Below are 57,671 nucleotides of genomic sequence, written 5' to 3'. Positions count from 1 at the left end.
CCATATTTACCGAGTGACGCTAATGCTGATTGGTCTGCAGCGCCTAATGCAATGGCTGTTACGGGACCTCCCATAGCATGTGCATAGGCTACAGCTTCTAATGACGTTTTCTTTATTTGTCCTTCTGCTATTTCAACAAATACAAGTATTGACATCTCTATATCTTTTAGATTGACGAATTGTTGACTGATGATTAAAGTACCTTCGCTTCATTCTTCAATAATGTAACGAGCTCCGCTACATTATCGGCAGAAATCATTTTGACTGCTCCTTTCGGAGGAGGCAATTCAAACTTCTGAAGTTTAACACCACTGTCAACTGCTTTTGGTTCAACTACTTTCAATGGCTTTGTACGTGCTGACATGATGCCTCGCATGTTTGGAATTTTCCATTCCGCGATGGGCTCCTGGCAACCGGCAACAAACGGAAGACTTACTTCTACGTATTCTTTTCCGCCTTCGATCTCGCGTGCAAGCTTGGCAGTAGTTCCTTCTATATCCAATTTCATAACCGGAGATATAGAGGGCAGGCCGAGGATCTCTCCTACTATACCATGCACTACACCGCTGTTATAGTCAATGGACTCGCGGCCCATCAAAATCAGATCGTAACCTCCTGCTGACTTTGCATGTTCAGCAATCTGCGATGCAACAAAAAATGAATCTGTGGGCTCTGCATTTATACGGATCGCATCATCTGCACCAATCGCCAACGCTTTGCGAATCGTTGGTTCAGTATCTGCGGTACCAACATTAAGAACCGTTACCGTTGTGCCGGCATTCGCTTCTTTAATTTCAATCGCGCGGGCCAATGCATAATCGTCATAAGGACCGATAATGAACTGGACTCCAGTCGGATCAAACTTGGTATTGTTATCAGTAAAATTGATTTTGGATGTGGTATCCGGTACGTGTGTTATACAAACTAAAATCTTCATCTCACTCTAAATCAATAAGTTCGAAAGTGTTTTTTTGAAACAGGGCTCAAGATACAAAAATCCAAATACCGAACGCCAAATTTTTAAAATTTAGAAGCTTAAAGAAGTTCAAGCCTCTATACTTAATTATGATTTTGCAACTTGACATAACTATCTTTTGCGTATAAAAATTATGTGCAGGCTAAGGCTGTTTGATGTTGTTATAATTTTTATGTTTAAGACTTTGATGGGAAGAATATAGTTGATACGATGAACCGACTTGAGCAACTCCGCCAATTTATACTGGATGATCCTACTGATCCGTTCAATCATTATGCGCTTGCCCTCGAGTATGCGAAGTCGGATGTTGAAACGGCTATCGCGAAGTTTGAAGAGCTCATGCGAGCACACCCTGAATACCTTCCCTCTTATTACCAGGCAGGAAATCTTTTTGAAGCTGTAGGCAAGCGCAACCAGGCTATAGCTGTTCTGCAACAAGGCATAGCACTGGCCAAACAGCAACAGCAGTTCAAAACGCTGCGCGAACTTCAGTCCGTGCTCGATGAGTTGCTATACGATTGACCTCGGCAAATTTACTCTGCTTCTTTTTTGGGAATCAGTTTTGAAAACAATACGGCTTTGTTCAGCTCCAACATTTTTCGCGAGGTGAGATAATGTATAACTTTTTCTTCCAGGAAATGATGCAATGGCAACAGTATGGATATCAATACAATTTTGATTGCCATGATCATCCACGGCTCCCCGTGCGTCAAGTGATGGATCTCATGATCGGCAAGCAGAATAATAAATTCAAACAGGAATATAAATGCGAAGAACCCGAGTATACGAATGGTTGCCGATGATACTCTGAATATACCGAACGTGGTAAGGAGTATAAATACACAGGCAATCGCCACAGTTATACCCATGTATTGAATGTTATGACGCGTGCGCACAGCTTCTTCTTCCGCTAAAGCCTCGCGCTCTTTACGCTTGTTTTCATTCTCTACTTCAAGTACCATCAGATCTTTTTCGGTTGCTAACTTTCGCAGGCTGTCGCTATATACCTGGTATCTGGTATTGTATAAATATGCATTCTTGAAGTCTTGATTTTTCTGGTAAAGGCTGTCCAGTCGCTGCACCACTTCCATCTTCAGCTCCAGGTCTCCAATCTCATTACTCATTGACTCCGCTTTTTTCCAATAGAATAGTGATTTCTGATAGTCTTTCTTTTTCTCAAAGAGGGTTCCCATGTTATCATAGAACCAGTACTTGTTTATGCGATTGGCTTTATTCTCAAAGTAAGGTGCTGCTCTCATCAGGTAGTATTCTGCCGAATCGAGTTTACCAAAATCAATATAGGCCATACCCCGTATCTGGTCCAGCACGTAATCAAAGCCTGCCTTTATTAAAAATTCCTGAAACTCAGGACGCTGACGAATAAACTCTAATGTTTTGGCGGGTCGTTTTTCGGCTATATACATGCTTAACAATCCACCGTAGGTGTTAAGCCTTATGATTTCAAATTTTAGTGTATCGGCAAGTGCCAGCGACTTGTCATAAAAAGCCTGCGCCAGGTCATATTGTTTACTCTTTGCGTAGATCCGTCCCAGCAGGTTATAGTTGTTCAGCCGATCGTAACGCTGTTTATATTTATAGGTAAGCTTGTTGGCTCTGTAGATATAGTCTTTGGCTTTCTCCCAGTCATCGAGACTACTGTAGAACGAAGACAACGCATAGTATACATCGCGTTGCAGGTCGTAATTATCTTTTGCTTTTGTCTCTGCTATATCAAGGGCCAGCAGGTAATTTCGAAACGCCAGCATTTTATCATTTCGCCTGAGGTATGTATTGCCCGTTGATATATAGGTATTCACACGCAGCGAGTCATTGTCTGAATTGGCTGCCAGCGACAGTGCAAGATTATTATAACTCAACGCCTTGTCATAATCCGAATTTTCCCGTTCACAAAGAGCAAGGCATAAATAGGACCATGCTTCGTATTCAGTAAGGTGGTTTGCTTTGGCCATGTCAAGCGCCTTCTGTGAAAATTTTCGGGCGACATTAATATTTTCCACCTGCCCTGAATAATTGCTAAACTTCCTGGCGGTGTTCAGCAGCGACAAAATAATAAGTTCTCGGTCGCGACTTTCCTCTGCAATTTGCTGCATCTCGTTGGCATATTTATCCGACAACGGTCTGTTAGCAGCCAGATAGAATCTTGAGAGTTCATCCAGCCAAATAATTTTTTCACGAGCGGAGGTTGCATTCTCCAGATTCACCTTAATGCTATCGGTATAGGGATTGTCTTGTGCGTGAACAGCACTAATCGTAATAAAGAGTATAACTGTAAGGAGAGTAAAGTATCGCAGCATACCAGGGATTTTGCTTTAAAGATAAAAAATCGACCCTTAAAGCATCACGGATGCTAAATTAAATATCCTACAATAAGCGGTACTCAGTTCTCCTCCGCGCCATCGTCTACCCAGCAGCTTATCAGTTCAATCTGGTTTTGCGTAAGTGGTGTTCCATCAAAAGGCATACTTCTATTTCGGGTAAGCGTTTTAATTTCTGCTGCATGTTTCTTGGCATTGCTATAGATACGAAGATCGAGACGCGTTGTACCATTATGACATCCGCTCAGCGCACATGACTTTTCCATGATCGGCTGAATATCAGAGGACCAGCTTGTTCCTGTAGTGCCTCTCGGCACCGTTACATTGAGAGAAATTGTACATGCTATATTATCTCTTACCTCGATCACATGATTACCGTTTGACAGCCCCGTAAAAATATTGCTTTCGGTAAACTCGCCATTGTCAATTTTATACTGATACGGTGGGTTGCCTTCTGATACCTCTACAGTGACAGAGCCGTTATTCCCCAGACAGAGGTTGTCTTCTCCTAATATTGTTGTAAATGAAAAGTCTTTTGCCATCACCATGATGTTGCTCAGCAGTGTATCACATCCGTTGGCATCGGTTACACCTACACTATAGATACCCGCATGCAGGCCGGTGAATTCGTTGGAGGGTTGTGCTATATTGTTCAGCAGGTAGACGTAGGGTTGTTTGCCGCCACTGGCAATTACCGAGATGCTTCCATCGGTGGTACTGCAACTGGTAGCAGCCGCAATTGCGCTCACATCAAGTGTCAGGTCCGACAAGCTACAATCAAAAGTCTTATTAAGATCATGATTAACGCAAGCGATTAGAACAGAAAAGGGAACGAATAGGAAAAACAGTTTCTTCATACTGGCTTTCATGCTACAGGTATTGAACAAAAATAGCAAGAAGAAGCAATCCTTATAGTATATCTGTATTAAGCCTGGCTGTTAAAACGGAGTTTCATCGTCATTTGAAGGAGGCGGAGGAAGCTGAGGCGCATCATCCGAGTTGAAAGAGTTCAGGCGGCTTTCACGGGTAATCATTCCAGAGAATGGATTATCGTATGATGCCGGGCCATCGAGGTCACCGAACTTCGTATACTTACCGATGAACTTAAGTTTCACGTTAGCAGTAGAACCGTTTCTGTGCTTGGCTATAATTACTTCACCTGTACCTTGCGTTGGCATACCATCTTCATCAACGGTAATCTTATAGTATTCCGGACGATAGAGGAACATTACTATATCGGCATCCTGCTCGATAGATCCCGATTCACGTAAGTCAGAAAGCTGCGGACGTTTATCACCACCACGTGTTTCAACACTACGACTTAACTGCGACAGTGCAAGTACGGGTACACTTAATTCTTTTGCTATACCTTTCAACGCTCGCGAAATCGAAGCGATCTCCTGTTCACGGTTACCGCTTTGCTCACCCTTCATCAGCTGCAGGTAGTCGATCACGATAATCTGTATACCATGTTCTGCTTTCAACCTCCGGCACTTGGCGCGAAGTTCAAGAATAGATATAGCAGGTGTATCATCTATAAATATAGGAGCGTTGGTAAGCTTCGTGGTCTTATGTACCAGCTGCTTCCATTCATGATCGGCCAGATTTCCTTTCTTGATCTTTTCACTTTCGAGTTCTGCTTCCGCAGAGATCATCCTGTTTACCAACTGGATAGAAGCCATCTCGAGCGAGAAGATCGCCACTGGAATTTTGAAATCAACAGCAGCATTACGCAAGGCAGAAACCACAAATGCAGTTTTACCCATACCAGGTCGTGCCGCGATAATAACAAGATCTGATTTTTGCCATCCCGATGTAACACGATCGAGTTCTGTGAATCCACTCGGTACACCCGTCAAACCATCTTTATGTTCTTTCAACACCTGCAACTCCTGGATAGCACGCGCCATCAGGTTTCGCATGTTGTCATAATTCTTACGAAGGTTGGAGTCTGATATCTCAAAAACAGCTTGCTCGGTTTTATCGAGCAACTCGAAGACATCGGTTGTATCTTCGTATGCGTTGTGCTGAATCTGTGAAGCAATGGTGATGAGCTCACGCTTGATCGCCATCTCAATGATCACACGCGCGTGATACTCAACGTTGGCGGCAGAACTTACCTTGGAGGTTAACTCCGCGATATAGTATGCGCCGTTACCTTCGATCAGCTCAAGCTTGCCTTTCTTACGCAGCTGGTGTACAACGGTACGCATATCCACCGGCTCGGATGCTTTGAAGAGCTCAATGATAGCATCGTAAATTTCTTTATGAGCATCCTTGTAAAAATGCTCAGGCTTTAGAAACTCAACAACCGAGTTCAATGCATTCTTCTCAAGCATGAGTGCACCCAACACGGCTTCCTCGAGATCAAGTGCCTGAGGTGGCAACTTACCCAGACTTTCCGAAATATCTCTCGGAAGTAACTTGTTAGCTTTGCTGCCTAACCTCAGAGACGTTGATCTTCCTTGCTCCATACAGTGGTTGTTGTACGCGTATTTTTAATTAAGGGCGACAAACGTACAACCCTTCGTTGTTACTATCCACACAACTTATTAACAAAGTACCAACAATTTAATTGTGTACAAGTTCATAAGTCGATACACTTTACACGACAACAGGAGTAAAAATAACGTATGAACTATAGGCTGTTGTATATATATTTTTAAAGAACAAACATTTTCCTTTATTTTAAAACCGGAATTTTTGATTTCCAGATGCATACAAAAAAACAAAGAGTACATTTTATAGCGATCGGTGGGAGTGTTATGCACAATCTGGCCATTGCTCTGAAGGATGCTGGTCATGATGTAAGCGGATCTGATGATGAGATCTTTGAGCCTTCACGTTCAACTTTAACCAAGCATGGATTACTTCCTGAGAAAGAAGGATGGCGCCCTGATATAATAACTTCTTCTATAGATGTAATTGTATTGGGAATGCATGCGCGAAAAGATAATCCTGAATTACTTAAAGCACAGCAACTTGGATTGAAGATCCTCTCCTTCCCGGAGTATATCTTCGAACAGTCACATGAGAAACAGCGCGTTGTGATTGCGGGTAGTCATGGTAAAACTACCACCACCGCCATCATCATTCATGTACTTAATTACTTCAAGCGCGATTTCGATTATGTTATCGGTGCAAAAGTACCGGGTATAGAAAATACAGTAAAACTTTCGGATGCTCCTATCATTATAATCGAGGGTGACGAATATCTATGTTCGGCTCTTGACCCTACTCCGAAGTTTCTCAAGTATCAACATCACATTGGTGTGATCACCGGAATTTCATGGGATCATGTAAATGTATTTCCGTCTGAAGATGAATATGTAAGGCAATTTGATCTGTTCGCTGACCAGACTCCTAAAAGCGGGATTCTTATTTATTGTGAACAGGATTCCTTGGCGCTGATGATCGGTAAAAAAGAGCGTGCTGATGTTTTGGAGATATCCTACAAAAGTCATTCACATGCTTCCGATAACACCGGACATTTCTTTTTAACCAACGGCAAAGAACGCACCCCGATAAAGATTTTTGGAAGTCATAACTTTCAGAACCTCAATGCTGCGAAAGAAGTATTGAAGAAGATCGGTATAAGCCAGGAACAGTTCTTTGAAGCGATCTCAAGTTTTGAAGGAGCTTCCGGCCGACTGGAAAAAGTATTGGACAACGCTACCGCTACGGTCTATAAAGACTTCGCTCACGCACCTTCTAAAGTTAAAGCTACGGTGAAGGCGATGAAGGAAGCCCATCCTTCACGCGATCTTGTTGCTTGCCTTGAATTGCATACCTATAGCAGCCTCAACAAAAAATTTCTGCCTCACTATAAAGACAGTATGAAGGCAGCACAAACGCAGGTTGTATATTTTAATCCTGATAAAGTAAAAGATAAAAACCTGGAAGCACTGTTGGAGAGTGATGTCCGTTCGGCTTTTGCATCCAACCATATACAGGTGTTTACCAAACCTGATGAACTTCAGAGTTTCCTGGAACAACAAACCTGGAAAAATAAAAACCTGCTGATGATGAGCTCTGGTAATTTCGGAGGTATAAACATTCGGGCCCTTTCTGAAAAGATCTTATCCTAACATTCTTTAACCTTATATTTTTAGAAGTGAAACGATGTTTCGCTCATGAGCCTTTACCATGAAATTAAACCTACGCAATCCGCTCTGTATTTTCGATCTCGAAACAACTGGCACAAACATCACACAAGATCGTATCCTGGAAATTGCCGTTGTTAAGATGATGCCCAACGGAGACATCGTACGGAAAGCGAACGTATTGAACCCCACGATTCCTATACCCGCTGAGTCAACTATATTTCATGGTTTAAAAGATGAAGATGTTAAGGACAAACCTACCTTCAAAGAAGTAGCGAAAGATTATGCTCGCTTCATGGAGGGTGCCGACCTGGCGGGATTTAATGTGATGAAGTTCGATATACCGATGCTGGTAGAAGAGTTTCTCCGCTGTGATGTAGAGTTTGACTATAGTCGCAGAAAGATCGTAGATGCCCAGAAGATTTTTCACATGATGGAGAAGCGCACGCTTGCTGCTGCTTATCGTTTTTATACCAACAAAGATCTCATAAACTCTCACACGGCCGAAGCCGATACAGAAGCAACCATGGAAGTATTGCTTGCGCAGATTGAAAGATATGACGGTAAAGATGTAACGGACAGCCTGGAACGAAAGATTGGTGAAATTAAAAACGATGTAGAAGTGCTCAGCAAACTAACCGTATCCGGTTTAGTAGATCTGGCCGGCCGCATGGTATTAAACGAAAAAGGACTTGAAGTCTTCAACTTTGGCAAGCATAAAAACAAAGTTGTTACCAATGTATTCAAGGAAGAGCCGAGCTATTACGACTGGATGATGAACGGTGATTTCCCGATGGATACAAAGCGTAAACTTACCGAGATAAAACTGCGCTCGTTCAAAAAGTAATCAATGCAATAAGCCCTTTTTATACTTCTTCTCTCCTGCTTTTATTTCCAGCGGCAAGTGATTGGCTTCCGGTGGTATAGGGCATGAGTACTTATCGCTATAGCTGCAATACGGATTGTAGCACTGATTAAAATCAAGCGTTACTTCTTCTGAAACGGGTATATGGAATTCGAGGTAGCGCCCTACGTCATAGGTATCTTTGCCATTGGTTTCATCCGTAAAAGGAATGAACAGGTAATCTTCAAAACCCGGGCGCTTCAGCAAATCAGGACTTTGATATACTTCAAGTTTATAGTCTTCGCCATCCAGTAGAAAGTATATATCTCCGTACTTTACATAGTCCGGTAAACGCGATGTAGTGGTTTTCATTTTGAACAACACCGGCTTTTCATTTTTCACGAAGGTTGCCTTCACACGGTAATTCAAATCGATCGGATAATAATTCAACCCTTTGAATTTACGTCTGTCTTTTTTATCCAACGGAGATTTGGCAGGATCACGGAATTCTCCCTCCTGTTTTTTACGATGTTCGGTGATTTCCTTGATCGCAGCTTCATCCTGAGCTTGCAGTTGAAAAGAAAAAGCTGACACTGCAATCATCAGTGTCAGCTTTACTACAGTGTGTTGCATCATACAATATGATTACTTCTTCTTGTAATACTTCATTGCTTCCGGTACCCAGCCTTGCAAATCGTTTATACGTGTTGAATGCGAAGGGTGAGTTGACAAGAATTCCATTGGCTCCTGTCCTCCGCTTGCCGCGGTCATGCGTTCCCAGAACTTCGGAGCAGCAGCCGGATCGTATCCCGCCATAGCCATAAAGATCAACCCAATATGATCTGCTTCTGATTCATGTTCTCTACTAAATTTCAGCATCCCTACATTCGTACCAGCACCGATTGCCTGCATCAACAATTCTTTCCCTGCCGTTGGATTCTGTCCCATCAACGAACTGATTGTACCCAATCCATATTGAGCAATCATTTGCTGGCTCATACGTTCACGTCCGTGGTTTGCTATAGCGTGAGCAACTTCGTGCCCCATTACAACAGCAACTCCGGTTTCATCTTTACAGATCGGCATGATGCCGGTATAAAAAGCAACTTTACCTCCGGGCATACACCAGGCGTTAACAGTTTTAGGATCATCGATCAGATTAAATTCCCATTTAAAATCTGCAAGTTCAGCAGAAGCGTTGTTCATGGCCATATACTCTTCAACAGCTTTCTGGATTCTAACACCCACACGCTTCACCAACTGAGTTTGTTCAGCGTTGTTTGATAGTGGTCCTTTCTTCAATACTTCATCATATTGCTGATTAGCCACCGGGATAATCTCTGCATTTGACACCAGGCTTAATTGACTGCGGCCTGTAACAGCTACTTTCGCGCAGGCGTAAATGGTTAAACTAGCTATTGAGAAAACGATTATTTTCTTCCACATAAGGATGTTTAATTTGTTTCAAAAATACAAAACCACTTGTGTATTGTTTTATAAATTCGTGCCAAAAGTTATTCATATTGAGCAGAAATGAAAGACCATGCGCAGTGCGAACGATTTTGAAAGATGCCTTTCATTATTTCAATACGATGATCTTTCTCCACAGTAGTATATATTGACATCCAAACAAATTGAAACTCCATGAGAATTTTTGCGATCGGTAGAAATTATGCAGAGCACATTAAAGAGCTAAACAATGAACGTCCTGATGAGCCTGTAATTTTCACAAAGCCAGACACCGCTGTACTTCGAAACAATGCTCCGTTCTATCACCCAGATTTTTCCAACGACATTCATCATGAAGTTGAACTTGTACTTCGCATTTGTAAAGAAGGAAAAAATATACAGGAGAAATTTGCCAGTAAGTATTATGATGCAATCGGTATCGGCATAGATTTTACAGCTCGTGATCTTCAGCAGAAAGCGAAAGAAAAAGGTTTACCATGGGACATTGCGAAAGGCTTTAATGGCTCTGCACCACTGAGCGATACATTTATCCCGGTAAGTTCCTTCAGCGATTTAAAGAATATTAATTTCAGTTTAAAGATTGATGGTGAACTCCGGCAACAAGGCAATACAAGTCTTATGCTTTTTAGTTTTGATTTTATAATTTCGTATCTGTCGAAATTCTTTACGCTGCGTACAGGTGATTTAATATTTACGGGTACACCAAAAGGTGTTAGTCCGGTGAAGGTGGGGAATGTGTTATCGGCATATATAGAAGATGAGAAATTATTGGAGTTTGAAGTTAAGTAAGGTAGCTGCAGCAATATGTATAGCTATACATCCATTTTTTACGTTTGCTCAGCTCAGCAAGCAGGAGGTTAAATTTGCAAAAGACCCTGCAGAAGAAAAATATCTATACCCGATAAAGCCCGGGCACCCCGGCTCACTGGCCGGTACGATGGGTGAGTTGCGCAGTACGCATTTTCATTCCGGTATAGACATCCGTACAGACAATATGATTGGCTATGCAGTACTCGCTTCCAAGAGCGGGTATGTATCGCGCGCCAGTACAGGTGGCTCAGGCTATGGAAACGTACTCTATGTAACGCACCCGGATGGTAACACTACGCTCTATGCTCACCTTGATCAATTCAAAGGCGCTGTTGCACAGCAGATCCTTCAGGAACAGTATAAACTAAAGTCTGGCGAGATCGATCTATACTTTCAGAAAGATCAGTTCAAAGTAAAGCAAGGTGACACGATTGCGCTTTCCGGTAATTCGGGAGGTTCAACAGGACCACATTTGCATTTTGATATACGCGACTCGAACAATTATGCGCTTGATCCATTAAAGATTGGGGCTTTCAAAGAGATTGTAGATAACCTCCCTCCTGCTCCCGAAAAAATTGCGTTGGTCACACTCAATCCGGATTCACGCATCAACGACCGCTTTGGAAGATTTGAATTCTATGGAAACAAGGTGGGCAATAACTACGTGGTGGCAAGCCCTATACTCGCAAGTGGAAACATCGGCATTGAAATCCTTGCGAAAGACAAGATGTCGTATAAGAGTCCTTTTTATGGAGGTGTAAACTTCCTGGAGGTTTGGGTAGACAGTGTGTTGGTATTCCAGCAATTTATTGACAAACTAAATATAGCGGAGACCCGCGCCATTTATACGCTGATGGATTTCAAAACCATGCGAAGTAAAGGAACACGCTTTTACAAGCTATATGTTGATGATGGCAATCAACTGAAGTTCTATAATCAATCTCCGACTGATGGCAAGATCAAGATTAACCCCAACAAGATCTCCAATATAAAGATCCGCATGAAGGATAGTTACAATAACACAAGCAGTGTATCCTTTAAGCTCAAACCGAACCCGGTTATAAAAGAAGTAATGTCGTTGGAGCCGATGACGACCGATCTGCTATACGACATCAGTGAAAACACAATGATGCTGACGGCGAAAGCCGGAAAAGATCTTGGTGCACGCGCATTGGTGTATACCAATGGAGTTTCGGAAGAAGTTGACCCTACCTATCACAACGTCAACCGCAAGGTATATCTGTTTGATCTGCGTAAGAAGATTCCGGACTCGATCATGATCAACAATAAGACTGTCCGTCCGAAAATCAAGATCAGTATTCCTTCGGGCACAGAGTATAAATACTACAGCGATATCATGGATATCGATTTCCCCTTAAATGCAATTTACGATACGCTATATCTGAATACAGATTATAAACTTGATAAAAGCGGAAACGAAATCTTTACCATTGGTTCGCGTACCGTGCCCCTGAACAAGAGCATTCATGTGTCGCTTAAAAAAACAAAGACGTATCCTGCCGATGGCAAGTATAATGTTTATCGCAGCACCGGAAAGGCGTATTCATTTATAGGAGGCGAATGGCTAAACGGGCGAATCGAGTTTAATACAAGAGAGTTTGGAGACTTCACGATATTAAAAGATACTGAAGCGCCTTCCGTCCGTCCGATATATATCAATAACCAAACGGTGAGGTTTAAGATCCGCGATAATTTATCAGGCATCTCTTCTTTCGAGGCAAACATAAATGGAGAATGGTTGTTAATGCACTACGATAGTAAAACGGCAACCATCTGGTCAGAGCGCTTTGACAAAACCACTCCGCTAAAAGGAACTTTCGAACTCACTGTAAAGGATAATGCCGGGAATAAAAGTACATTCACTCAAAAAATTCTCTGACCATGGCATTACAAATTGGCAGTAAAGCTCCTGACTTTGCTATAAATGATCAGGATGGAAAAACTGTAAAGCTTTCCGACTTCAAAGGTAAAAAGCTCGTGCTCTATTTTTATCCCAAAGATATGACACCCGGTTGTACAGCAGAAGCATGTGATCTGCGTGACAACTATAAACTCCTTCAGAAGCAAGGCTACGAAGTATTGGGGGTTAGCACCGATACAGAAAAGCTTCACAAGAAATTCATTGAAAAAGAAAAGCTTCCGTTCCGCTTGTTAGCGGATGTCGATAAAAAACTTCATGATGCCTATGGCACCTGGGTAGAGAAATCTATGTATGGCCGAAAGTATATGGGCACTGCACGCGTTACCTTCATCATTAATGAGAAAGGTATCATTGAAGATATAGTCGAAAAGGTCGACACAAAAAATCATACAAGTCAAATTTTAAAAGACGGCAATGTATCCGCGAAAGCTCCTGCAAAAAAGACGGTGAGTAAAGCAGTGGTGAAAGCCGTTGCCAAGAAAGCTATTTCTAAAACAACCGTGAAGACAAAAAAAGCGGCAACCAAAAAGAAGTAATCATCTTTTTTTGTTCGGACAAAAGAAAAGAGACCACTCCATATTGGAATGGTCTCTTTTTCTATTTCTACGAAGGGGATATAAAAATTATGATGCTTTATTCTTAATGTCTTGAACTTCAGAACGAATCGTCTGAGCCAGGTTCTTAAGATCTTGCATACCCTTTCTTACACGGGTACCGGCAGCACTGTTCCCTTTGTTATAAAACTTGTCGATATCTCCTTCTAAGGAAGTAATGAGATCTTTAAGCTCTTGAAACTTTTGCATTGTCTTGGAGTTTTAGGATTTAATAATTTAGTTTCTTACTGCCAATTTAAGTAAAAACCTTAAAAAACAACTCAAAAAGCGGTTTTTTTTGGATTACTTCGTAACAGACACTAAAACTTCCTGCTTGTAAAATCCATTATCGAGCTTGGTTTTAAGCTGCGAAAACGCTGTTAAAGTCTCCTCAACATCAGCCAAAGTATGCGATGCTGTAGGAATGATCCGGAACATGATAACATCCTTTGGCACAACAGGATAGATCACCACAGAGCAGAAAATTCCGAAGTTTTCACGCAGATCCATGGCCATGTTTGCAGCCTCACCAACACCGCCCTTAAATAACACAGGTGTTACCGGTGAAGTGGTCGTTCCGATATTAAAGCCGCGTTCCTTCAAACCAGCCTGCATGGCGTTCACGATCTTCCAAAGGTTGGCTTTTAGCTCAGGTTTTGTGCGCAATAACTCCAGGCGTTTCAATCCACCAATTACCAGTGGCATCGGAAGACTCTTCGCATAGATTTGTGAGCGCACGCTATAGCGCAGGTATTTTATAATCCGTTTTTCACCCCCCACAAACGCACCGATGCTAGCCATCGATTTCGCGAACGTAGAGAAGTATAGATCGATACCATCCTGAACACCTTGCTCCTCACCTGTTCCGGCTCCGGTAGTACCCATCGTTCCAAAACCATGAGCATCATCAACGAACAGACGGAAATTATATTTCTTCTTCAACTCAACAACACCTTTCAGGTCGCCTTGTTTACCCGACATTCCAAATACACCTTCGGTGATCACTAATATACCACCACCTGTTTCTTCTGCTAACTTGGTTGCACGCTGAAGTTGCTTTTCAAGGCTCTCCATATCGTTATGCGTGTACACGAAACGCTTACCCATATGCAGGCGAACACCATCAATGATACAAGCATGCGATTCAGCATCATATACTATAACATCTTTGCGATCAACCAGTGCATCGATAATAGAGACTACTCCCTGATAACCGAAGTTCAGAAGCATCACATCTTCTTTCTTGATAAACTCCGCGAGTTGACGCTCAAGCTCCAGGTGATTAACGGAGTTACCAGACATCATCCTGGCTCCCATCGGCAAGCCCATTCCGAATTCAGCAGCAGAATCCGCATCTGCCTTACGCACTTCAGGATGGTTCGCCAGGCCCAGGTAGTTATTCAAACTCCAGTTGAGGACTTGCTTACCATTAAACCTCATGCGTGGACCGATTTCACCCTCCAGCTTTGGAAAGAAAAAATAATCATCAGGAAGATGAGAGTACTTGGCCAGCGGACCGGCCTCCATTCTTAGCTTGTCAAATAAGTCTACCATTTCAGATCTTGTTAATTGCGGCAAAAATAAGGAAAAAACACAAATATACTTCCCAAACACCCGATAGGAATGATCGAATAAGTTAGTTGAAAACCGTTAGATTTGCTCAAATTCTTACCAATGGAAGCTATTCGCAAAAATATGACCAGGAAAGATTGCAGCCGCAATGAAACCAAGGCCGCTATAAATTCAGACTCCGTTACATTCTTATTAAAATGCGTTTAGACATTAACCCGTATTATACTTTCTCAAACTATGCCTTCGATAAAAAAAATACTCATTGCCAATCGTGGTGAAATTGCTTTGCGGATCATGCGCTCTGCGCGCGAGCTCGGAATCAAAACTGTCGCGGTATATAGTGAGGCCGACCGGAATGCTTTACATGTTCGCTTCGCAGATGAAGCGGTGTTAATCGGACCACCTCCCTCTTCGGAATCATACCTGCGTATGGAGAAAATTATTGATGCTGCCCGCAAGACAGGTGCTGATGCTATACATCCCGGATATGGATTCTTATCCGAGAATGAAGACTTCGCCAAACTGGTTGAGGACGAAGGTTTGATTTTCATTGGGCCTTCTGCGAAAGCTATAGAACTGATGGGAAGTAAACTTGCTGCGAAGGCAGCGGTCGCTAAATTCAATGTTCCCTTGGTGCCGGGCACCAGTGAGCCGATTACAGATGTAAAGGCTGCTAAAAAAGTTGCTGCAGATATAGGCTATCCTGTATTGATTAAAGCAAGTGCCGGTGGTGGTGGTAAGGGGATGCGCATTGTGGAAGACGAGCAAAGTTTTCAGGAACAGATGGAGCGTGCCATCAGTGAAGCAACATCAGCATTTGGTGATGGCTCTGTCTTTATTGAAAAGTATATTACCAAGCCACGCCATATAGAGTTTCAGATTTTTGGTGATCAACACGGAAATGTAGTACATCTCTTTGAGCGTGAATGCTCTATTCAGCGCAGACATCAGAAGGTTGTGGAAGAAGCACCGTCATCTATACTCACACCTGAAAAACGAAATGCCATGGGTGAAGCTGCTATCAACGTTGCCAAGTCGTGCGGGTATTACGGAGCCGGAACGGTGGAGTTTATTTTAGATGATCAACTGAATTTTTATTTCCTGGAGATGAATACACGTTTGCAAGTAGAGCACCCGGTAACAGAAGAAGTTACAGGGCTTGATCTTGTAAAGCTGCAGATCAAAGTAGCAGAAGGTGAAACGATTCCCTTCAAACAGGAAGACCTGAAAATTACCGGACATGCCGTTGAAGTCAGAGTATATGCAGAAGACCCGGCCAATAATTTCTTACCAGATATAGGCACGCTTCAAACCTATAGACGTCCGCAGGGACATGGCATTCGTGTCGATGATGGTTTCGAGCAAGGTATGAGTATACCTTTCTATTACGATCCGATGATCGCCAAGCTGATCTGCCACGCAGAAGATCGCGCAGGTGCCATCGAAAAAATGATTCGTGCCATTGATGAGTATGAAATCACCGGGCTTGAGACAACGCTTGGCTTTTGCAAATTTGTAATGCAGCATGAAGCATTTCGCTCTGGTAATTTTGATACACGCTTTGTTGAAAACTATTTCAGACCGGCAACATTACTATCTTCCAATGAAGAGGAAGAACTGATCGCTGCCGTGCTCGCTACCACGCTGACAAATGGAAACGGCAAGCAAGAGACTGAAAGCTTTTCAACTCCTGCAAGCAACTGGAAAAAGAATCGCCTTTAAGAAGTTCACAAGTATAATTTCAATTAAGATATATATAATCGAATGGCTGAAATTCTCCCCATCCGCCCCTGGCGCTATAATCAGCAATTATCACAACGTATAGATGACCTGACTTCCCCCCTCTTTGATGTCGTGTCCGAAAAGCAACGGGCTGCACTCTATCAAAGTCCCTATAATAGTATTCACCTTTCGGTACCACAACCTCCGAATGCTGCCGAGCGAGCGTACAAACTCCTCGAAAGCTGGAAAGAAAAAGGCATCATTCTACAGGATAAGCTTCCTGCTATATATGTATACTATCAATACTTTAAGGTACAAGGGTCTTCCAAAGAATTTTGCCGTAAAGGTTTTGTAAGCCACATCCGGACATACGATTGGAATGAGAACGTAATTCTTCGTCATGAGAATACCATTCCAAAAGCTGTAAACGACCGGATTGAATTACTTGAAAAAATACAACTTCACGCCAGTGCCACGCATGGGCTATATACCGATTCGTCTTTTACCTTGGAGAAGTATATGGATGAGGCCGTTCGCAATCCGCTCTATGAAACGGAAGATTACCAGGGCGTACGCGATGTTCTGGCGGTGATCCATGATAAGGGTGTTATACAACACTTCATTGATTTCATTCAGCCAAAAACTATAATTCTCGCCGATGGCCATCATCGGTACGAAGGCTCGCTATACTATAAGCATAAACAACAGGAGGCTAATCCGCATCACACCGGAAAGGAAGGGTATAATTACCACCTCATGTATCTTACCAATACAGAATCAGACGATCTTAAAATCTTGCCAACACATCGGTTGGTTCGTGACATAGCAAATTTCAATGAAGAAGATCTTCTTAAAAAGCTGGAGGAAGATTTCATTATCAAACCGATTGAAGATGCCTGCACGTTGAACGAAGTTATCCTAGGGAAACCATGGGCCTTTGGACTAATCTTCCGCGAGAATGCCTACAAGATCAGACTGAAGCCAGAATCTTTATCGAAGATCAAATGGCATTTCCCCGATGTTATCAAGGCACTTGATCTGACTGTAATGCATTACTTCGTCATCGAAAAAGCACTGGGCATTCCAGGTAAAGAACAACGTCAGTCTGAAAATATAGAGTTCGACAGAAGTTTTTCAGATTGTCTGAAGAGAGTTATTCAAGGCGAAGCTCAGCTTGCCATCATCACCAACGAAGTATCCATCGAGGATGTAAAAAAAGTCTGTGCCAGTGGCTATACCATGCCACAGAAATCAACGTATTTTTACCCCAAAGTCATTGGAGGATTTCTGTTTAGCTCCGTGAAGGAAAATGAATTTTCAACACCGGTATATTCACCATTTTAGTATATGAGTACGCAACGTCCTATCATACTTGCATCGAGTTCGCCTCGAAGACAATACCTGATGAAAGAAGCTGGCTTCACTTTTACAATTGAAAAGCCGGATGTAGAAGAAGACTTCCCGGCAGCATTGCCTTCAGAACAAGTGGCGCGATACCTGGCTGCGAAGAAAGCAGAATACTTCAGGCCAAAGATGAATGACGAAATTATTGTTACCGCAGATACGGTTGTGATCTTGAACAATACGATCATGAATAAACCACAAGACCGTGTGGAAGCAATCCATATGCTCTCTGAACTTTCCGGTAAGACACACACGGTTATGACGGGTGTATGTATACTCTCGAAAGAACGAGAAGAAACTTTCGATGACACAACCGAAGTAACCTTTGTAAAGCTCACACCATCGGAAATAGAGTTCTATGTTGATCAATACAAACCATTTGATAAAGCCGGTGCCTATGGTGCGCAAGACTGGATTGGTATGGTGGCCATCGAAAAAATAACGGGTTCGTATTTTAATGTTATGGGACTTCCCATTCACAAAGTATACCAGTATCTTAAAAACTGGTAATGAAAAAGATCTGGAAGCATCTCGTTAGTCATTTTAATATTGACTTCCAGTGGGCGCACTATCTTTTCACCGCACTATTCCTGGCTGCTTGTCTATATATTAATTATACTGTCGATTTCGAAGACAGCATTCTGGACAATCTTTCAGGGATGTATAAATGCGGAGCATACTTCATATTCTTTGCCGTTGCATATTATACTGTACTTCTGTCCGCTACAGTTTTCAAGAAAGAACGAGCCTTTTGGAAAAGCAGAGCCTTTCACATCAAGAGCTTGCTGGTACTATTCGTACTGGCTTTCGACAAAAGTATTCCCTTCTTAAAACCGCTGATTAATTCATTCGTGGAACCCCAGCTTTACGTGTGGGTTTATAAGGTAAGTGTTAATGTTATAAGCCTCTTTACCATTATACTTCCGTTACTGCTATACTATTATATATACGAAAGAAAAGAGAAACATGTATATGGATTGAATGCGCAGCACTTTGATACACGTCCCTATTTCAGTATGCTTATGATCATGCTACCGCTGATTCTGGCAGCTTCATTCCTGCCGTCTTTTATAAAACAATACCCTATGTATCGCGGAGCGGGCGCTGCACAATACCTGGATATACCGGAATGGATCACCGTGTCGAGTTACGAACTTGCATATGCACTTGACTTTGTATCGGTAGAATTTTTATTCCGCGGTTTTCTCGTCATTGGACTATTGCAGTTTACAGGTAGAAATTCAGTATTGGCTATGGCATCGGCGTACTGCTTCCTTCACTTCGGGAAACCGGCCGGGGAAGCCATCAGCTCAATCTTCGGAGGCTATATCTTGGGTGTCATTGCCTACGAGACAAAGAGTATATGGGGAGGGATTATTGTTCATGTTGGGATTGCGTGGATGATGGAAGGCATTGCCTACTTACAGAAAATATTTCATTACCTTTTCGAATAATTCGAGCGGGAAGATCCTAAACGCTCGAAATAATAGTATAGATTAGTACCAGGGCATGATGAAACTTTCGGCTGTAATTATAACGTACAATGAAGAAGCTAATATTGGCCGATGTCTGAAATCTCTGATTCCAGTAGTTGACGAAGTGGTTATACTCGATTCATTCTCGAAAGACCGAACTCTGGAAATCATCTCTCAACACGGTCTCAATTTCATTCAACGTGAATGGACTGATTATTCGGATGCAAAAAATTACGCAAACTCAAAAGCTACTGGAGAATTTATACTTTCTATAGATGCTGATGAAGAATTATCGCCTGTCCTGCAGCAAAGTATATTAACATGGAAAAACAATCCATCTGCCGATGCATACCAGATTAATCGCCTTACAAATTACTGTGGCAAATGGATCTATCATTGCGGATGGTATCCTGAATATAAAGTAAGGATCTTTAAAAGAGGCACGCAATGGAAAGGTCTTGTACATGAAGATCTCGTCTTTGACAACGAACCCAAAGTAGAGAAGCTAAAGGGTGATCTTTACCACTACTCCTACCCGACTATCGATAGTCATTTAAAAAAAGTGCTTCAGTACTCCAAACTAACTGCAGAGAAAAAATTTAAAGCTGGTAAAAAGTATACTTTACTTTGGCATGGAATACTAAAACCCTGGGTAGTCTTCTTTAAAAAGTATATACTCCAACTTGGAGTATTGGATGGATATTATGGATTTGTAATCTCAGCCTTTACTTCATTTTTCCATTTTCTGAGATATATACATTTCAGAGCATTACGAAAGGCAAATCGATAGCTGGCATGTGAGAGTGTTAATGTCCTAGATGTTTTAAAATACGTTCTGCCAAAGCATCCCAACTAAATTCTTCGATTTTCTTTCTGCCGTTCTTCGCCAGTGTTTCCCGTAACTCAAAATCCTGCATCAGCAAACGAAGCGCAGATGCAATCCTCCACGACCAACGCGATACAACAATGCCGGTTACGGAATGAATCAGGAAGTCGCGGGTGCCTGATTCAGTACCTACAACGGGAATGCCGCACGCCATTGCCTCGGCCGTTGTGTTTGAGTGCCCCGCTTTCTTTTCTGCGGATACATATATATCGGCACGATGGAATAACTCCTGATTCTTATTGACGGGATGATTAACAACGAACTCAAAAGGTACGTTGGTCGTGAACTCATCAATAGCGGCCTGTGCCTTCTCATTAACAGGCGTGTCGAACAATAGTAGTTTTATATTATAGCCTGCCTTGTATAGCTTCTCACATGCTTTTACTACAAGGCGTGTACCCTTCTTCTTTTCAACCAGACGCCCATACGTCATGATCACAAAAGGCTCGTCAGTACCTTTCTTTACTATAACCTTAGGCTGAAAAGTATTGGTATTTATTCCGCCAAAAGCTTTAAAGGCTTCGATCCTATATTTGGACTTAACCGTTTCATAAGCGTTTGTAGAGTTTGCAAAGACTTCTACTGTTGGATATTTCCTCAGTATCCGAAGGTTGTCAGACGGTCTTACGAAATATAGTATCTTCCGTTTGGCATTGGCCCGTTCAATCTCCGGAAGGTATTGAGTTTCCGTGATGAATATAGCTTCCAATGTAAATGTGGGGAGCTCTTCCAGTTTTACCGTTTGAACTCCGCCCGTGTACCATGTAGGCGCAATTCCATCGGGGGTAAATACGATAAAAGTATATCCCTTCTTTTGAAAAATATCACCAAGTTCAAAAAAACGTTTTACTCCACCGTATAGTTTGGTATGTGGAAGGATCGCTGCAAACTTCATGTGTCGAATATTTATACAGTATCAGGATAACAACACTTTGAATGCCCGCTTCAACTTACTTCGTAATTGAATCATGGAAGGGATCGGTGTTTCTGAAGTAGTTTCCGGATCAAAGTCACGCCCCATGCGCAGATAGTATGCATAAAACACACGCGCTGTTATTCCCCATTTTATAAGAAACGTATCGCTTCCTTTATTCTTCTTAAGTCTCTTTGTGGATTTAGACTGAAAATGATATACACGGCTGTTCCCTATGCCTTTAAAGATCCGAATGCCATACTTCCACAACTTCATTGAGAAGTCTGGATCCGAGTACATCCCCGGTGAAAATTCTATACTATATCCACCGACTACATCCCACACCCGTGTACTCACTACACTGGGAGGCCACGATGCACCATACCAGTCCTTCTTTACTACAGATTTATAGGTTGCCAGTAACTCTTTCTCTTTAAAGGTTTCCAAGCTATCACCAAAATGCTGAACAATCGACACTACACTCGGATTCGTTGTTGCGTATGGCTCTATAAGCGTTGCTGATAACATAAAGTTATCATGACCAATCTTCTGTATTTCAGTATACAACTCAAGGTCCCAGTTCGGACATACGTACATATCATCGTTCATGTATACCATATACTCAGACTTGATCAACGCCCGGCATGAATTCATTGCCACGCATATACCTTCGTTTTTAGAAGAGTGAAGGAAATCTATATCCGGTTGTGTTCTTAACCAGTCCGCTGTTCCATCTTTGCCTTCGTTTACAAAAATTATGATCTGGTTTTTGAAATGTGAATTCTTGCGAATGCTATTAATGCACAATTCCAGATAAGGCTGATTATTCCAGGTGGGAATTACTATGGAAAAATAAAAATTCTCTGACGTCATCTTGCAAAATAAGGGAAGTATTTCAATAATCGAAAGAAGCCGACCTCTGTACTACGCGTTCTTATAAACACGAATAAGGTCTGAAGCGATTACCTGTGGCTCAAACCGCTTAATATACTTGGTGGATGTACTGATAACTCTTTCGGCAAGTGCGCTGTCGGTTAAAACATTGTTCAATGCTGCTCCCAATGATTCAGCGTTATTCGGATCAACATAAATCGCATCCGGGCCTGCAGCTTCATGAAAGCAAGATCCTTGAGACGTTATAACGGGTACTCCTGATTCGATCGCCTCCAGCAACGGTATTCCAAAACCTTCGAACAAGGATGGGTATACAAATACAGTAGCCATTTGATACAGTGCAGGAAGGTCTTGAAAAGATGCCTGGTGTATAAGTATAATTTTATCTATCACCTTTCTTTCCTGGGCACAGGCTATAACTTCTTTCAAATAGTCAGTGGCTCGTCCTACTATAACTACGGGAATCCGTATACTCTCGGGCAACAATGCCAATGCCTCTACCAGGCGTTTGACATTCTTTCGTTCTTCAATGGTGCCAACATTCAGAATATACTCGTCGGGCAGATTATACTTGGCTTTTACAATTGCTTTTTCCTGTGTTGATGCCTTCGTTTTAAAAATAGGGTGACTTCCCTGGTAAACAACTTCGATCTTGGCCGGATCTACTTTAATGAACTCGATGAGATCATCGGCTGTCTGTTGACTAATCGCGATTACTTTGTCTGCGATGCGGCATGCTGATTTCACCTTGGCAGTATAGATGGCTACATCGATCGGATTATAGAACTTGGGATAACGGATATAGATCAGGTCGTGTACGGTAACTATTTTCCGGATATGCTTTGGCAAGCCTGATGGCAGTTCCTGGCTTAGCCCGTGAAAGATATTGAGACTTTGTATGCTTGGTGATAGGCTTACACCCCATGATCGCCACAACCCTTTAAAGAACGTAAAGCCACCGGTTGGTCCGATGGCTTTTATATTGGTTCGTGCCAGAATAGGATCTACCTCCGGGTGTGATTTGATCTTGGGAGAGTATAATGTATATATATTCTCCGGAGCGAATTCACTCAAGGCATTTACCACAAAACGTGAGTAATTACCGAGGCCGGTAAAGTTGGTGAAGAGTCGTTTGGCTTCGAAACCAACCTGCATTATTTTTTAAACTCTTTGTGATAGCGTTCAATGCTGGCTTTGATGATCTCCTCCGCTTTTGGCTTCGAAAGAAATTCATCTACAATTACCTTTTTGTTTTCGAGTGATTTATAGTTCTCGAAGAAGTGCTTCAATTCTGCGAGCAAGTAATCCGGTAAATCTTTAACATCAGAGATATGGCTTACGCTAGGATCTTCCTCCGCAACAGCGATGATCTTATCATCAGCTTCACCACGGTCAATCATTTGCATTACACCGATTACTTTAGAAGGAATCAAGCATCCTGGTACTACAGCAACCTGGGTCAATACAACTATATCCAACGGATCATGATCTTCACCTAATGTCTGCGGAATAAATCCATAGTTCAATGGGTAATACATGGAAGCGTAGATTACACGATCCAGTTTAATCAAACCACTGTCCTTGTCAATTTCATACTTCGCACGAGAGCCTTTTGGAATTTCAATAATTGCATTGATCTGTTCCGGAGGGTTTAAACCGGTAGCTACTTCATGCCACGGATGCTTTATCATATTCGTTTATAAATTTTATTTTGGGCGCAATATTAAACAAAAAAGCCCCGACTTGAGTCAAGGGCTTTTCATTTGCTATATAGCTTTTACTACTTTTCTTTTTTATCAGCGTCCTTCTTTTCCATCGCTCTCACCTTATCTCCATCTTTCAAACGTTTGGATACGGCCAGAAAAGGGCCTGTGATAATTTCAGTGCTGTCACTGATGCCGGAAAGAATTTCAATATTATCGAAGTCACTCATGCCTGTTTTTACTTCAACCATCTTCGCCGTGCCTTTATCGTTTACAAAAACAACTGTTTTGTTTTCCTTTTTAGGTGCCGGTTTAACTTCTCCTTGTTGCTTTTTCGAATCCGAGTCTCCTTTATTTTCCTTGTCTGATTTAGCATCTTCAGGATTACGGGTTGTTACAGCCGACAATGGCACAGAGAGTGCGTTTGTTTTCCGGTTGGTCAGGATGTCAACACTGGCAGTCATACCTGGAAGAAACGGATATTTTTTACCTGCAGCCACCAGATCCTGGTATGACGAACTCAAGATCAAAATGCGTACTTCAAATTCAGTGATCGCATCCGCTGATGCCTTGTCTTTCGCTGTGTTGGCAATCAACGTAACGATACCTTTGAATTCTTTTCCTTGTGTTGAGTATGCATCTACATCAATGATCGCAGTATCACCAAGATGTACACGTACTATATCATTTTCATTTACATCCACACGTACTTCCATAGTATTCAGATCAGCGATGCGCAGCATTTCTGTACCGGCCATCGTTGCAGTTCCTACTACACGTTCACCTTTCTTCACAATAAGCTTCGATACAACACCGGTCATAGGCGCATCAACGGTAGTCTTGCGAAAGTTTTCTTCAGCTTCTTTCAACGATGCCTGTGTGCTTCGTATTACGTAGCGCGCAGCCTCTACAGATTGCTCCGCCGAAGTAACATCGTTTTTGGCTACTTCATAATTTTGCTGCGCGAGTTGCCAGTCTGCTTCAGAGATCACTTTTTCTTTCCAAAGTTTTTCCTGGCGTTTATATTCACTCTCTGCACGAATAAACTGTGCACGTGATCTTGATAAGCTTGCATTGGATTGCTCCAGGTTTGCACGCTGCTGACTTAATCCCGCTTGCGCGCGATCAAGCTGACTCTGCCATGTATCCGGACGAATCCTTACAAGCCGCTGTCCCTTCTTCACAGAATCACCTTCTTCAATGAGCAAGTCAATGATCTCGCCTGAAACCTCTGGCGCTATTTTTACTTCGGTAACAGGTTGCACTGTGCCGGAAGCACTTACCTTTTCAGTAATCAATACGCGCTTTGCTTTCGCGAGCTCTACCTCCATTTCTTTAGGCTTGCCGATCCAGCCTGCCTGACTTCCTATAACGGCCAGGACTAACAGTAATGCTACGGCTCCGATAAGCCAGTAAATCAGTTTGTTTGATTTTTGTTTTTGTTTTGCCATTGCGGTGATATATTAATACTCCAGGGGTTTACCTTGATAAAAATCGAGAACTTTTTTCTTGAAGATGAAATCATATTTAGCACGACTCAGGTCAGTCTTTGCACGAAACAAATCATTTTGCGAAACCTGAAACTCAAATGAGTTTGCTGATCCTGCACCGTAACGTTGCTCCATCATGCGGAAAGCTTCCTCGCGGGCATTCACCTGTCTTAAAGATGAGTTATACGTCTTCGCTGCTGCAACAGCATCGTTATACGCAGTCTCTACATTTTGACGCAGCGTCTGGTCAGTGAGTTGTGCATCGATCTTCGCTTGTTGATTTTGAATTACTGTGCGCTGCACGGTAGCCCTGGCACTGAAGTTATTAAATATAGGAATGATGAGTTGAAGTCCGAGGGTACGGTATATATTGTCTTTTACCTGCGAGCCAAAGCCGTAGGTATCTCTATAGGTACCATTGGGACTAACTGTATATACCGGTGAATTCAAATCCTGATTTAAATATGCTACCGGACTTTGCGAAAATGAAAATCCTCCATTTGGGTCAGCATAGAATTGTGATTCTTGCGTACTCGAGTAGTTCGTATTCAAACCTGCTACTAAACTTAAGCGTGGATATAAACTTCCGCGTGATGATTTCACTGCATAGTATGAACTCTGAATTCTATACTCTGCACTTTTAATTTCCGGCATAGTCTGACGGGCGATATCATAAATTTCATCGCGCGTCTGATCGATCACAAGTTCTTCAGGGTCCAGTCCTGGTATCTCTACATCCAAACCTTGTGAAGCAGGAATTTGCAATGCTTGCTTCAGTTGAAGGATTGATAAGGCAAGTGCATTCTCTTGCTGTACCAACGTCACTTCGTTGCCCGCTGCCTGCGCATCCAGGTTCAACTCCTCTGAGCGTGGCAGTGAACCTGCCGCTACTTGCTTGCGTGTGCGTTCAAGTTGTTGCTGACTGGATGCAAGTTGGAACTTTGCATTTTCAACAAGTTCCTTATTGAACACTACATTGATGAATAAGTTCGCTACATTCAGAATGAGATCGTTCTTCGCTTTGGCGAGATCTTGTTCGGTAGCAGCAACAAATCGTTGATTTTGCTTCACCGTATTATGAATGCGCATGCCATTAAACAATGGTAAAGAAGCATTCGCGGAAAGGTTGGATGATTTGATCTCCTGTGACACGAAGCTGTTACTTACCGGATCAAGACCACGCCCCCAGCTATAGCCATAGGATGCATTTCCATTAACACTTGGCAACCGTGAAAAGTGAGCTTGTCGCAAATCGACTTCACTGCTCTCCACATCATAGGCAGTCCGTTGTACGTTGAGGTTGTTGGCAAGTGCATACTCTATACACTTTTGCAACGACCACTTCTCTGCAGCAGGTGGCGTTTGCGCCTGCTGCTTTAGCGTATCGATCTGTGCCTGGCAGACGCTATATCCTGCCAGTAAAATAAAAAATCCTGTAATTACTCTTTTCATGTATCAACGATCTATATCCGGTATATAAATTACTTGTTTAACCCAGCTAAGACTCCGTAAGTATGATAATGTTACAGGCTTTATACCCGAGTCCATTTCAATTACCAGGCAGGCTACATCATTCTTGCCTTTACGGGATACCGACATGGTTGCTATATTGCAATCATCGTGTGCCAGTACATCTGCAATAAATGCTATACTTCCTTTTACGTCTTCTGCTGTAATAATGATCGTGTGAAGGTTTGCCCCGAAGTCGGCTTTAAAACCATTCACCTCCGCGATGTTTATCAGTCCGCCACCACGGCTCTCGCCCACAACTTCTATAGTATCTTCACCACGTTTTAAATTTAACTTGATGGTGTTTGGATGCATGGTCGATGCATTGCCTACAGACTTGAATTTATAGTGAAGTCCTTCTGCCTTTGCTATATCCAGCGACTCCTTTATTCTCTTGTCATCGGTTTTAAAGTCAAGCAGTCCCGCTATAATTGCGCGGTCGCTTCCATGGCCTTCGTAGGTACGCGCAAAAGAATTGTAAAACGTTATCTCGGCTTCGTCCGGCCTTCCTCCCAACAGTTTAAAAGCAGCCCGGGCAATGCGCACCACGCCTGCTGTATGAGAACTGGACGGGCCGATCATCACGGGACCTATCATATCAAAAACACTGCTTTTCTCTGGCATACTGGGTTAGAATACGCAATATGTCGCAAAAAGTATATCAGCGTTACAAAAATTTCACATACAATTTAAAATCGACTGTCCAACGGTAAAAGAACATTGTCGTTTTATAAAAATGTAAAAGCCAGCCCTCATAAGAGCTGGCCTTCCACCATTATTGACCGATCATCTTAATGATGATGTTCTCCATGGCCACCATACCAGGCTTCCTGTATAGCATGGAATTGATCGTGAAGCTTGGTGAGCTCCTCTCCGATTACCTTGTCGTCACCAGCTTTTACTGTTTCCGCGAAAGCAGCAGTACCAGTCTTTAATTCCTGTAGTTTATTTTTTACTTCGTCATTGTTTACTTTTTCCGGAAGCGAAGCACTTGCCCACTTCTCTGCTGCTGATGCTAACTCGGGTGCCTTGGCCTTTGCAGGTTCAAGGTTTGAACTGTCTTTATACGGATGAAACGCTTCGGCCATCAGCATATGAAAATCATCCATCTCTTTCCATTCTTCTTTTGCTGTGTCGTGCGCATGTTCATGATCGTCTGAAGTTTCTTTCTTTCCGGAACAAGCCGCAAATACACCTGCGACAAGCATGAGAAACATTATGTATTTTAATTTCATATGGATATAGTTTGATGACAAAAATATAAAACTCATCGAATTAGGATCTTTCTTTTCTCTTGTATTTGTGTTTGTTCTCCAGCATTCGGATCAGACGCTTCAATGCATCAAAGTATAAGGTTATGAACAACACGATCGTCATGCTCCAGATCACCGCTATATTAAACAACAAAGTGTCGATCGCGATGCCGAAGAACAACTTGGTAGGCTGATGCAGGTTGGCCGAGAAGTCGAGTACGTTACGCGGATAATGATCATCCTGATATATAGGATATATCTTTTGAACAAGTCGTCCGTCATATTCGATGATGCGATCTGCTGTTGAAATATTTTTCACAGCATCGGTTACAGCCTTGTTCACATACATGAGTTTCATCGCTTCAAACTCAGCAGTCCTTTCGGGTGTTGCTGTAAGCGTGGCTACGATCCGCTCTTTTTCTTTCATTGCATTCTCAGCCTTCACGGCATAGAAGCGTTTTAACGCAGAAAGGAAATTCATGGTTTTCACAAATACCGTAGAATCAAATTTACCAACAGCAAGCCTGTCTACTTCCGGTAATTGATCTTTGCCTACCACCACTAACTCGTTATGAATTTCATTCTGCAGTACAGTGAAAGCATTGTTCATCTCCATGCTATTCCGGTTGCGCCACTGTGAGCGGTTATTTAAACAGTACGCCAGTTTTGATTCCAGTGCCGGTATATAGTATACCCGTTTATAGTCGGAGACAGCAGCTACTTTATCAAATTCATAAAATTGTCTTTCAAAAGGATTGTCCTTGAATTGCGTTACCATGTAGGCTTCAAACGCCCACCGGGAAGCCATCACTTCACCCGCTATAGGTATACCAATGGGCTTGCCTACATTGGGATTAAACTTATCAAAACTGATTACCACACCACTTAGCAACAACTGCGGAATGAGCAGCACCGGGATCAATATATAGATCGTTACGGCTGAATTGAACGATGCTGAAATGTTAAGCCCCAGCATGTTTGCAAAGCACGAACAGCTGAATAAAATTACCCAGTATCGTAACTCGGTAAGCGGAATGCCCAGTATAGCATTGCCGATCATGGTAAACAACAACGTCTGAAAAGCAGAGATCGCAAACATCACACTTACTTTGGATACCAGGTAACTGCTTCTGCTCAAGTGAAGGAATTGCTCTCGCTTCAGAATCTTCCGGTCACGGAAAATTTCTTCAGCGCTCATCGTCAATCCAAAAAACAACGCTACCACTACACTCATAAAGAAGTATACTGGAATGTTGTGATTGTTATAGAAAGTATATTTCGGTTCGCCATCAAGCACGTTGTAGTACTTCACCATAAACGCGATGAAGAATGCCAGCAACGGAGCTTCCAGCAGGTTGATCAGCAGGTATTGCTGATTGGCGGACTTGGCCAGTACATCGCGGGTGATAAATACTTTCAGCTGATTAAACCAATTGGGTATCTCCTGAACAACGGGAAGTTTTTCCTGTACGTGCGTGACGCGTGGTATCTTGATGCGTTGCTTGAAGAACTGATACCATTGTCCCGGAGAAACTTTGCGCGTATTCGTTAACCTTCCGTATTCATTTACAACTTTGGTTTCAATGATGCTGAAGATCTGCTCGGGATTTATATTTCCACACTCCGGACAGGCACCCTGCGTTTTGTTTGCAGCGTGCATGATGTCACGAAAGTATATAACTGCTTCAACAGGATTACCATAGTATATCTGGAATCCCCCTACATCGAGGATGATCAGCGTGTCAAACATCTTAAAGATATCGGAGGAAGGTTGATGGATTACCACGAACACCATTTTCCCGCGCAAGGCCAATTCCTTCAGCAAGTCCATGATGTTTTCCGAATCTCTTGAAGACAAACCTGAAGTTGGTTCATCGACAAATAAAATGGTTGGTTCCCGCAGAAGTTCCAACGCTATATTTAGTCGCTTGCGCTGTCCGCCACTGATAGTCTTATTCAACGGAGTGCCTACCTTCAAATGGCGGATCTCAGTAAGTCCCAGGTTCATGAGTGAGCGCATGACCAATTCGATCAGCTGCCTTTCTTCATAGTGACCAAAGCATAACTTGGCCGCATAGTATAGATTATCAAATACACTCAGGTCTTCAATCAGCAAATCATCTTGCGGAACATAGCCAATGATGCCATTAACCTTATTCGGATTTTCATGGATGTTAATGCCGTTGATCAGCACGCGTCCACTCGAAGGCTTCTCGGTGCCATTCAATACATTGAGCAAGGTAGATTTACCTGAACCACTCGCGCCCATTAACCCGATGAGCTTCCCTCCTGTCTCAGCAATATTCAGATTCTGAATACCTGCTCTCCCGGTTTTGAAATGATAAAAGAGGTGATCGGCTGTGAACGTAAGGGTAGTTTGATGTTCTTTGGTTAAGAACTTTCCAATGACATCGCTATAATATATAGGGCCGACTTTGTCTCCACGAATGGTACTCCCCGTAGGGAACACATCGATCTTCCGGCTTTTCAACAGAATACTGTTGAGGTATACCGTTGTAATGCCGAGATACTTTATGAAATATGTTTCTGTATCTGATAATCGCAGCACGGCGATAAGACCGGTGAGATCTTTCTCGATGATGCGTGGCCCTTCATATTCTCCAGAACCTTCATCAATGATGAGTACATGTTTGGATTCCAGTTCGTCTATATCCTGGCCTGTAACAAATTGTTGCAGCGCGTGCACATCGTACTGCGGAATCTTTAGCGCCTGTCCTATATAAAAAATGAGGTTGCCTTGTCGATCAGAAATATCATTATCAACAAAAAGAAGTTCAATGATCTTGATGATCAACACCATCTTCTGCTGCATCGTGAGTGCCTGGTTTACCTGCTTCACGATCTGCATGATCTTCGCCCAGTCGTCTACAAACTGCTGGGTATCCTCATCCAGCGCGCTAAGCTCCTGTCGCGTGTTGATCTGGTGTGTCTGACAAAACTCATCAAATAATTTAAGGTAATAGTTAGTGGCTTCACGATTAAGATGAAGGCTAAGAAACTCTTTGATCTTCGTGCGCTCATGCTCCGTGATACGCTCGCGGGCAACGATGGCAAAAAGTTGTATGATAGCCTTGAGCAGTTCTTCACTCATAGATTCGGTCTAGGTGCGTCCAAAATAGTAATTAAAAAGATAAAAATGCGCACCGTTTGCGTATAGTACAAAAACAAAAGAGCCGTCTCACTTTCGCGAGACGGCTCTTTGCTATAGTCTTAAGCTTTAATTCACAGTCAAGCTACGGGTAATTCCATTTACGGTTACCGAAATTGTTTTGCAATCGCCAGCTGTATAGTTTATTACAATTTCTTTGCTGCCATCTATAATATACTTCTTAATGCCGCTTACTGCGAAGAAGCACGTGCGGTTATAGACAAGATCTTCCTGCAATGAAACGGCATACGTTCTGCCTCCACGGGTTGTACCGGAAGCAGTACTAACTTTATCGATCACCAATTGATCAAGTGCGCGTGTTGTGCCTTTGATCCACGACCAAGTGATATCGGATTGGCGGGTAGCCACCGTTGCGTCTGCAAAAGTTGCCTTGCCACCAGTGAGCGATACCTGAAATTTAGGCGCTTCTTCTGTACTACCCGTGATGTTGGTAGACGTACGAACGCCTTCAAGCTTGATTCCATTGATATAGTAATTTTCCGTTGTTGTCACGATCGAAGATCCGGGTTGAAAACGTCTCTTATAATACGAGAAGATGAGTTTTCCTTTACGCACATTTCCTTTCGCATCGGCACATCCCAACGTTCCAAAGTCAACGGTAATTTTTCCTTTCGGAATATCTACCGTTGAAGCACCATCGAGTTCAACCGTTACAACAACACCATTACAATCAAAGCGATCATCGTTTATGGTGATGGTAGAAGCTTTTCTGCCACCACTGAATTCGCTGTCGCTTGGCGTTCCAATGGCAACACTTCCCATATCATCGATATCCTGGTAGTAGGAATCCGTCAATGCTTCCTCAGAAATATCCTGAGTATCCTGAACCGTTAAACGTTTATCCTCATCCTGGCAGGAAGTCATCAGTACAATTGCTGCGATCAAGCCTGAAGAAGAAATTCGGGTGAATAGGTTTTTCATTTTCATAAATAGTTGAATTCTGTCGTGTTTTCGGTTTAGATTGTGATTCGGTTTGAAGGTTTAACCTTTAAAAGAAATTATTTTTGGACTTTCAGGAATGATAAACAGGGTTTGATAATCATGCGAGTAAGATTTATAGTGCTTCTGTGCCTTTTATACGTGTCCAATACGGGTGTTGCGCAAATTCCAGTGAAGATAGCAAAGCTTAAGTATCAGGGCGGTGGCGACTGGTATGCGAATAAAACAGCATTGCCGAACCTCATTGAGTTCTGTAATCGTGAAATGAACATGGCGCTGGCACCGGAAGAAGACATTGTTGAAACCGGGAGCCGAGATATATTTCTGTATCCCTATATATATATGACCGGCCATGGCAATGTTGTATTTTCAGATGCTGATGCCAGCAACCTGCGAAAGTATTTAACAGGTGGTGGCTTTTTACACATCGATGATAATTACGGACTGGATAAATTTATTCGTATAGAGTTGAAGAAAGTTTTTCCGGAGCTTGAACTGGTTGAGCTTCCTTTTGATCACCCTATATATCACCAGAAGTTTAATTTTCCAAAAGGACTTCCTAAAGTACACGAGCACGATGGCAAGCCTGCACAAGGTTTTGGAATCGTATACCAGGGCCGCCTGGTGGTATACTATTCGTATGAGTGTGATCTTGGCAATGGATGGGAAGACAAGCGTATTCACAATGACCCTGAAGAAAAACGGCAACAGGCGTTACGCATGGGGGCCAATATTATAGCGTACTGTTTTACAAGCTCTCTATAGTATAAGTATATATACGGATGCGGCACTATATTCTTCCTGTTCTCATGGCGTGCAGCATTATACTCTACAACACAGGCTGCGAAACACAAGCCAGTAAAGAAGAAAGACTCGCCAGACAATACTGCGGCAGTTGCCATACATTTCCGGAACCAGCATTACTCGACAAAAGAACGTGGACTGAAAAGGTTTTGCCTCAGATGGCTTTTCGGATGGGCTTTGAAAATATGTCGATGCTCATGCAAATGTCGGATGCCGATCGTGAGGTTGTTATACAGACATTGCCCGCCCGCCCCATGTTATCGGAAGAAGACTTTGAGTCGATTAAAAATTATTACCTGAAGCATGCGCCCGATTCGTTGCAGCAACTTCCTCCTCCAGCGACACAACCGATCACTCAATTTGAGATTACACCTTTTAAATTACCGGTAAAAACTATACCGCTGGTTACGCTTATTAAAGCTGATACAATCCATAACCAGGTATACATCGGAAATCGCTTCGGTAAACTCTATACATTTTCAGATTCGTTTGTATTGAAAGATTCTCTTCAACTGGAGAGTCCTCCCTCCCACATGACAATCGACAAAGAGCAATCTATAGTATCGTTGATGGGAATCATGGATCCGAATGACCAGGCTTTAGGCAAAATCGTTGACCTGAAGGATCCGCATAAACCTCTCATCAAATCTTTACAACGGCCCGTACATTTCCAAAAGACTGATCTGAACAGTGATGGCTTACCAGATTATATAGTGTGCGCCTTCGGGAATTATACCGGTGCCTTACAGGTATATGAGAACCTGGGAAATGACTCCTATAAAAAGCATGTGATTATGGGCGTGCCGGGCTCGCGAAATACCATCGTGCATGACTTTGATAACAATGGTCTTCCCGATGTGGCTGCATTAATGACGCAGGGCGATGAAAAGATCGTGATGTTGCTTAATCAAGGGAATTTTGATTTCAGGGTAAATATATTGTTACACTTCCCTCCGATGTATGGCAGCAGTTATTTTGAGTTGATTGATTTTAACAACGATCATAAGCTTGATATACTCTATACCAACGGTGACAATGCAGACTATTCTATTATACTCAAGCCCTACCATGGTATACGCATTTTCCTGAACGATGGTAAGAATCATTTTACCGAGTCGTGGTTTCACCCCATGCATGGCGCTTCACAGGTACGTGCCGCTGACTTCGATCAGGATGGTGATATAGATATAGGAGCCATTTCTTTCTTCCCGGATTTTATACGTCAACCGAAAAACAGTTTCTTCTATTTCGAAAATACAGGCAAAGGATTTACAACACAGACCTCACCCCTTGCTACCGCTGCTCGCTGGATTACAATGGAGGCTGCAGATATAGACCATGACCAGGATGTTGATCTGCTGTTGGGAGCTTTGAATTTTGAATCCGGTGTTCCTCAACCACTGTTGCAACAATGGAGAGATCAACAAACCTCCATCCTTATCCTAAAGAATAAGCTTTATTAACGCAAAGCCGTTTTTCTATCAACTAAAAATTTAGTCATACACGCTTGTTTCTTATTAACTAATAATTTAGTTTTATACCTAAATAGATAGTCCATGAAAGATTTAAAGGAACTGACCAAAGCTGAGGATCAGGTGATGCAGATATTGTGGAAACTTGAAAAGGCATTTGTAAAAGATATAGTCGAAGAAATGCCCAATCCGAAACCTGCGTATAATACAGTATCCACCATCGTGCGCATTCTTGAAACGAAAGGATTTGTTGATCATAAAGCGTATGGAAAAACGCATGAATACTTCCCTACTATCACAAAAGAGAAGTATACAAAGTTCTATTTGAACAACATGATCAAAGGGTACTTCAATGGTTCGTTTCAAAACCTGGTTTCATTCTTTGCCAAAGAGAATAAGATGGACGCTACTGACCTGGAAAAGTTATTAAACGAGATCAAGAATCAGAAGCCGTAAGGCGAAGCTGTATATATAGTATAATAATATATAAAGTAATTGTAACCGGCAGTGACACGGGTGCAACCGGTATATCTATACCCATTGGTAATTGATACGAAGTCGAAATAAAATTTTTACAATATGAATGCATATTTGAATTATCTGCTCGAAGCCAATATAGGATTATGCCTTTTCCTGGTACTCTATAGTGTGCTGCTGAAGAACGAAACACAGTTCAGCCTGAAGCGGGGATATCTGCTGCTGGCCATCATTGCCTCTATAACACTTCCTTTATTTCACTTCAACACAACCGAAAATATAGTGCCGTCTCTGGGCAATGTAGTTCCTGCGAATTGGCTACCGGAAGTAACCATCACTGCCAATGGAACGGCGGTTGCAAAAGAAGCAGCTCCGCATTACGACATCTGGTTTGTGGTAAATATACTCTATAACATAGGTGTTATCGTATTCCTGACATTGTTCCTTCTGCAACTCAGCAGATTGCTTATCATGCTCTATAAGGCTTCTGCTTATTGGTATGAGCGATTTCTGATTATTGAATCACCCGAAAACAGATCTGCTTTTTCGTTCTTCCGGTTTATTTTCATAGGGCAAGTTGGTCAGCTTTCGCTACAGGAAAAACAGCAGATCATAGAGCATGAACGCGTTCATGCCGAACAACTTCATTCCATCGATATTCTCCTGGTAAACCTGCTAAGTATATTCTTCTGGTTTAACCCTTGCGTAAGGATATATAAAAAGATATTCGTTCAACTCCACGAGTTTGAAGCAGATGCGCGCGCTGTTGCAAACCGGGATATGAATGTTTACTGCAGCCTCCTGGCGAAGGTTGCTTTACTGTCGGCCGACTTTACACTCGCCAATCACTTTAGTAATTCTTTAACCGTAAAACGAATTGAAATGATGCGAACTATTAAATCGAAAATAAAAATATGGAAGATAGCGGCTATCGCTGCTATACTTCCCGCGTTCTTCTTTGTGATCTCCTGCCAGGATCAGGTGATGAACGAAGCTACCGATATAGCGAAGAACTCCACGATGGTGCTGGACCTCCCCGAACAAGTTCAACAGAGACTTGATGAAATGAAGAGGGCAAATCCCGATAAGAAGTTTATCGTAATAGAGCCCGATGAAAATTCTATGAGTAAAGCGGAAGATCTGAAAAGGAAAACAGCAGATTTAAACCCAAACTATATAACTTCCATGGATGTGATGAAAAACATCACGGATAAAAAAGGTGCTGTTCGATCCTTCATCATTATCGAGTATAACGAGGCCGCTCAAAAAGTTGCAGAGGCTTCAAAAGAAGGTGAAGTATTTATGATCGTAGAGCAGTCTGCTACATTTGATGGCGGACCAAAAGCGATCGGAGAATTCATCCAGGAACATCTTGTATACCCTGCGGAAGCAAGGCAGCAAGGTATAGAAGGAAAAGTGTTTATTCAGTTTGTAGTCAACAAGGATGGATCTTTATCGGATCTGTTAGTGAAGAAAGGTGTTGACCCGCGACTGGACGCAGCAGCACTCGCCGTGGTGCAGGCTTTACCAAAATGGAATCCGGGGCAACAAAACGGTTTACCGGTACGACAACAATTCGTATTGCCAATCAACTTCGATCTTGATAGCGAGGTAAGCACTTCCGGAGATATATCAGCTGTGCTTAAAAAACTCCAGGTAGCTACTGCGTCTGTAGTTGAAAAGAATTCAGGGAGGATTGTAACCGGCAAAGTCAGAGACGAGAATGGCAATCCATTACCGGGAACAAATGTACTGATCGTTGGTCAAACGAAAGGAACTACTACAGATGCCAATGGTGAATTTCAAATTGAAGTCGAGTCTGGAAGCGGACAACTCGCCATATCATTCATCGGATACGAATCGGCAATGATTCCATACTAAACTATAAATAAAAGACTGGTTATTTCAGCCAGTCTTTTATTTCTGTATAGGGAACGATGACTTCGGTAGGCCCTGCAGCATACGCTCCTACTTCATAACTGTTATAATAGAACACGATACCGTCTTTGACAAAGCCATAGTTCTTATTCAACTGAAATTTGTCACCGGGAAAATCGAAGGCGTTATTTTTAAGAGAAGCTGTATCTGCAAGTTCCCTTTTCTTTCTGAATATACTCTCTGCCGATTGTGTTAATGCGTTGGTATAGCCGGGCTTCAGAACGTCATTCAGTGACACACGTGCACCAGTCTTTGGATTTATGTTCAGATATATAGTCGCTGAATTAGGATGCGCTCCGCCTGCGAAATCTTCAGTATAGATAGAAAGTGTGAGCAATGAATCAAGCGACTGCTCAACGTTAACATTCGCAGAATAGTACCATCCGCCACCCATCGGTTCGGGATCTTCCTTTATAAAATTTTGATACTCCTCAATGAAAAGCTTCCCGTTTTGCTCAAAGGTCTGAACAAGGCCTTCCGAATAACCGGCTGACAAAACAGAATCAATTTTATAGCGGATCTTATTCGAAACGGCAGAATCCAATCCTGTAAATTCGGGATAGCTCACTTCATACGAAGCGCAGTGAGCTGAGTCAGCTTTGCAGTTATCCGAATTCAGTTTGAAGTTACGAAGTTCAAATGTATACGAAGGTCCCGCTGACTTCTCTTCTTGTTGCGTTTCCTTTTTTCCGCAGGAAGCCAAACACAACGCTACGCCTACTGCAAGAAAAAAATGGTTGCGCATGCTTAGTTTGTTTTCTTGTTAAAGATTTCAGCAAGCTTGCTGTCCAATGCACCGCCACGAAGATTCTTCGCGATAATGACACCGTTCGGATCAAGCAACAATGAGAATGGTATACCGGTGATGTTATAGGTTTTGGCAGCTTCAGATTGCCAGTACTTCAAATCGGATACGTGCGTCCAGGCAAGGCCATCTTGTTTGATCGCATTCACCCAATCCTGTTTGGAACGATCCAGCGAAACACCAAATACAGTAAAGCCTTTATCTTTATACTTGTGAAAAGCCTTTACAACAGTGGGATTTTCCTGACGGCATGGTCCGCACCATTTTGCCCAGAAATCAACCAATACATATTTACCTTTCATAGACGAGAGCTTCACGATTTTGCCCGTTGTATCCGGTAACGAAATTTCCGGAGCAGGTTGCCCGATTGCCAGCACCTTCATGCGGTCAACAGACGTTGTAAACTCTTTCGATACGGCATAATCAGGCCATTCCTTTTTAAGTTTATCGGCAACGGCTATATATACATGGCTATATGCATCGCGATCCAGTGCATTGCTTTGTAGTAAATTAATCGTCCCCAGGGAAAGCGGCTGGCTCTTCAGAAGTTCAGCAAGCTTGTCATGTGATTTTTTAAGCTCCGTTTGATACGCAGCCTGGATCTCAGCAACCTTCGCCTCATCACGCGCTTGTACGGCTTTGGTATAATCTTCACCCAGTTTGATCACGGCCGGTGTACGCTCAGCCTCCTGCATAATGTTCTGCGCTTGCTTGATCAAATCAATTTCAGGTGAACCGACAATTTCAACAAATCCTCGCGGATCGTTTCCATCTACATTGATCTGAATGTTACTCTTGAATAAAATGAAATCAACTACCTGCTTATTAAAAAAGTTGATCTTATAATATCCGGGCTCGGAGATCTTTACAGTTTTAGAATATGTATAGTTACTCTTTACCTTAATGGTATCCTGCCATCCGAGTGTACCATTTTTAATTTCCTGAATTGTGATCTGTCCTTCGGTTTGAGGATGACCGATCTTACCGCTCACCGTTACGGTCCATGCATTTCCGGCAGCATCTTCTTTTGCTTCCTCACGGCTGGTTGAAGAACATGAAAAACCTAAAGCTAAAAGCATGAAGCTGAAAGCTCTGAACTTGTTCCATATACTGTTGCTTTGAGCTTTACGCTTCAAGCTTATAGCTTCTCTCATCATACTTCTTCTAATTTCTTGGTTAATAATTGGGTGGCTACTTTAGGATCGGCTTTCCCTTTACTGCGCTTCATCACTTCACCCATAAACATACTGATGATGCCCTTCTTACCATTTCTATACTCTTCCACTTTCAACGGAAACTCCTTGATCACTTCTTCTACTATAGGAAGAATAGAATCCTGGTTGCTATCCTGAATGACGTTGAGTTGCTGTGCTACTTCCAAAGCAGATTTACCGGGGTTCTTTAACAATTCCGGGAATACACGCTGTGAAGCTGTAGCAAAGTTTATCTTGCCCTGATCGATCAATGTGATGATCTCTACAATGATCTTGGGTGACAGCGGAAATTCATCTGCAGAAAGTGTCAGTTCATTCAGATATGATTTCACCGGACCCATTACCCAGTTCGAAGCAGCTTTATAGTTTTTGGTAAGCTTACATACTTCATCGAAATATAGCGCAACTTCCTTCGTATCTGTCAACACCTGTGCATCATATTCCGACAGTTGATATTCTGATATATACTTCTGGTATAGTTCACGCGGAAGAGATGGCATGGAAGATTTAATTTCCTCAAGCCACTTATCCGATACATGCATCGGACTTAAATCCGGATCAGGAAAATATCTATAGTCGTTAAGTTCTTCTTTTGTACGCATACCGTACGTCTTGCCATCACCGGCATCAAACGTTCTGGTTTCAGAAATTATAGGTATACCGTTCTCTATACATTCAATCTGACGATCGAATTCATGCTCGATTGCCCGCTGCACGTTGCGGATCGAGTTCATGTTTTTTACTTCTACTTTCTTTCCATACTCGGATGCACCCTTCAACATTACCGAGATGTTGGCATCACAACGCAGTGAACCTTCCTCCATGTTACCATCGCATATTTCAAGGTAACGCACAAGCTTCCGGACCTCAGTAAGAAATGCATACGCTTCATCAGAAGTACGCATATCGGGTTCCGATACAATTTCAATCAACGGTACCCCTGCACGGTTGAAGTCAACTAGTGTATCCGTTTCTGCCGCCAAGTGCATTGACTTGCCTGCATCTTCTTCAATATGAATTCGGTTTAACCGGATGTCGCGTTCACCTTCTTTTGTATTGATGGTAACATAACCGGTTTTGCAAATCGGAGTTCTGTCCTGCGTGATTTGATATCCTTTTGGAAGATCGGGATAGAAGTAATTCTTACGATCGAAAATATTAAAACGTGATATCGTTGAGTGACACGCCAAACCCATCTTGATCGCATACTCTACAACCTTCTTGTTCAGTTTAGGAAGTGTGCCGGGATGTGCGAGCGTCACCACGCCTACATTGGAATTTGGTAAACTTCCGTACTCAGTAGAATCTGTATTATAAATTTTACTCTTGGTAAGAAGTTGTGCGTGTACTTCAAGACCAATTACCAAGGTGTACTTATCACGATTTGATTTACTCATATAGTTGCTAAGCGCTAGGCTTACAGACAAATTAGTTTAACTCCTCTTAATATATACTTCGTTAAGCTTGAATGGACTCGCTATAGCGGATCATCATCCCATTCGCTTCAACCACTTCAATTTTACTGGATCAATTTACGTGCTTTTTCTATAACAGCATCTAATCCATTCAGGTTCTTGCCACCAGCGGTAGCAAAGAAGGGTTGGCCTCCGCCTCCACCATCAATTTCCTTGGCCAGTTCTTTCACCATGTTTCCGGCATGATACGCGTTGGTTGAAGCAAGTTTCTCTCCAATCATTACGGCTACTTGCGGCTTGCTATCAACATCGGCAGCAAGTATCAGCAACAGGTCGTCAAACTGATTGCGCAAAGCGTACGCAACGTTCTTCAATGCATCGGCACTGGGAACAGAAACTTTTTCAAGTATAAGACTATATCCGTTGGATTTCAATGCCTTACGAGCAAGCTCATCTTTTAGCTGATTTGCTTTTTCCTGATTGAAGGCTTCGATCTTTTTCTCCAATGCGTGTTTTTCTTCCGACAAACTTTTCAGTGATGCCACCAGATCTTTCGGATTCTTTAACAATGCGCGAACTTCATCGAGCAATGCAATTTCCGTGCGTACAAATTGCTCTGCGTTCTCTGCCGTGATCGCTTCTATTCTTCGAACACCAGCTGCCACAGAACTCTCGGATACAATTTTAAACAAACCAATATTTCCGGTTGACTTCACGTGAGTTCCTCCACAAAGTTCTACCGAGAACTTCGGATCGAATGTAATCACGCGGACAAAGTCACCATATTTTTCTCCGAAGAGAGCCATCGCACCAAGAGCTTTTGCCTGATCGATCGGTACATTTCGCTTTTCATCGAGATGTATATCTTCACGGATCTTTACGTTCACGATGTCTTCTACTTTTTGAATTTCTGCAGGCGTCATGGCTGCGAAATGCGAGAAGTCGAAGCGAAGAACTTTATCATTTACAAGCGAACCCTTTTGTTCTACATGCTTGCCCAATACCGAACGCAACGCTGCGTGCAGCAAGTGCGTTGCAGAGTGATTGTCCATACTCAACTGGCGCTTGTGCTTATCAACGATCGCGTTGAAAGATGACGTCAGGTTCTCCGGAAGTTTATCTGCCGAATGAACGATGAGTTCATTTTCTTTCTTCGTATCGAGTATATATATCTTTTCGTTGGCACTCTCTATATATCCGGTATCACCAACCTGTCCGCCACTCTCCGCATAAAAAGGTGTGCGATCAAATACCAATTGAAACTGCTCTTTATTCTTTTGCTTAACCTTGCGATACTTGATGATCTTTATTTCTGACTCCAGGAAGTCGTAGCCTATAAATTCTGACTTCACATCTTCTCCTATCAAAACCCAGTCACCGGTTTCTTTGGCAGCAGCAGCTTTCGAGCGCGACTTCTGCTTCTCCATTTCAACCTTGAAGCCTTCTTCATCTACCGTGAATCCACGTTCACGGGCAATCAATGAAGTAAGATCCAGCGGGAAACCATATGTATCATATAATTCGAAAGCCTGTTCACCACTAATGGATGATAAACCTTCCATGCGTTTCAAACCTTTCTCCAGGGTTCTAAGGAAAGATGCTTCTTCTTCGAAAATTACTTTACCAACATAATCCTTCTGCGACTCGAGCTCCGGAAATACATCGCGTAGCTGATTCCCTAGCACCGGTACTAATTTATAGATGAATGGCTCTTTGAAGTTTAAAAATGTAAATCCATAGCGAACCGCTCTGCGAAGTATACGTCTGATTACATACCCCGCTCCTGTATTAGAAGGTAATTGCCCGTCTGCTATAGCGAATGAAACTGCACGCACGTGATCGGCGATAACACGCATCGCTATATCTGTCTTCTCTTCAGCTTTGTACTTTATACCGGCAGCTTGTCCAATGAAGTCAAGCAACGGTGTAAATACATCCGTATCATAATTCGAAGTCTTCTTTTGTATAGCCATGCAAAGACGCTCGAAGCCCATACCGGTATCAACGTGTTGTGCCGGGAGTTTTTCAAGAGAGCCATCCGCCTTGCGGTTGAATTCCATGAACACGTTATTCCAGATCTCAATCACCTGCGGGTGACTCATGTTCACAACATCTTTACCCGGTATCTTTTTTACTTCTTCTTCTGAACGAAGGTCTACATGTATCTCTGAGCAAGGACCACATGGCCCCATCTCTCCCATCTCCCAAAAGTTATCTTTCTTATTTCCGCGAAGGATACGATCTTCTGCTATATGTTCCTTCCAGAAATTATAGGCATCCTGATCGAACGGGAGATTCTCTTTTGCATCGCCTTCGAAGACGGTTACATATAGTCTGTCTTTTGGAAGTTTATACTCTTCCGTCAATAATTCCCATGCCCATGCTATAGCTTCTTTCTTGAAGTAATCTCCAAAAGACCAGTTGCCTAACATTTCGAACATGGTATGATGATAGGTATCGATCCCTACTTCTTCCAGGTCATTGTGTTTACCGCTTACGCGGAGACATTTCTGTGTATCGGCTATCCGTGTCGACTTCGGTGTGGCGTTTCCTAAAAAGTAATCTTTGAACTGTACCATACCTGAGTTCGTGAAGAGCAACGTAGGATCGTTCTTCAGCACCAAAGGAGCCGAAGGCACGATCGTGTGGCCTTTTTTCTCAAAAAACTCTAAAAATTTACGTCTGATCGAACCCGAATCCATTACCATATAATGTTTAAGTGCATGTTTCCTTACCTGCCTTCAGCGTCCGTTCACCGGACTTGGGTTTGGCAGGGAAAGGGTTTTTACTATATTAGCCCGCAAAAAATCACAAGCAAGCCACAAAATTAAGAGCGGATGACAGAGATTAAGCAGGTATCAGATATTTTTTTCTGGCTGAACACATCTTTTACTGACAGAACCTGAGCCCTGACTTAATGAAGGATATCAAGTACATCTATAATTCTAAAAGTTGCCAGTATGAGCGCGCGCGGATCACGTGGCGCGATACGGTAGTTACGTCAGCGGGCGTGCTCTTTACGGCCGGACTCCTATTTATAGGGATCGTTTTTGTTCACAACCGCTTTATTACTACGGACTATGAACAACAACTTCGTGCCGAAAACAAAATACTAAAAGAGCACAAACCCATTCTGGAAGAAAATCTCAACAAGATTGAAGAAACGCTGGCCAGCCTCCAGGCTGAAGAAAAAAATCTTTATACTAAACTTTTTAGTACAGCTCCTCCTGCAGAGTCTGCTGCACAAGCTTCACTCTCCAAAGAAAAAGTTCTATTAGCCGATGCTTCTGACTTCGGTTCTATGCTGGAGATGTTGAAAAATCGCTCTGAAGAATTATCAAAAAGAACAACCGATGCGAATGAAGGCATTCGTAGTCATCTGCATATACAGAAAGAAGATGTAACCAATCTGGCGTCACTTCCTTCCGTATTGCCTATTGCAAATATAGAATCCGATAAACTCGTATCCGGCTTTGGTAAGCGTGTTAATCCATTTCATAAAGGAATGTATATACATCCGGGTGTTGATTTTATAGCAGCACGCGGAACAGAAGTACGAGCTACAGCACCTGGTCATGTAAGCAGTATAAATCACAACGACCTGCAAGCGGGTTATGGAAACTCAATTGTGATTGATCATGGCAAGGGAATGTCTACCCGCTATGCTCACTTAGAAGAAATCTCAGTAAAGGCCGGACAGAAAATAACAAAAGGAATGGTGATTGGCACCGTGGGAAGCAGTGGCGGGTCCGTTGCACCCCATCTTCACTATGAAGTTATGAGCAATGGAGATCATGTTGACCCTGTGCTATATTTCATGGAAGGAATCACCAGCAAGCAATATCATCAACTACTGGAACGCAGTAAGAAATCTAACCAGTCGCTCGATTAATGGCACGCATCAAGTATCAATATAATCCTGACACACTGCGCTATGAACCATGGCGTTTAAAAGGAAAATCTCTTCGAATCAGAACACTGGTTCTTTTTAGTGTATCATTATCGCTCGCATTAGTTGCTTATAGTTTCTATACTCAATATGTAGGATCGATCGATGAAATTATACTCAAACAAAAAAATCACACACTGAAAGTTGAATGGCAGTTTCTGCAAGACAGAACTGAAAAGGCGTATGCCGAGCTTCATCAACTGATTGAAAAGGATGATAACAATTACAGAGTAATTCTAGATGCTGAACCCCTGCAGCCCAGTGAACGTCAGGCTGGTGTCGGCGGTAGCATAAAACTTGATACAGAAGCATTTCAGAATTTTCCAATGGTACTTCAGAACTATACATCGGTGGAGAAGCTGAAGCACCAGGTAGATATAGAGGTACAATCGTACGACAAGCTAAAAGATATGATCGAAGATAAACTGGAGGCTTGGGCTTCGCGTCCTGCTATTCAACCGATCAGTAATAAAGAACTTTCGAAATTGCACATGACTTATGGAACTCGCTTCCATCCCATCTTCCATAAATATATGGCGCACAACGGCCTTGATTTTGCTGCTCCGAAAGGAACACCTGTATATGCAACAGGAGATGGAAAGGTAGCGATGGCTTATTTCTCGGGATCATACGGAAATGTAGTATATATCAATCACCACTATAACTTCGAAACGCGTTACGCTCACCTTTCGGCTTTTGCCGTAAAAGAAGGTGATCAGGTAAAACGCGGACAGGTGATCGGCTACGTGGGCAACACGGGGAACTCGGTTGCATCACATCTTCACTATGAAGTTCTCTTCAAAGGGCAACATGTTCATCCGATTAATTTCTTCCAACGCGATCTTAGCAACAAAGAATATCAAAAGCTAATCGAGGTAGGAAGTCAGCAAGAACATCCGCTGGATTAATTACTCACCCTACAAGTATTTCCGTTTCCAGACTTGGTACCAATGTCGGTTAACAGGATAGCGTCTGTGTGATGTTATGTTGTTAAAGAACAACGCAACAATTAACAGAATAGCAACGCCACTCAACACAGGGCTGATCAAATACATATACCCCAGACTCTTTATTTTCTCAGAACCTATAATAGCAATCAATGCTGTAGCTCCACCTGGCGGATGCAATGTTCTGGTGATCTGCATCAATACAATGGAAGATGAAACTGCGAGTGCTGCGGCGAACCATATTTCCGGAACCAGGTAGCGAACAGTAACGCCTACGAAAGCGCAGATGAGATGCCCTCCGATAAGATTTCTCGGCTGCGCAAGCGGAGACTGTATAACACCGTATATCAACACCGAAGATGCCCCAAATGACCCGATCAGGAAAAGATTATCGAGGTCAGAAAACGATCGGCTTTGCAAATATCCAATTAACCCGATCCCTATAAACGATCCTATAAAAGTCCACAGGTGCTCGTTAAAGTCGATTAGCGTTTCCTTGTACATTACGATCTTTAACATGCGCATCCTGCGCTTGATTTTTTTCATGTGCAAAAATAAAAAGGAAGGAAAATAACAGAGGTTAAAATCTGATTAGAAAGATTAATGCTTTGCGGGGTAGTTAAAACTGTTTTTCTTTGCACCTTAAATCGTTGATGATGCGCCTTTTATTCCTTTCCATTTTATCTCTTGCTTCTACTCTTAGCATAGCTCAACAAGTTCAGGATTCCGTTACACTCTCGCAGCAGGATTCGATTCCCTTTGTTCGTAAAGACACCCTGACAATTATTGGTGTTGGTGATATTATGATGGGTACAAGCTATCCGGAAGATAAATTACCACCGAATGACGGAGCCTTTCTGATGAAAGACGTTGAGCCTGTATTACGCAATGCAGATGTAACCTTCGGTAATTTGGAGGGTACGTTGCTCGATGCAGGTGGCACACCTAAAACATGCAAGGATCCTAAAGTGTGTTATGTATTCAGAACACCAACGCGCTATATAAAGAATTTAATCAGTGCCGGATTTGACATGATGAGTCTTGCCAACAATCACGCAGGCGATTTTGGTGAAGCTGGTCGCAGCAGCAGTATGAAAACGCTCGAAGCCGGAGGTATACTTCATGCAGGGCAGATGAATCAGAAGACTGTGATCTTTGAAAAAGATAGTATAAAATATGGATTGGTGGCTTTTGCTCCCAACACCAATTGCGTGAGTTTCAACGATCATGCCGGAGCGGTAGCATTGGTAAAGCAGCTTGATTCGCTGGTCGATATAGTTATCGTTTCATTCCACGGTGGTGCTGAGGGTGCTCAGTATCAAAATATACCCCGTACCAATGAACTTTTTCATGGAGAAAATCGTGGTGACGTGTATAAATTTTCCCATTTAATGATTGATGCCGGAGCGGATATAATTTTTGGACATGGGCCCCACGTGACCCGCGCGGTTGATGTATATAAAGAGCGTTTCATCGCCTATAGCCTTGGTAATTTTTGTACCTATAGGGGAATTAGCGTTTCCGGTGTTAATGGCCTTGCTCCTATTATTAAAGTGTATACCGACAGAACCGGTAAACTTTTTAAAGCAGAAATTACTCCGACATATCAATCGTATGGCACTGGCGTGAAAATTGACTCACAAAAACAAGTGATAAAAAAGATCCAGGAGTTAACTAAAAAAGATCTTCCGGAGTCTCCAGTCCGCATTGATGATAATGGTTTAATTACTTATATTGCTCAGTAACATGGCCTATAAAGAAAAGGAAATCGAAAAGCTTTACTTCTCCATTGGAGAAGTAGCAGAAATGTTCAGCGTTGCTCCTTCACTCATTCGTTTCTGGGAATCTGAATTTGATCTTATCAAACCAAAAAAGAACCGGAAGGGAAATCGCCAGTTTACACGAGAGGATATTGATAATGTAAGAACAATCTATCACCTTGTAAAAGAGAAAGGCTTTACACTTCAAGGTGCAAAAGATATGCTGCGCAATGATACCCAGGCCGTGAAAGATAAAATGGAAATGCTCGATGCGTTAAAGCGCGTACGAACTTTTCTGATCGAGATGCGCGATAATCTTCATTAGAAAAAGAAAAATAGATTTTAGAAAAGCCGATGATATTCACATCGGCTTTTTATTTTTATAGCAAAGTTGTGTATTAGTTATTTATGGATCAGAACAGGTTGGCGTTACTCGCCTTGCATTTTATTCCCGGCATCGGGGATTATACCATCAGACAATTAGTAAGCTATTGTGGTTCAGCTGAAAAAGTATTTAAAACACCGAAGGGAAAACTTCTTAAGATTCCGGGTATCGGTAAAATAACAGCTGATACTATATCGAACGAACTTCCATTTAAGAATGCCGAGAAGGAATTAAAGATTGCCGAAAAAGAGAACACGAGGCTTATCTTTTATACCGATAAAGATTATCCCTATAGGTTAAAGCTCGTCAGTGATGCGCCATCCCTCCTATATGTAAAGGGCAATGTTGATTTTGAAAATACAAAGTCAGTAGCCATTGTCGGTACACGAAAATCTACTGACTATGGTAAGCACCGTGTTGAAGAATTAGTCGAGAGTCTTGTAGCACACCAGGCCTCTATCATCAGTGGTCTTGCGTATGGTATTGATATACTGGCACACAAACAGGCGTTGAAAAAAAATCTTCCAACACTGGGCATCATGGGCAGTGGTATAGATGTCATGTACCCGGCTATACATGCCGATACCGCGCAAAAAATGTTAACCAATGGAGGACTTGTTACTGAAAATCCATTCGGCACAAAACCCGATGCGCACAACTTCCCGGCACGAAATCGAATTATAGCAGGACTTTGTGATGCCCTTGTTGTAGTGGAAGCTGCAGAAAAAGGAGGAGCGCTCATTACCGCAGAGATTGCCAACAGCTATAATAAAGATGTTTTCGCCTTTCCTGGAAATATAGGGCAGAGCTTTTCAGAAGGATGCAACAACCTGATAAAATCCAACAAAGCACACCTGATCAGTTCTGTTAAAGACCTGGAGTATATAATGGGTTGGAATGCTCATGAACAGCTTGTACCGAAAAAAGAAGCGTTCAACCTTGAATCGTATGAGCCCGATGAGCAAGCGGTACTGAAAGTATTGCTTCTGAATAATCACCAGCTGATGATTGATGAACTTAGCTGGCGTTCCGGTTTTCCCATGAGCAAGCTTGCATCTATACTCCTCGGACTGGAATTTAAAAACACGATCTCTACCCTTCCGGGGAAAGTATATAAACTCGCTTTGAAATGAAAAAAGCTACGACACACTCGTGTCGTAGCTTTTGATATATACATTTAAAACTACCGGAGGTCAGTAGCTTCCATCATTATCCTGCGTTCTCTGGTTGCATTTCTCTTTGATGACCTCGTATGCTTTCAAATCGCCAAGCTCACCAGCCTTGCTCAGGTCCAGGCAACCATTCTTCACATCACCAAAATCAATGCGAAGTATACCGCGCATATAGTATGCATCAACATTTTTAGGATTGATCTGAATGATCTTCGAGCAATCGTTTATAGCATCTTCGTATGCCTGTAAAAACTGCTTTGCTTTTCCACGGTTGAAGTATGCTTCTATATAGTTTTCATTGAGTGTAATCGCTGAAGAGAAATCCGCGATGGCACCATAGTAATCCTGCAATTTCATTTTAACATTACCACGTGCGAAAAAAGCATCTGCGAACTTTGCGTTTTTTTCGATGGCGGTGTTATAGTCTTTCATCGCACCATGTCGGTCATCAAACCGGTCCTTAATGTTACCGCGCAGATAGTATGCTACTGAATAGCTTGGATCAAGATCAATTGCCTTGTTAACATTCAGCAACGACTCCATAAACTCATTACGTTCATATAGCTCTCGGCCTTTCTGCGTATACTCCTTTGCGCTTTGAGCAAAGGATATTTCGGAGAGAAGAAGCAAACAAGCAATCAGGATCAAGTTCTTCATATATCTAAGTTTAAACAAAAGTAAACGTTTATTATGGTACCCTATCTGTGAAGTAATATTTTCAATGCTTTGGAAATATTTCATCTGCCATCAGAAGCGCTTCCGCGAAGGCTTCCGCATTCAGACCGGTATGAACGTTGTTTTGTTCAAGGTAAAACAACACGGTTTCGGTGGCGAGGTTTCCTGTGAGATCATCTTTTGCCATCGGACAGCCTCCGTATCCTTTTATAGCGCCATCAAAACGCTTGCATCCAGCTTGGTACGCAGCTTCAATTTTTTCAAGTGCAGTAACCGGAGTGGAATGGAGATGAACGCCTAATTCCAGTGCAGGGTATACGGTTGATAAGGATGTGAAAAGATACCGTATATTTTCCGGGGTAGATACTCCGATCGTATCCGCCAATGAAATAATTTCACAACCCAATGTATGCAGGATACCAACAAATTCACCCACTACGTCTTTATCATAAGGGTCACCATATGGATTGCCAAACCCCATGCTGATATAGGTCACTAATTTTTTATTCGACCGCACACAAATATTTTGTATTTCATGTATAGTATTGAGTGCTTCCGTGATAGACTTGTTTGTATTTCGTTTCTGAAAAGTTTCTGATATGGAAAGCGGAAAGCCCAGGTATGTAATTGCATCAAAGTGAGAAGCATCTTCTGCGCCTCGCGTATTGGCAACAATCGCCAATAGCTTCGATATACTCTTTTCCCACTCGAGTTGCTCCAGTACTTCTGCAGTATCGCGCAGTTGAGGTATCGCTTTTGGTGACACGAAGCTTCCAAAGTCTATGGTATCAAATCCTATTTTTAGCAGTTGATTAATATAGCGTACCTTCTGTGTGGTGGGAATAAACTGTTCAAGGCCCTGCATAGCATCGCGTGGACATTCAATAATTTTCATTGCTGGAAGCGTGGATTAATGTTGAATTAAAAAACAATCAACTATAAATAAAAAACAAGATATGGTCGTGAAGGAATATTTCCAATGTATAAAAACCAGACAAAAGTTACAGCTCCCGTGATATGGTAACTCTAAACCATAGTAAAATACCTACAGTTGTCGGTAGCTAATGCACTTTATCACCCATTTAAATACATTTGTATAATAGATCGCTATATAGTGACTCCAAAACTACCCTAACTTTATGCCACTACCCGAATATGGAGGAACCCTGGGTCAAAAAAGAGCTGCACATTTATTACGCAGAGCTACCTTCGGTGCTACCAAACAGCAAATTGATTCCTTTGCCGGCCTTACTCCAGCCCAGGCTATCACACAACTTTATCGTCAAACGCTTCCTGATCCGGTACTTCCGATTGATCCTAAAACAGGTTCTGAATGGGTGCTATCTGGTATAACACCAGCAAACAGCGAGGGAGGGGCCCTCGAAGAATTCTTGCTGCGCTGGTTCGTTGGCCAGATGATGAACAGTTCGCTCGCGTATTCCGCCCGCGAAAAAGTAGTGTTGTTTCTGCATACACACTTTACCATGCGCACTGAAAAAGTAGACAACACCCGTGCGCTATATTTCCAGAATCAACTGTTTCGAGAATTTGCACTCGATGCTACTACAGCGGATACCGATGTAAACTTTAAAACACTTACAGTAAAAGCCAGTGTCGATAACGCGATGCTTGAGTTGCTGGATGGGAAGCTGAATGTAAAAGGAAGCTTCAATGAAAACTATGCACGTGAGCTTCTCGAATTATATACTATAGGACGTGGACTCGAAGCGAATCCTCCTGCTACCTCTGGTGAAGAGGGCGACTATGGAGTATATAGAGAAGCCGATGTACAAACTGCTGCACGAATTTTAACAGGCTGGGATTTTGATGATACGTTTGGCAACATCGATCCGGATACAAATTTACCGCGTGGCAAAGTAAAAGGAGGTAATACAAATGCATCTGCTCATGATAATGATGCAAGTAAACCTAAACAATTCAGTGATCGGTTTACCAGTGTATTATTTCCCGGCAATGTTATTACACCAGACCCGCTGCTAATGCCGGGAGGTGTACCAACCTTGGAAAGTGCCTTGGATGAGATCACCAAGCTGATCGATTTAATTTACGAACAGCCAGAGACTGCAAGAAATATCTGTCGCAAAATATACAGGTTCTTCCTGTGGGCACCGCATACCGATGCTGAAGTGATGGCTTCTGAAACCATTATTGACCAAATGGCTGCACTCTTCGTTTCGCCTGCTAACAATTTTAAAATTCAACCCGTTATAGAAAACTTGTTACGAAGCCAGCATTTCTATGATGCTGCAGGTGGTGTAACGGACGATGCTTTCGGTGGTTTGATAAAATCACCTATAGATCTGGTGATTGGTACTTTAAAATTCTTCAACGTTTCTGTACCCGATCCAACGCAAGCCGATCAATACTATATGGCTACGGGAGAAGTACTCGGTCAGATCAGAAGACAGGGAATGAACTTCTATAATCCGTATGATGTAGCCGGATATGAAGCATATCATCAGTATCCTATATATCATCGCTTCTGGATTACAACGAATACACTTTCGAGACGCTATGATTTTATTCGTACGCTGCTCGATCCGCAGGGCACACTATATTTCAATGTAAATACCTACGATTTTGTTAAAGCGAATTTTGCAGCGGTAGCTTCCGATTCTGAAGAGCTGGTAAAAGCATTGATCGCCTATCTGTTGCCGCATCACGACTTCCTGGTATATGAAGATCCTAACAATAATCCGGATGCACTCACTGCAAGTCTCACGGTAAAAAGGTTAAACTATTTTTTAACCCGATTCCTGACAGATGTAAATATGGATCCAAAAGGTTATTGGACAACCACCTGGAATCAAGGCACCGAGCTTGCTGAATTACGCGACTGGCTCAACCGCCTCTTCAATGCACTTCTCCAATCACCCGAATATCAACTTGCCTAACCCCTACTCTGTTTATGAATAAGTCGAGAAGAGATTTTTTAAAGAAGCTCCCGCTAGCGATGAGCATTCCCTTTACGATCGGGGGTATATCGATGCGCGCGATGGGACAGAATACATTAACCCGTATGGCCGCTGCTGCCACCAACAATGATCGCGTTTTGATCATCTTGCAGATGCATGGTGGTAATGATGGATTGAATTGTTGTATACCCGTTGCCCAGTATGGTGAATACTATAATAAGAGACCTAACATTGCTATACCGGCAGCAAACAGTTTACGGAAATATATACCACTCGATAGCACACTGGTAGAACAAAATCAAATCGGGTTTCATCCGGATATGCTTGGCATGAAGACCTTGTACGATCAGGGAAGAATGACGGTGGTTCAAGGTGTATCCTATAAGAATAACAATGGTTCTCACTTTCGTGGACGTGATATAACATTCATGGGCGGATCGTATGATGACTATTTACAATCGGGTTGGCTTGGACGTTATCTGCAAGGTGAATATGCACCCTATAAATATCCGGAAGAATTTTTGAATCCTGCTTTTCCACAGAATGAAATGGTCGATCCGCTCGCGATTGAAATTGGAGGCGATGTATCGTTGATCTTCCACCAGGAAGGAAATATACCAACATCCTTTACTTTGTCCGAAGAAGGATTGGATAACCTGGACGACCTCGAAGGATTTTTTGAAGATCAGAGTACAGATCCGCGTGGTATACCTCCGGAATATCTGAAGGATTCATCTTACTATAAAGAACTTAAGTGGATACTGGATCTTGAAGATAAAACAGAAGACTATACCAAACGTCTTACAGAAGTGTTGAATAACAGTTCTGCGACAAACATAGTATATCCTGATAAGTATCCATACAACGCTCCTGCAGGAAGTCTTACCAATGGATTACGAAACCAACTCAAGCTTGTAGCACGGTTGCTCGCAGGTGGTTGTAAGACAAAAGTATTCCTGGTAAAAATCGGTGGCTTCGATACGCATGCTGATCAGGTTGAAAAGTATGATCCTACGATGGGAGGACACGCTGCATTGATGTATCATGTTTCCTCCAGTATGAAAGCTTTTCAGGATGATTTGCGTGCACGCGGATTGGAAGATCGCGTATTGACTATAACTACTTCCGAATTTTCACGAAGAGTAAACTCGAATGCAAGCTATGGCACGGACCATGGCACGGCAGGACCTATGTTTATTTTTGGAAAAGGCGCGCAGCCTGGTGTTGTAGGAGTAGCTTTAAAAACAAATGCTTCTGGTAATAATCTCGAAATGCAGTATGATTACCGAAATGTATACGCGAACATTATGCGTGACTGGATGCAGGTAGATGATGCGAGCCTGAATAAAATATTTCCGGATGCGCAGAATATGAATGATCCGGGCAAAGGCTTGATGACCACCGGTACATCTGACGATACTAAATTTGAACAAATACCGCTTGCGCAGAAAGTTATCACGGGCAACGAAGGATTTATAGGAGATCGCTTTGCACTGGAAGATTGCTACCCGAATCCTGCTAAAGATAGAACCACTGTACATTTCAGAGTGAACAGCGCATACCATGTAAATGTGAATCTGTTTAACCAGGATGGTAAAAAGATGAAAGCCATGGTGGATGGTGTATATGCTCCGGGTGAGCATAAAGTAGAAGTGGATCTTACAGGTTTGCCTGCCGGGAACTATATTTATGAATTGAAGACCGGCTTCTACAAAGAAGCGAAGAAATTAATAGTACTTAAATAGAGCCTAGCCTTTTCAAACAACCCTATGAAAAAATTTTACCTCTCGCTGCTGTGTCTTTTGCTGGCAGCCAACCTCGTGTTGGCACAAAGCAAAAAGAAAAAATCACCGGCAGCCTATAACAAACAGAATAAAGAGAACGAGAAGTTTCTCGAAAAGCAATGGTGGCTTGGTGTTAAAGGCGGCATGAACCTTACGAAGGTGAATGTTGTAACGAATTACGCCATTCTTGCTCCTACCAATTACGATGCTTCCGAAAGTGGAAAGAAGTATAGCAACTTCAATCTGACAGGAAGTCATTTTACAATTGAAGCAACATTTTATTTCAAGCACTTTACATTTAGTCTGCAGCCTACATTTCAGCACAGCCGTTTTGCCTATACCAATCAATATCGATGGACGGATGGAGAGACTGCCACCAATAACGTAGAATTAAATTACGAACAGGAACAAAAGGTAGATCATATACTTATACCCTTGGTGGTAAAATATGAAATGACCAATACCAAGCTTCGTCCTTATTTACAGGCTGGTATTTTCCAGGCATTTCGGGTTGGCGCAACCAAGAGTGTAACAGTTTCCGGAATTGATCAGGCATCGGGTGGACAAAATGAATTTCAGGATGAATCAATCACCGTTGGTGCTAAAGATTTGTTTGCCAAGAAATATTGGGGCTTGTTAGGAGGTGCCGGTTTTTACTATAATCTCGGCAACAATGTTCGCCTTAATTTCGATGTGCAATATAAACTCGGCATGAGCAATGTTGTTTCAGCCGAAAACAGGTATAGCAACGATCGTCTGGCGGGCGTTGGTGATGCAATGGATGATCTCGATATGGATAATCTTTCTATATCCTTGGGATGTCTGTTCCCGCTACGCTTCCTGGAAAGTGGTTTCAAATCGTTAAACCGGAAATAACCCTGACTATGCTAACACGAATATTATCATCCTTATTAATAGTGGTGATGGCACTTACCATCATGCGTTGTGGAGAAGACTCCAACCTGCTTACCGAAACAAAAAAATTCACCTCTATATTTGATAGCAATCAGTTCAGCGAAGGGTTCTCGCCCATCGATATACAACAAACTGCGGATGGCGGTTACGTTGTGCTGGGTGAAAGCAGACTTATTGGAACGCAACTTACAGGTGTATACCTGCTGAAAGCTGACAAGTACGGAAACTTTGTGAAGTTCGTTGATGCGGATACATTGAACAACCCCGTTGCGCGTCTCTCCAAGGTTGCCGATAAATATTATTTCTTCTGCGTGAAGAATAAAGGCACGGATGTGCACCTGGCTTCATTCGATGAGAACCTTGACAATTTCACAACTACTCCATTGGGGTTTGTAAACCCTGCCGCGTCTTTGGCTATAGATCAAGGGCTGCTGCTATACAGCGTGGATATAAATGGGAAACAATCAATTATTTCACTGATCGGTTTAGATGGTTCAACGATAAAACAAAAAGGATATACCATTGGCGATGGAGACGACAGTGAAAAACCATTGAGCGAACATTTTTTAAAAACAGGTAAACAATTTCCATTTGATGTAGGCATGGTCTCTCCGGGCGTTTACTATTTTAATGGATTTTACGACTATACATTTTCATTGATCTTTACCGATATAAATGGTGATGAACCCATTGGTATTATCAGCGGGCAGCAGGATGACGGTGGATTTAGCGCGCTTACTCCACTCAGCTCGAGTAAGTATGCCGCAGCACGCTATAACTTCGGTGATAATTATTTTCTGCCCAATACACAGATCGTTGCAACCGAAAATAGACCTGGTATTGACTTAGGTGGATTGTCTTTACCTGAACTGATATCGGAAACGAAAGTGAAGATCCTTCGCTCCGTTGTAAAAGAAAAAAATGTATTGATCTACGCTGCCGATACACAAACACGTCAGATTGGATTATATTTTTATGATGAAGCTACCGGAGCGTTTATAGGAAGCAAGTATCTTGGCTTCTCGAATCCATTCACGATCGGAAATTTAATCAACACAGAAGACGGAGGCATTGCAGTATGCGGCACAACGTACCTCGCTGGACGCTTTCCACGCATCAGCATCTTTAAACTTTCGAAGGAAGAAGTTGCATCGAACGTGAAGTAGTGCGTAAGATTGCTCATGCAATCACGCGTAATTCCCATTTTCAGAATATCAGAATACATCCAAGCCATTGAATATAGCATTCAATGGCTTGCTTTTTCTATAGACCGCGAACATACTGGCAGCGCTGATTGCTATAGACCGGCATCAAAAGAAGCTATAACGTTTCATCGGACACAGCACCATGTACATTTCATTCCCCACACTGGTGTTTCAATTGAGTATAGCGGCCTCCTCCAATATTATAAAGACTTTATCACGAAACACTATAGAAACAACAGACCAGAAGCACGGAACGCTTTTTGGAATGCAATCAGAAAGAAGGTAACCAACCCGTTCTATACTAAATTTTTATTCAGCGAATCCTATACATCAAACGCATGACCATACAGAAGAACATAAGCCTCACCTCATTCAATACATTTGGACTGCAGGCAACAGCAAAGGAATTCACAACAATTCAATCTATCGAAGATGCGCAAGCACTGCTGACCTCTGATATATTTAAAAATCAGCCGGTATTGATATTGGGTGGAGGCAGTAACATACTGCTTACTAAAAATTTTGACGGACTTGTGGTGAAAGTAGAGATCAAAGGGAAAGAAGTTATCCACAATGATGATGAAAATGTATTGCTAAAGGTTGGTGCCGGAGAGAACTGGCATGAGTTAGTGATGTATTGTGTTGATAAAAACTTAGGTGGAATAGAAAATCTTTCATTGATACCCGGCACGATGGGTGCTGCACCGATGCAAAACATTGGTGCGTATGGAGTAGAGATTAAAGATGTAGTAGAGTCGGTTGAAGCGATCGAGATAAGTACAGGTAAGGTGAAAACTTTTTCAAATGCTGACTGTAACTTCGGTTATCGTGAAAGTATTTTTAAGCAAGAGGCAAAAAATAAATTTTTTATTTCAAGTGTTACTTTAAGACTTTCAAAAAAAAATCATCGCTTCAATTGTAGCTATGGTGCGGTGAATGAAACGATGACGACACTCGGTTATGATACACCTTCAGTGCGTGCGATCAGTGAAGCAGTGATCCATATTCGAAGAAGTAAATTACCGGATCCATCGGTGATTGGTAATGCCGGAAGCTTCTTTAAAAATCCAACTATAGATGCAGACGCCTATGCATTACTAAAAAAAACATACCCGGATATTCCTGGCTATATCGCGGGAAACGCAATGTTTAAAGTACCTGCAGCGTGGTTGATAGAAAAATGTGGATGGAAAGGAAAGCGCTTCGATAACATTGGTGTTCATCAACATCAGGCACTTGTGTTAGTAAACTATGGTGGTGGTGACGGAAAAAAAATATGGCAACTTGCAATGGATATACAGGCAAGTGTAAAAGAAAAATTCAACATCACACTTCATCCTGAAGTGAATGTTATAGAGTAAAGTTGATATAATATTTATGCGATCAACATCATCATCACTGCATCAACTCATGTTGATGATCACTTTATCACTCGTGAAAATTTATTGCTTCGAAAAATTTTTCACGAAAATTTTTGTAGATAAATTTTTTGTTACTACTTTTCGTATAGTTTAAACATAAAATTAAAAACGCTATGGCAAAATCAGCGAAGAAAGCGGCAAAGAAGTCTGCAAAAAAGACTGCTAAAAAAGCTGCTAAGAAGAAGAAGTAATTAGGTTTGACCTAAGAAACTTTGCGAAGGGAAGTAAATTGGATTTACTTCCCTTTCGTTTTTATTACACTTTACCTTTCATGTGCGTCCATCATCTTTCACGCACATCTATAACGCCACCGCTATCTTCTTTTTACTATAATTCATTCTATACAACGGCTGATACACTGTTTTTCACTTGT

Annotated in this window: 52 protein-coding genes (1 of these 52 only partly in view); 26 read left to right on the top strand and 26 right to left on the bottom strand. The window is 42.3% G+C overall.

What is annotated here, in order from left to right; translation table 11 throughout:
- Positions 1–155, bottom strand: partial view of an electron transfer flavoprotein subunit alpha/FixB family protein gene (locus tag B5Y40_RS09635; protein WP_079686467.1) — the 5' end (the start) only. Its footprint begins 799 nt before the window's first position; the window shows 155 of its 954 coding nt (coding positions 1–155); its start codon is at positions 153–155; its stop codon lies beyond the left edge, outside the window.
- A gap of 38 nt (positions 156–193) precedes the next feature.
- The gene (locus B5Y40_RS09630) at positions 194–937 is read right to left on the bottom strand and encodes an electron transfer flavoprotein subunit beta/FixA family protein (protein WP_079686466.1); all 744 of its coding nucleotides are present in this window, start codon (positions 935–937) and stop codon (positions 194–196) included.
- A gap of 249 nt (positions 938–1,186) precedes the next feature.
- Here B5Y40_RS09630 and B5Y40_RS09625 point away from each other — a divergent pair, with 249 nt between their 5' ends.
- On the top strand, positions 1,187–1,498 hold the full coding sequence (locus tag B5Y40_RS09625) for a tetratricopeptide repeat protein (RefSeq protein ID WP_079686465.1): 312 nt from the start codon (positions 1,187–1,189) through the stop codon (positions 1,496–1,498).
- An 11-nt stretch (positions 1,499–1,509) separates the two neighbouring features.
- Here the strand turns inward: B5Y40_RS09625 and B5Y40_RS09620 are convergent, their stop codons facing one another.
- The 3 genes from B5Y40_RS09620 to dnaB form a co-directional block, all read right to left on the bottom strand.
- On the bottom strand, positions 1,510–3,291 hold the full coding sequence (locus B5Y40_RS09620) for a tetratricopeptide repeat protein (protein ID WP_079686464.1): 1,782 nt from the start codon (positions 3,289–3,291) through the stop codon (positions 1,510–1,512).
- An 83-nt stretch (positions 3,292–3,374) separates the two neighbouring features.
- Positions 3,375–4,169: a SprB repeat-containing protein gene (locus tag B5Y40_RS09615; RefSeq protein WP_159453643.1), complete on the bottom strand. Its 795-nt coding sequence runs from the start codon at positions 4,167–4,169 to the stop codon at positions 3,375–3,377.
- A gap of 81 nt (positions 4,170–4,250) precedes the next feature.
- Positions 4,251–5,786 (bottom strand): replicative DNA helicase, encoded by a 1,536-nt coding sequence (gene dnaB, locus B5Y40_RS09610; protein ID WP_079686462.1) that lies wholly within the window; start codon positions 5,784–5,786, stop codon positions 4,251–4,253.
- Between the two features lie 240 nt (positions 5,787–6,026).
- Between dnaB and B5Y40_RS09605 the strand changes: the two genes are divergently transcribed.
- On the top strand, positions 6,027–7,400 hold the full coding sequence (locus B5Y40_RS09605; protein WP_079686461.1) for a UDP-N-acetylmuramate--L-alanine ligase: 1,374 nt from the start codon (positions 6,027–6,029) through the stop codon (positions 7,398–7,400).
- Between the two features lie 58 nt (positions 7,401–7,458).
- Positions 7,459–8,262 (top strand): 3'-5' exonuclease, encoded by an 804-nt coding sequence (locus tag B5Y40_RS09600; protein ID WP_079686460.1) that lies wholly within the window; start codon positions 7,459–7,461, stop codon positions 8,260–8,262.
- On the opposite strand, the gene B5Y40_RS09595 is transcribed toward B5Y40_RS09600, so the two are convergent.
- Both B5Y40_RS09595 and B5Y40_RS09590 read right to left on the bottom strand, forming a co-directional pair.
- Positions 8,263–8,895: a DUF1684 domain-containing protein gene (locus tag B5Y40_RS09595; RefSeq protein ID WP_221408884.1), complete on the bottom strand. Its 633-nt coding sequence runs from the start codon at positions 8,893–8,895 to the stop codon at positions 8,263–8,265.
- A 9-nt stretch (positions 8,896–8,904) separates the two neighbouring features.
- Entirely contained in the window at positions 8,905–9,705 is an 801-nt protein-coding gene (locus B5Y40_RS09590; protein ID WP_079686459.1) for a M48 family metallopeptidase, read from the bottom strand.
- A 198-nt stretch (positions 9,706–9,903) separates the two neighbouring features.
- Between B5Y40_RS09590 and B5Y40_RS09585 the strand changes: the two genes are divergently transcribed.
- The 3 genes from B5Y40_RS09585 to bcp are packed head-to-tail and all read left to right on the top strand — an operon-like array spanning position 9,904 to position 13,017.
- Positions 9,904–10,518 carry a fumarylacetoacetate hydrolase family protein gene (locus B5Y40_RS09585; RefSeq protein ID WP_079686458.1) on the top strand — a complete coding sequence of 205 codons (615 nt, stop codon included), beginning with the start codon at positions 9,904–9,906 and terminating at the stop codon, positions 10,516–10,518.
- On the top strand, positions 10,505–12,439 hold the full coding sequence (locus B5Y40_RS09580; RefSeq protein ID WP_159453642.1) for a M23 family metallopeptidase: 1,935 nt from the start codon (positions 10,505–10,507) through the stop codon (positions 12,437–12,439). Before B5Y40_RS09585 ends, B5Y40_RS09580 begins: the two co-directional genes overlap by 14 nt.
- Before the next feature lie 2 nt (positions 12,440–12,441).
- Positions 12,442–13,017, top strand: a complete 576-nt coding sequence (bcp, locus tag B5Y40_RS09575; protein WP_079686455.1) for a thioredoxin-dependent thiol peroxidase — start codon at positions 12,442–12,444, stop codon at positions 13,015–13,017.
- 87 nt (positions 13,018–13,104) lie between these two features.
- On the opposite strand, the gene B5Y40_RS09570 is transcribed toward bcp, so the two are convergent.
- Together B5Y40_RS09570 and B5Y40_RS09565 are read right to left on the bottom strand one after the other, a co-directional pair.
- Positions 13,105–13,284, bottom strand: a complete 180-nt coding sequence (locus B5Y40_RS09570; RefSeq protein WP_079686454.1) for a histone H1 — start codon at positions 13,282–13,284, stop codon at positions 13,105–13,107.
- Positions 13,285–13,377: 93 nt separating this feature from the next.
- Positions 13,378–14,628 carry an aminotransferase class I/II-fold pyridoxal phosphate-dependent enzyme gene (locus tag B5Y40_RS09565; RefSeq protein ID WP_079686453.1) on the bottom strand — a complete coding sequence of 417 codons (1,251 nt, stop codon included), beginning with the start codon at positions 14,626–14,628 and terminating at the stop codon, positions 13,378–13,380.
- A gap of 255 nt (positions 14,629–14,883) precedes the next feature.
- Here B5Y40_RS09565 and accC point away from each other — a divergent pair, with 255 nt between their 5' ends.
- Genes accC through B5Y40_RS09540 form a run of 5 tightly spaced genes read left to right on the top strand, consistent with a single transcriptional unit; the run spans position 14,884 to position 20,037 of the window.
- Positions 14,884–16,368, top strand: coding sequence for an acetyl-CoA carboxylase biotin carboxylase subunit (accC, locus tag B5Y40_RS09560; RefSeq protein ID WP_079686452.1), 1,485 nt, complete (start codon positions 14,884–14,886; stop codon positions 16,366–16,368).
- A gap of 42 nt (positions 16,369–16,410) precedes the next feature.
- Entirely contained in the window at positions 16,411–17,712 is a 1,302-nt protein-coding gene (locus B5Y40_RS09555; protein ID WP_079686451.1) for a DUF1015 domain-containing protein, read from the top strand.
- Between the two features lie 3 nt (positions 17,713–17,715).
- Positions 17,716–18,282: a Maf family nucleotide pyrophosphatase gene (locus tag B5Y40_RS09550; protein ID WP_079686450.1), complete on the top strand. Its 567-nt coding sequence runs from the start codon at positions 17,716–17,718 to the stop codon at positions 18,280–18,282.
- The gene (locus B5Y40_RS09545) at positions 18,282–19,226 is read left to right on the top strand and encodes a CPBP family intramembrane glutamic endopeptidase (RefSeq protein WP_079686449.1); all 945 of its coding nucleotides are present in this window, start codon (positions 18,282–18,284) and stop codon (positions 19,224–19,226) included. The genes B5Y40_RS09550 and B5Y40_RS09545 overlap by 1 nt, the downstream gene beginning before the upstream one ends.
- A 55-nt stretch (positions 19,227–19,281) precedes the next feature.
- A complete protein-coding gene (locus tag B5Y40_RS09540; protein ID WP_079686448.1) occupies positions 19,282–20,037 on the top strand; it encodes a glycosyltransferase family 2 protein in 756 nt (251 codons plus the stop codon).
- A 16-nt stretch (positions 20,038–20,053) separates the two neighbouring features.
- Here B5Y40_RS09540 and B5Y40_RS09535 read toward each other — a convergent pair whose 3' ends face one another.
- The 10 genes from B5Y40_RS09535 to B5Y40_RS09490 form a co-directional block, all read right to left on the bottom strand.
- A complete protein-coding gene (locus B5Y40_RS09535; RefSeq protein ID WP_079686447.1) occupies positions 20,054–21,028 on the bottom strand; it encodes a glycosyltransferase family 4 protein in 975 nt (324 codons plus the stop codon).
- A gap of 21 nt (positions 21,029–21,049) precedes the next feature.
- Positions 21,050–21,919, bottom strand: coding sequence for a glycosyltransferase family 2 protein (locus tag B5Y40_RS09530; protein ID WP_079686446.1), 870 nt, complete (start codon positions 21,917–21,919; stop codon positions 21,050–21,052).
- A 51-nt stretch (positions 21,920–21,970) separates the two neighbouring features.
- The gene (locus B5Y40_RS09525; RefSeq protein ID WP_079686445.1) at positions 21,971–23,095 is read right to left on the bottom strand and encodes a glycosyltransferase family 4 protein; all 1,125 of its coding nucleotides are present in this window, start codon (positions 23,093–23,095) and stop codon (positions 21,971–21,973) included.
- Positions 23,095–23,631 (bottom strand): inorganic diphosphatase, encoded by a 537-nt coding sequence (locus B5Y40_RS09520; RefSeq protein ID WP_079686444.1) that lies wholly within the window; start codon positions 23,629–23,631, stop codon positions 23,095–23,097. Before B5Y40_RS09520 ends, B5Y40_RS09525 begins: the two co-directional genes overlap by 1 nt.
- Positions 23,632–23,720: 89 nt before the next feature.
- Complete coding sequence (locus B5Y40_RS09515) at positions 23,721–25,094, bottom strand: efflux RND transporter periplasmic adaptor subunit (protein ID WP_079686443.1); 1,374 nt, start codon at positions 25,092–25,094, stop codon at positions 23,721–23,723.
- Positions 25,095–25,106: 12 nt separating this feature from the next.
- Positions 25,107–26,585 (bottom strand): TolC family protein, encoded by a 1,479-nt coding sequence (locus B5Y40_RS09510; RefSeq protein WP_079686442.1) that lies wholly within the window; start codon positions 26,583–26,585, stop codon positions 25,107–25,109.
- 3 nt (positions 26,586–26,588) lie between these two features.
- Positions 26,589–27,266: an L-serine ammonia-lyase, iron-sulfur-dependent subunit beta gene (gene sdaAB / locus B5Y40_RS09505; protein WP_079686441.1), complete on the bottom strand. Its 678-nt coding sequence runs from the start codon at positions 27,264–27,266 to the stop codon at positions 26,589–26,591.
- A 167-nt stretch (positions 27,267–27,433) separates the two neighbouring features.
- The gene (locus B5Y40_RS09500) at positions 27,434–27,877 is read right to left on the bottom strand and encodes a hypothetical protein (protein ID WP_079686440.1); all 444 of its coding nucleotides are present in this window, start codon (positions 27,875–27,877) and stop codon (positions 27,434–27,436) included.
- A gap of 40 nt (positions 27,878–27,917) precedes the next feature.
- A complete protein-coding gene (locus B5Y40_RS09495; RefSeq protein WP_079686439.1) occupies positions 27,918–31,007 on the bottom strand; it encodes an ATP-binding cassette domain-containing protein in 3,090 nt (1,029 codons plus the stop codon).
- Between the two features lie 126 nt (positions 31,008–31,133).
- Positions 31,134–32,006 (bottom strand): hypothetical protein, encoded by an 873-nt coding sequence (locus tag B5Y40_RS09490; protein ID WP_079686438.1) that lies wholly within the window; start codon positions 32,004–32,006, stop codon positions 31,134–31,136.
- A gap of 120 nt (positions 32,007–32,126) precedes the next feature.
- On the opposite strand from B5Y40_RS09490, the gene B5Y40_RS09485 reads away from it, so the two are divergent.
- The 4 genes from B5Y40_RS09485 to B5Y40_RS09470 all read left to right on the top strand — a co-directional run bounded on the left by B5Y40_RS09485 (position 32,127) and on the right by B5Y40_RS09470 (position 36,658).
- A complete protein-coding gene (locus tag B5Y40_RS09485; RefSeq protein WP_079686437.1) occupies positions 32,127–32,789 on the top strand; it encodes a DUF4159 domain-containing protein in 663 nt (220 codons plus the stop codon).
- Positions 32,790–32,806: 17 nt separating this feature from the next.
- Complete coding sequence (locus B5Y40_RS09480) at positions 32,807–34,291, top strand: FG-GAP repeat domain-containing protein (RefSeq protein ID WP_079686436.1); 1,485 nt, start codon at positions 32,807–32,809, stop codon at positions 34,289–34,291.
- A 93-nt stretch (positions 34,292–34,384) separates the two neighbouring features.
- A complete protein-coding gene (locus B5Y40_RS09475) occupies positions 34,385–34,756 on the top strand; it encodes a BlaI/MecI/CopY family transcriptional regulator (RefSeq protein WP_079686435.1) in 372 nt (123 codons plus the stop codon).
- 123 nt (positions 34,757–34,879) lie between these two features.
- Positions 34,880–36,658: a TonB family protein gene (locus B5Y40_RS09470; protein ID WP_079686434.1), complete on the top strand. Its 1,779-nt coding sequence runs from the start codon at positions 34,880–34,882 to the stop codon at positions 36,656–36,658.
- A 19-nt stretch (positions 36,659–36,677) separates the two neighbouring features.
- On the opposite strand, the gene B5Y40_RS09465 is transcribed toward B5Y40_RS09470, so the two are convergent.
- The 4 genes from B5Y40_RS09465 to alaS all read right to left on the bottom strand — a co-directional run bounded on the left by B5Y40_RS09465 (position 36,678) and on the right by alaS (position 42,851).
- A complete protein-coding gene (locus B5Y40_RS09465; RefSeq protein ID WP_079686433.1) occupies positions 36,678–37,460 on the bottom strand; it encodes a DUF3298 and DUF4163 domain-containing protein in 783 nt (260 codons plus the stop codon).
- Positions 37,461–37,462: 2 nt separating this feature from the next.
- Complete coding sequence (locus B5Y40_RS09460) at positions 37,463–38,677, bottom strand: TlpA family protein disulfide reductase (protein ID WP_079686432.1); 1,215 nt, start codon at positions 38,675–38,677, stop codon at positions 37,463–37,465.
- The gene (gatB, locus tag B5Y40_RS09455; RefSeq protein WP_079686431.1) at positions 38,674–40,131 is read right to left on the bottom strand and encodes an Asp-tRNA(Asn)/Glu-tRNA(Gln) amidotransferase subunit GatB; all 1,458 of its coding nucleotides are present in this window, start codon (positions 40,129–40,131) and stop codon (positions 38,674–38,676) included. The genes B5Y40_RS09460 and gatB overlap by 4 nt, the downstream gene beginning before the upstream one ends.
- 122 nt (positions 40,132–40,253) lie before the next feature.
- Positions 40,254–42,851: an alanine--tRNA ligase gene (gene alaS / locus B5Y40_RS09450; protein ID WP_079686430.1), complete on the bottom strand. Its 2,598-nt coding sequence runs from the start codon at positions 42,849–42,851 to the stop codon at positions 40,254–40,256.
- A 215-nt stretch (positions 42,852–43,066) separates the two neighbouring features.
- Between alaS and B5Y40_RS09445 the strand changes: the two genes are divergently transcribed.
- A complete protein-coding gene (locus B5Y40_RS09445) occupies positions 43,067–44,041 on the top strand; it encodes a M23 family metallopeptidase (RefSeq protein ID WP_079686429.1) in 975 nt (324 codons plus the stop codon).
- Complete coding sequence (locus B5Y40_RS09440) at positions 44,041–45,006, top strand: M23 family metallopeptidase (protein ID WP_079686428.1); 966 nt, start codon at positions 44,041–44,043, stop codon at positions 45,004–45,006. Before B5Y40_RS09445 ends, B5Y40_RS09440 begins: the two co-directional genes overlap by 1 nt.
- Positions 45,007–45,015: 9 nt before the next feature.
- Here the strand turns inward: B5Y40_RS09440 and B5Y40_RS09435 are convergent, their stop codons facing one another.
- Positions 45,016–45,591, bottom strand: coding sequence for an HPP family protein (locus B5Y40_RS09435; RefSeq protein ID WP_317043550.1), 576 nt, complete (start codon positions 45,589–45,591; stop codon positions 45,016–45,018).
- A gap of 107 nt (positions 45,592–45,698) precedes the next feature.
- Here B5Y40_RS09435 and B5Y40_RS09430 point away from each other — a divergent pair, with 107 nt between their 5' ends.
- The 3 genes from B5Y40_RS09430 to dprA all read left to right on the top strand — a co-directional run bounded on the left by B5Y40_RS09430 (position 45,699) and on the right by dprA (position 48,323).
- Positions 45,699–46,790: a CapA family protein gene (locus B5Y40_RS09430; protein ID WP_221408883.1), complete on the top strand. Its 1,092-nt coding sequence runs from the start codon at positions 45,699–45,701 to the stop codon at positions 46,788–46,790.
- Between the two features lies 1 nt (position 46,791).
- Entirely contained in the window at positions 46,792–47,130 is a 339-nt protein-coding gene (locus tag B5Y40_RS09425) for a MerR family transcriptional regulator (protein WP_079686427.1), read from the top strand.
- Between the two features lie 83 nt (positions 47,131–47,213).
- Complete coding sequence (gene dprA, locus B5Y40_RS09420; protein ID WP_079686426.1) at positions 47,214–48,323, top strand: DNA-processing protein DprA; 1,110 nt, start codon at positions 47,214–47,216, stop codon at positions 48,321–48,323.
- A 60-nt stretch (positions 48,324–48,383) separates the two neighbouring features.
- Here dprA and B5Y40_RS09415 read toward each other — a convergent pair whose 3' ends face one another.
- Both B5Y40_RS09415 and B5Y40_RS09410 read right to left on the bottom strand, forming a co-directional pair.
- Positions 48,384–49,019, bottom strand: coding sequence for a tetratricopeptide repeat protein (locus tag B5Y40_RS09415; protein WP_079687137.1), 636 nt, complete (start codon positions 49,017–49,019; stop codon positions 48,384–48,386).
- Positions 49,020–49,080: 61 nt separating this feature from the next.
- On the bottom strand, positions 49,081–49,932 hold the full coding sequence (locus tag B5Y40_RS09410) for a hydroxymethylglutaryl-CoA lyase (protein WP_079686425.1): 852 nt from the start codon (positions 49,930–49,932) through the stop codon (positions 49,081–49,083).
- A gap of 244 nt (positions 49,933–50,176) precedes the next feature.
- On the opposite strand from B5Y40_RS09410, the gene B5Y40_RS09405 reads away from it, so the two are divergent.
- From B5Y40_RS09405 to murB, 6 genes are read left to right on the top strand one after another with little or no spacing between them, the layout of a single operon-like run.
- A complete protein-coding gene (locus B5Y40_RS09405) occupies positions 50,177–51,952 on the top strand; it encodes a DUF1800 domain-containing protein (RefSeq protein WP_079686424.1) in 1,776 nt (591 codons plus the stop codon).
- Between the two features lie 14 nt (positions 51,953–51,966).
- On the top strand, positions 51,967–53,718 hold the full coding sequence (locus B5Y40_RS09400) for a DUF1501 domain-containing protein (protein WP_079686423.1): 1,752 nt from the start codon (positions 51,967–51,969) through the stop codon (positions 53,716–53,718).
- 24 nt (positions 53,719–53,742) lie between these two features.
- Positions 53,743–54,633, top strand: coding sequence for a porin family protein (locus B5Y40_RS09395; protein ID WP_079686422.1), 891 nt, complete (start codon positions 53,743–53,745; stop codon positions 54,631–54,633).
- An 8-nt stretch (positions 54,634–54,641) separates the two neighbouring features.
- Positions 54,642–55,838: a hypothetical protein gene (locus B5Y40_RS09390; RefSeq protein ID WP_143785676.1), complete on the top strand. Its 1,197-nt coding sequence runs from the start codon at positions 54,642–54,644 to the stop codon at positions 55,836–55,838.
- Between the two features lie 15 nt (positions 55,839–55,853).
- On the top strand, positions 55,854–56,219 hold the full coding sequence (locus tag B5Y40_RS09385; protein WP_079686420.1) for a glyoxalase superfamily protein: 366 nt from the start codon (positions 55,854–55,856) through the stop codon (positions 56,217–56,219).
- A complete protein-coding gene (murB, locus tag B5Y40_RS09380) occupies positions 56,216–57,238 on the top strand; it encodes a UDP-N-acetylmuramate dehydrogenase (RefSeq protein WP_079686419.1) in 1,023 nt (340 codons plus the stop codon). Before B5Y40_RS09385 ends, murB begins: the two co-directional genes overlap by 4 nt.
- Positions 57,239–57,671 lie beyond the last annotated feature (433 nt).

The sequence above is a fragment of the Ohtaekwangia koreensis genome, assembly GCF_900167975.1.
Classification (GTDB): domain Bacteria; phylum Bacteroidota; class Bacteroidia; order Cytophagales; family Cyclobacteriaceae; genus Ohtaekwangia; species Ohtaekwangia koreensis.
The sequence above is the reverse complement of the archived record's forward strand: the minus strand, read 5'-3'. Positions and strand labels throughout refer to the sequence as shown.

Coding starts and splice junctions, on each gene's coding strand:
- B5Y40_RS09630 (WP_079686466.1), bottom strand. CDS start 937: ATGAAGATTTTAGTTTGTATAACACACGTACCGGATACCACATCCAAA.
- B5Y40_RS09625 (WP_079686465.1), top strand. CDS start 1,187: ATGAACCGACTTGAGCAACTCCGCCAATTTATACTGGATGATCCTACT.
- B5Y40_RS09620 (WP_079686464.1), bottom strand. CDS start 3,291: ATGCTGCGATACTTTACTCTCCTTACAGTTATACTCTTTATTACGATT.
- B5Y40_RS09615 (WP_159453643.1), bottom strand. CDS start 4,169: ATGAAGAAACTGTTTTTCCTATTCGTTCCCTTTTCTGTTCTAATCGCT.
- dnaB (WP_079686462.1), bottom strand. CDS start 5,786: ATGGAGCAAGGAAGATCAACGTCTCTGAGGTTAGGCAGCAAAGCTAAC.
- B5Y40_RS09605 (WP_079686461.1), top strand. CDS start 6,027: ATGCATACAAAAAAACAAAGAGTACATTTTATAGCGATCGGTGGGAGT.
- B5Y40_RS09600 (WP_079686460.1), top strand. CDS start 7,459: ATGAAATTAAACCTACGCAATCCGCTCTGTATTTTCGATCTCGAAACA.
- B5Y40_RS09595 (WP_221408884.1), bottom strand. CDS start 8,895: ATGATGCAACACACTGTAGTAAAGCTGACACTGATGATTGCAGTGTCA.
- B5Y40_RS09590 (WP_079686459.1), bottom strand. CDS start 9,705: ATGTGGAAGAAAATAATCGTTTTCTCAATAGCTAGTTTAACCATTTAC.
- B5Y40_RS09585 (WP_079686458.1), top strand. CDS start 9,904: ATGAGAATTTTTGCGATCGGTAGAAATTATGCAGAGCACATTAAAGAG.
- bcp (WP_079686455.1), top strand. CDS start 12,442: ATGGCATTACAAATTGGCAGTAAAGCTCCTGACTTTGCTATAAATGAT.
- B5Y40_RS09570 (WP_079686454.1), bottom strand. CDS start 13,284: ATGCAAAAGTTTCAAGAGCTTAAAGATCTCATTACTTCCTTAGAAGGA.
- B5Y40_RS09565 (WP_079686453.1), bottom strand. CDS start 14,628: ATGGTAGACTTATTTGACAAGCTAAGAATGGAGGCCGGTCCGCTGGCC.
- accC (WP_079686452.1), top strand. CDS start 14,884: ATGCCTTCGATAAAAAAAATACTCATTGCCAATCGTGGTGAAATTGCT.
- B5Y40_RS09555 (WP_079686451.1), top strand. CDS start 16,411: ATGGCTGAAATTCTCCCCATCCGCCCCTGGCGCTATAATCAGCAATTA.
- B5Y40_RS09550 (WP_079686450.1), top strand. CDS start 17,716: ATGAGTACGCAACGTCCTATCATACTTGCATCGAGTTCGCCTCGAAGA.
- B5Y40_RS09545 (WP_079686449.1), top strand. CDS start 18,282: ATGAAAAAGATCTGGAAGCATCTCGTTAGTCATTTTAATATTGACTTC.
- B5Y40_RS09540 (WP_079686448.1), top strand. CDS start 19,282: ATGATGAAACTTTCGGCTGTAATTATAACGTACAATGAAGAAGCTAAT.
- B5Y40_RS09535 (WP_079686447.1), bottom strand. CDS start 21,028: ATGAAGTTTGCAGCGATCCTTCCACATACCAAACTATACGGTGGAGTA.
- B5Y40_RS09530 (WP_079686446.1), bottom strand. CDS start 21,919: ATGACGTCAGAGAATTTTTATTTTTCCATAGTAATTCCCACCTGGAAT.
- B5Y40_RS09525 (WP_079686445.1), bottom strand. CDS start 23,095: ATGCAGGTTGGTTTCGAAGCCAAACGACTCTTCACCAACTTTACCGGC.
- B5Y40_RS09520 (WP_079686444.1), bottom strand. CDS start 23,631: ATGATAAAGCATCCGTGGCATGAAGTAGCTACCGGTTTAAACCCTCCG.
- B5Y40_RS09515 (WP_079686443.1), bottom strand. CDS start 25,094: ATGGCAAAACAAAAACAAAAATCAAACAAACTGATTTACTGGCTTATC.
- B5Y40_RS09510 (WP_079686442.1), bottom strand. CDS start 26,585: ATGAAAAGAGTAATTACAGGATTTTTTATTTTACTGGCAGGATATAGC.
- sdaAB (WP_079686441.1), bottom strand. CDS start 27,266: ATGCCAGAGAAAAGCAGTGTTTTTGATATGATAGGTCCCGTGATGATC.
- B5Y40_RS09500 (WP_079686440.1), bottom strand. CDS start 27,877: ATGAAATTAAAATACATAATGTTTCTCATGCTTGTCGCAGGTGTATTT.
- B5Y40_RS09495 (WP_079686439.1), bottom strand. CDS start 31,007: ATGAGTGAAGAACTGCTCAAGGCTATCATACAACTTTTTGCCATCGTT.
- B5Y40_RS09490 (WP_079686438.1), bottom strand. CDS start 32,006: ATGAAAAACCTATTCACCCGAATTTCTTCTTCAGGCTTGATCGCAGCA.
- B5Y40_RS09485 (WP_079686437.1), top strand. CDS start 32,127: ATGCGAGTAAGATTTATAGTGCTTCTGTGCCTTTTATACGTGTCCAAT.
- B5Y40_RS09480 (WP_079686436.1), top strand. CDS start 32,807: ATGCGGCACTATATTCTTCCTGTTCTCATGGCGTGCAGCATTATACTC.
- B5Y40_RS09475 (WP_079686435.1), top strand. CDS start 34,385: ATGAAAGATTTAAAGGAACTGACCAAAGCTGAGGATCAGGTGATGCAG.
- B5Y40_RS09470 (WP_079686434.1), top strand. CDS start 34,880: ATGAATGCATATTTGAATTATCTGCTCGAAGCCAATATAGGATTATGC.
- B5Y40_RS09465 (WP_079686433.1), bottom strand. CDS start 37,460: ATGCGCAACCATTTTTTTCTTGCAGTAGGCGTAGCGTTGTGTTTGGCT.
- B5Y40_RS09460 (WP_079686432.1), bottom strand. CDS start 38,677: ATGATGAGAGAAGCTATAAGCTTGAAGCGTAAAGCTCAAAGCAACAGT.
- gatB (WP_079686431.1), bottom strand. CDS start 40,131: ATGAGTAAATCAAATCGTGATAAGTACACCTTGGTAATTGGTCTTGAA.
- alaS (WP_079686430.1), bottom strand. CDS start 42,851: ATGGATTCGGGTTCGATCAGACGTAAATTTTTAGAGTTTTTTGAGAAA.
- B5Y40_RS09445 (WP_079686429.1), top strand. CDS start 43,067: ATGAAGGATATCAAGTACATCTATAATTCTAAAAGTTGCCAGTATGAG.
- B5Y40_RS09440 (WP_079686428.1), top strand. CDS start 44,041: ATGGCACGCATCAAGTATCAATATAATCCTGACACACTGCGCTATGAA.
- B5Y40_RS09435 (WP_317043550.1), bottom strand. CDS start 45,591: ATGAAAAAAATCAAGCGCAGGATGCGCATGTTAAAGATCGTAATGTAC.
- B5Y40_RS09430 (WP_221408883.1), top strand. CDS start 45,699: ATGATGCGCCTTTTATTCCTTTCCATTTTATCTCTTGCTTCTACTCTT.
- B5Y40_RS09425 (WP_079686427.1), top strand. CDS start 46,792: ATGGCCTATAAAGAAAAGGAAATCGAAAAGCTTTACTTCTCCATTGGA.
- dprA (WP_079686426.1), top strand. CDS start 47,214: ATGGATCAGAACAGGTTGGCGTTACTCGCCTTGCATTTTATTCCCGGC.
- B5Y40_RS09415 (WP_079687137.1), bottom strand. CDS start 49,019: ATGAAGAACTTGATCCTGATTGCTTGTTTGCTTCTTCTCTCCGAAATA.
- B5Y40_RS09410 (WP_079686425.1), bottom strand. CDS start 49,932: ATGAAAATTATTGAATGTCCACGCGATGCTATGCAGGGCCTTGAACAG.
- B5Y40_RS09405 (WP_079686424.1), top strand. CDS start 50,177: ATGCCACTACCCGAATATGGAGGAACCCTGGGTCAAAAAAGAGCTGCA.
- B5Y40_RS09400 (WP_079686423.1), top strand. CDS start 51,967: ATGAATAAGTCGAGAAGAGATTTTTTAAAGAAGCTCCCGCTAGCGATG.
- B5Y40_RS09395 (WP_079686422.1), top strand. CDS start 53,743: ATGAAAAAATTTTACCTCTCGCTGCTGTGTCTTTTGCTGGCAGCCAAC.
- B5Y40_RS09390 (WP_143785676.1), top strand. CDS start 54,642: ATGCTAACACGAATATTATCATCCTTATTAATAGTGGTGATGGCACTT.
- B5Y40_RS09385 (WP_079686420.1), top strand. CDS start 55,854: ATGCAATCACGCGTAATTCCCATTTTCAGAATATCAGAATACATCCAA.
- murB (WP_079686419.1), top strand. CDS start 56,216: ATGACCATACAGAAGAACATAAGCCTCACCTCATTCAATACATTTGGA.